The organism is Rhizobium laguerreae (genome assembly GCF_019778565.1).
Lineage (GTDB): Bacteria > Pseudomonadota > Alphaproteobacteria > Rhizobiales > Rhizobiaceae > Rhizobium > Rhizobium laguerreae.
Genome location: NZ_JAAXQT010000004.1, coordinates 1 through 57671, shown reverse-complemented (window position 1 = coordinate 57671; position 57671 = coordinate 1). Strand labels below are relative to the sequence as shown.

The window sequence follows — 57671 nt, the reverse complement described above, 5'->3', positions numbered from 1 at the left end:
CCGCGCGATCTCTATACACCGCGGGATGCGGCTCCGGCCGAAGCCGCCGATGCCGGCAAGGTCGTGACGCTGCCGCGGCGCGATGCGACGACGGAGGATGAGGATCGCTTCGCCGCCATCGATGCTTTCGCGGCGCCCGGAACGCCGCTCAACGAATCGCTGCGTGCGCTGAACAAGGCCGACCCCGCCTTCAGCCCGAAGGAGTTTCTGAACGGCGCCCGCATGGCTTACGAGATGATCGTCATCGCCTATGCCGATGGCGACCGGAAAACGCTGAAGAACTTGCTGTCGCGCGAAGTCTATGACGGCTTCGATGCGGCGATCGGCGAGCGCGAAGCTCGGGGCGAGAAGGTGAAGTCCACTTTCGTCGGCATCGATAAGGCCGAGATCACCCATGCGGAGACGAAGGGCAGCGAAGCGCAGATCACCGTGCGCATCGCCAGCCAGCTGATATCGGCCACCTACGACAAGGCGGATGTGCTGATCGAAGGCGACGCCGAAAACGTCGCCGAGGTCAACGACGTCTGGACCTTTGCCCGCGACACCCGCTCGCGCGATCCGAACTGGAAACTCGTGGCGACCGAATCGGAACATGAGTGACCACGCATCGGACTTCGTCCTGCAGGCCATAAGCTTCGACACTCTGGAAGGCTGGAAGGATGATGATCCCTCCGGCCTTTTTGAAGTCATGCGAAGCTGCCGGGGGCAGATCACCGATGTCAAACCGTACCGCACCGGATCGCTGGGCCTGAGCTCGGAAGACCTGCTTCCGCTTCTCGCCGCCGCCGAAGATTTCACGCCGTTATCTCCGGAATCGGCGCGCGTCTTTTTCGAGACGCACTGTCGGCCCTTTCTGATTCGCCGCAAGGACGGCGATTCCGGCTTCGTCACCGCCTTCTACGAACCTGATATCGACGTGTCGGACCGGCCGGACGATATTTTCCGTTTTCCTTTCTACCGGCGTCCGGACGATCTGATCGATCTCGATGACGCCAATCGCCCCGCCGGGCTCGACAAGGCCTATGCTTTCGGCCGTCTGCAGGAGGGCCGCGTCACTGCCTATCCGGACCGCCGCGCCATCGATCAGGGGTTTCTCGAGGGCCGTGGCCTCGAAATCGCCTGGGCGAAGTCGAAGGTCGATGTTTTCTTCGTGCATGTGCAAGGTGCTGCCCGCCTGCGTTATGAGGATGGTCGTATCGGCCGAATCACCTATGCGGCGAAGGCCGGCCACGCTTTCTCGGCGATCGGCAAGCTGCTGATCGAGGGGGGCGAGATCGATCGGGCGGAGATTTCGATGCAGGCGATCCGTGGCTGGCTGGCGCGCAATCCCGAACGCGTCGATGAAGTCTTATGGCATAACCGCTCTTATATTTTCTTCCGTGAAGCGCCGGTTGCCGATCCGCAGGCAGGTCCGATTGCGGCCGCCAAGGTGCCGCTTCTCGCCGGGCGCGCGCTTGCGGTCGACCGGATGATCCATACCTTCGGCTTTCCCTTTTTCATTCGTGCCGAAAGCCTCACCCATCTCGACCAGGGCCGGCCGTTCCGCAGGCTGATGCTGGCGCTCGATACCGGATCGGCGATCGTCGGGCCGGCGCGGGGTGATATCTTTACCGGTTCGGGGGATATGGCCGGGGAAAGTGCCGGCACCGTCCGCAACGACGCCGATTTCGTCATCCTCATTCCCAATGCCGCCGCCGGACGATTCGACTGATGGCCAGGGACCGCAAGCTGAGCGCCGATGAGAGGATCCTCTGGGGCAAGGTCGCCCGCAGCACGCGGCCGATGCCCGGTAAGGCGGGGGCGTTGACCGAACTCGATGCCTTTCTTGCCGAAGCCGAAGCGGGAGCCGAACGGGAGCAGGAAAAGCAGACGCCCGCCACACCTACGCCGCTGCAGCCGACGGCACCGTCAACGGCGAAGCCATCGGCCGGGGTGCATCATCCGCTGGAAAAGCCGGTCAAGCGGAAGATCGCCAAGGGCCGGCTGGCGCTCGAAGCGCGGATCGACCTGCACGGGCTGGTGCAGAGCCAGGCCCATGCCATCCTTCTCGATTTCCTGATCCGCGCCCATGAGCGCGGCATGCGCCATGTGCTGGTCATTACCGGCAAGGGCAGCTCGATGGGCAGCGACGGCGCGCTGAAGCGGGCTGTGCCTCTCTGGTTCTCTAAGCCGGAATTCCGCTACCTGATCTCCTCCTATGAGCCGGCCGCACAACATCATGGCGGTGAGGGCGCGCTTTACATTCGCCTGTCGCGGCGGCATGGGGAAAGGCCATGACACCCTTCGGAGAGGCAGTTCGCAGGTTGCGGGCGCGTAAGGGCGTCTCGCAGAAGGAGATGGCGGAAGCGCTGAATGTCTCCCCCGCCTATCTCTCGGCGCTCGAACATGGAAAGCGTGGCTTGCCGACATTCGATCTGCTGCAGCGCATCGCCGGTTATTTCAACATCATCTGGGATGAGGCCGAGGAACTGTTCCTGCTCGCCCGCTCTTCGGACCCGCGCGTCGTGATCGACACCTCCGGCCTGCCCCCCGAATATACCGATTTTGCCAACCGGCTGGCCCGGCGGATTCGCAACCTTGACAGCGCGGAGATAGGCCGGCTATCGGCTCTTCTCGAAAATGTCGGCAAAGGCGACGGAAAAGCGTCATAATCCCCTGTTTTATGCCTTGTTTTGGGGGCTTGCCATTGGGAAGTGGGTTCAAAAAACCTATATACGAGAGTGAAGAAAGCCGGTGATTCGCAAGGCGCGCCGCAGCTTTACGACAACAGGGAAAATCTCGACAGAATGAGCGATACATCCGCGACGGAAAACGGCGTAAGCACCGAATATGGCGCAGATTCCATCAAGGTTCTGAAGGGCCTCGATGCCGTGCGCAAACGCCCCGGCATGTATATCGGCGACACCGACGATGGCTCCGGCCTTCATCACATGGTCTATGAAGTCGTCGACAACGCGATCGACGAAGCGCTTGCCGGCCATGCCGACATCGTCACCGTCACTCTCAATCCGGATGGTTCGGTGACCGTCACCGACAATGGTCGCGGCATCCCGACGGACATTCACACCGGCGAAGGCGTGTCGGCGGCCGAAGTCATCATGACGCAGCTCCATGCCGGCGGTAAGTTCGACCAGAATTCCTACAAGGTTTCCGGCGGCCTGCACGGCGTCGGCGTCTCCGTCGTCAACGCGCTGTCCGTCTGGCTGAAGCTGAAGATCCGCCGTCACGACAAGATCCATGAAATGAGCTTCACCCATGGCGTGGCCGATGCTCCGCTGAAGGTCACGGGCGACGCGCCGAATGAAACCGGCACGGAAGTGAGCTTCATGCCGAGCACCGGCACCTTCACCATGACGGAGTTCGACTACGGCACGCTGGAGCATCGCCTTCGCGAACTTGCCTTCCTGAATTCAGGCGTTCGCATCCTGCTGACCGATAAGCGCCATTCCGATATCAAGCAGGAAGAACTGCGTTATGACGGCGGCCTCGAGGCTTTCGTCGCCTATCTGGACCGCGCCAAGAAGTCGCTCGTCGACAAACCGGTTGCCATCCGCGGCGAAAAGGACGGCATCACCGTCGAGGTCGCGATGTGGTGGAACGACAGCTATCATGAGAACGTGCTCTGCTTCACCAACAATATTCCGCAACGCGACGGCGGCACGCATATGGCGGGCTTCCGCGCGGCGCTGACGCGCCAGGTCGTTTCCTATGCCGACAGTTCCGGCATCACCAAAAGGGAAAAGGTAACGCTGCAGGGCGAAGATTGCCGCGAAGGCCTGACGGCGGTTCTGTCGGTCAAGGTGCCGGATCCGAAATTCTCCTCGCAGACCAAGGATAAGCTGGTTTCCTCGGAAGTCCGTCCTGTTGTCGAAAGTCTCGTCAACGAGGCGCTGAACACCTGGTTTGAAGAACATCCGAGCGAAGCCAAGATTCTCGTCGGCAAGGTCGTCGAGGCAGCCGCCGCACGCGAAGCGGCCCGCAAGGCCCGCGAATTGACCCGCCGCAAGGGCGCACTCGATATCGCTTCGCTGCCGGGCAAGCTCGCCGACTGCTCCGAGCGTGATCCGACAAAATCCGAAGTCTTCCTCGTCGAGGGCGATTCTGCCGGCGGCTCGGCCAAGCAGGGCCGCTCGCGCGAGAACCAGGCAATCCTGCCGCTGCGCGGCAAGATCCTGAACGTCGAGCGCGCCCGTTTCGACAAGATGCTGTCGAGCCAGGAAATCGGCACATTGATCACCGCGCTCGGCACCGGCATCGGCAAGGACGAGTTCAATGTCGAAAAGCTGCGCTACCACAAGATCATCATCATGACGGACGCTGACGTCGACGGCGCCCATATTCGCACCCTGTTGCTGACCTTCTTCTTCCGCCAGATGCCGCAACTGATCGAGCGCGGTCATCTCTATATCGCCCAGCCACCGCTCTATAAGGTCTCGCGCGGCAAGTCGGTGCAGTATCTGAAGGATGAGAAGGCGCTCGAAGAATATCTCATCAGCCAGGGCCTGGAAGATGCTTCGCTGAGGCTCGGTAGCGGCGAAGTTCGCGCCGGCCAGGATCTGCGCGAGGTCATCCTCGATGCCCTGCGCATGCGCGCGCTGCTCGACAATCTCCATTCGCGCTACAATCGTTCCGCCGTCGAACAAGCGGCGATTGCCGGCGCGCTCAACGCCGAGCTCGCCAGCGATCCGGGGAGAGCGCTGGCGCTGGCAAACGAAGTGGCTGGACGCCTCGACATCATCGCCGAGGAAACCGAGCGCGGCTGGCGGGGCGATCTGACAACCGATGGCGGCCTGCGCCTCGAGCGCATGGTCCGCGGCGTCAAGGAACTCGTCGTGCTCGACATGGCGCTGATCGGTTCCTCGGATGCCCGTCACATCGACCAGCTGACGGCACGCCTCAAGGAAATCTATCAGACGCCGCCATCGCTGCATCGCCGCGAAGGCGACGTCGAAATCTCCGGCCCGCGCGCCCTGCTCGACGCGATCTTCGCAAGCGGCCGCAAAGGCCTCACCATGCAGCGCTACAAGGGTCTTGGCGAGATGAATGCCGAGCAGCTCTGGGAAACGACGCTCGATCCGAACGTGCGCTCGCTGCTGCAGGTCAGGGTCAACGACGCCACCGACGCCGATGGTCTCTTCGCCCGCCTGATGGGTGACGAAGTCGAGCCGCGGCGCGAATTCATCCAGGAGAATGCGCTAAGCGTTGCAAACCTCGATATCTAGTTGATATTGCAGAGATAAATGGCCCCGCTATCTTTAGGATGGCGGGGCTTTCGTTTGCCCGATATCTGCTTGGCCTTTGGCTTCGCTCAATTCGCGACGAAGCGCCCGTTGAAGGCGACCTCGGAGAGCGGCTTGCGCTGGCTGGGGAATTCGCGGGCCTGATTGCGTTCGGAAAGAACGCTCTTGTCAGCCAGGCGGCCGACGGCGACGCCTGCTTCGACCCGGTATCCCTCGGGAATGGCGAAAGCCTGCCTGATCTCTTCATGCTTGATGCCGCCCATGCCATGGGCGTAAAGGCCGGAGAGACGCGCCTGGATCGCCAGATGCCCCCATGCCGCACCGGCATCGAAGGAATGGGTGTAGCTCGGCTTTTCCTCAATCGAGCCGGCAGCCCCGGTGAAGGCACGCGACACGACGAAGATCAGCGCCGACGCATTTCTGGCCCATTCCTGGTTGGCGTCGACGAGCAATGCGACGAATTTCTCCCAATGCCCTGAACCCTTGAGCGCATAAATGAAGCGCCATGGCTGGTGGTTGGCTGAGGACGGCGCCCAACGGGCAGCGTCGAGCAGACCGAGCAGCTGCGCCTCCTCGATGATTTCGCCGGTGAAGGCGCGCGGCGACCAGCGGTCGAGAAACATCGGATTGATCGGATAGTCGGATTCGCGGTGATTGCTCTTCGTCATGCTTGTTCCAGGGTTCGGGGCAGAAATTTGGATCGGGGCTGGGCTTAGTCCGTCCAGACGATGTCGAGTTCTTCGCGGAAGGCAAAGCGTTTCAGATGATCGTCGATGACCTGCTGCATCCTTTCCTGTTGCGAGGGATCGGCGACCGAAAGTGTCATGGTCAGCGCCGCATCGTCGGCCGCAAATGTCACCTCGGCCGTATCGCTGAACGGCACCCGGCCCTTCTGAGGATCGAATTCGACGCTGAACTTGTGACTCCAGTGTTTGCAGAGCTGCTGCAGGTAGCGGCTTGCATGTTCGGTCGGCACGACGGCCTTCGAGAGATGCATTTCGAACTCCACGTCATTTTGTATAGCAGAGACATATTTCCTGCTTCACCGGCTTGGCAAGCGCAGCATCGTCGCAGTTTGGGTGTACAGACTGTCTTCATAAACGCGGCATCACGCCGGCGTCGAAGCAGGATAATGAACCATTTCGTCAATCGATCGGGGAGTTGCGCATGCTGGTGAACGGAAAATGGACGGAAGACTGGCAGCCCGTTCAGGCAAAGGACGAAAAGGGCGGCTTTATCCGCCAGACCTCGAGTTTCCGCAATTGGGTGACCCCGGATGGCAGCGCCGGGCCGACCGGCGAAGCCGGCTTTGAAGCCAGCGCCGGCCGTTACCATCTCTATGTCGCCTATATCTGCCCCTGGGCCTCGCGCACCCTGATCGGCCGCAAGCTCAAGGGCCTGGAAGATATCATCTCGGTCTCGGTCGTCGAGCCGCTGTTGGGCAGGCAGGGCTGGCGCTTCGGTGATTATCCCGGCGCGACGCGGGATCACGTCAACGGCGTAACCTATATGCATGAAATCTATACCAGGGCGGCACCCGATTTCACCGGCCGGGCCACCGTGCCGGTTCTCTGGGACAAACAGAAAAAGACCATCGTCAACAATGAATCCGCCGATATTCTGCGTATGCTGAACAGCGGCTTCGGCGGTCTGGCAAAAAATCCGATCGATCTTTACCCGGCGGAGAGGCGCACCGAGATCGATGCTTTCAACGATCGCATCTATCCTACCCTCAACAACGGTGTCTACCGCGCCGGTTTCGCCACCACGCAGATCGCCTACGAGGAAGCCTTTGCCGATGTCTTTGCCTGCCTCGACTGGGCCGAGCAGCAGTTCGAGGGCCGGTCTTTTCTCTTCGCCGATCATCCCACCGAGAGCGATATCCGGCTTTTTGCAACGCTGGTGCGCTTCGACGTCGCCTATCACGGCATCTTCAAATGCAATCTGCGCCGGCTTTCCGACTATGCCAATCTGCGCGCCTTCTGCCGCCGAATGCTGGATTGGCCGGGCATCGGTGAAACGGTGAACCTCGATCATATCAAGCGCGGATACTATTCGATCGAAAGCCTCAATCCGACGAGGATCATTCCCTCCGGCCCGGATCTGGCGGAAATTTTTAGAGCATGATGCCGGCGGATACGGGCGGCTTTCGGCAGAAAATCATCCGAATCGCGGCGAAGCCGTACCGCTTCCCGGCAAAGCCGTAATGACACCGATGAATAATTCGTTCATAGGTGGCTGCAAATCCGTTTTCGATGAGGAGGAATTCCATGAAGCTGATGCGTGTTGGCGAAGCAGGCAGTGAAAAACCAGCACTTCTCGATGCCGATGGCAATATCCGCGATCTCTCCGGTCATGTCGCCGATATCGGCGGTGAAGCGATCGGACCGACAGGCCTTGCAAAGATAGCGGCGATCGATCCGAAGAGCCTTCCGGAAATCGCACCCGGCCGCATCGGCGCCTGCGTCGCGGGCACTGGCAAATTCATCTGCATCGGCTTGAACTATTCGGACCATGCTGCCGAAACCGGTGCGACCGTGCCGCCCGAGCCGATCATCTTCATGAAGGCAACATCCGCAATCGTCGGACCGAACGACGATGTCATCATCCCGCGCGGTTCGGAAAAGACCGATTGGGAAGTCGAGCTCGGCGTCGTCATCGGCAAAACCGCCAAATATGTGACGGAAGCCGAAGCGCTGGATTATGTCGCCGGTTATTGCGTCTCCAACGACGTTTCCGAGCGCGCCTTCCAGACCGAGCGGTCCGGTCAGTGGACCAAGGGCAAGTCCTGCGATACCTTTGGTCCGATCGGCCCCTGGCTCGTGACCAAGGATGAAATTGCCGAACCGCAGAACCTCGGCATGTGGCTGACGGTCAACGGCCAGAAGATGCAGAACGGTTCATCGAAAACGATGGTTTACGGGGTTGCGTTCCTTGTCTCCTATCTCAGCCAGTTCATGTCGCTGCATCCCGGTGACGTGATCTCGACCGGCACGCCTCCGGGCGTCGGCATGGGCCTCAAGCCGCCGCGTTATCTCAAGGCCGGCGACGTGGTCGAACTCGGCATCGAAGGTCTCGGCACGCAGAAACAGACCTTCGTAGCGGATCGTTAACGACGCTTCCTGTTGAGAAACTTAAGTTTTCAGGTCGATTGTGATGCCGGGGATCAATTCTCCGGCATTTCTTGTGTGGGTCTGGTGCGTCAATGTTGCTGTGCAACAAAAACCTGTTAGTCTGCGTTACGTGCCCGCGTTACGAAAAGAGTCGATGCCTCTCAATCGGTGTCATCTTTTCGATAGAGAAAGGTGGCGCCTTCCAATGTTTTATCAGCTTTATGAATTGAACCATGCTGCCATGGCGCCGTTTCGCGCCGCGGCCGATATCATGCGATTTGCCTATGCCAATCCGATGAACCCGTTCTCCAATACGCCATTCGGCCGCACGATCGCGGCAAGTCTCGAAATGTTCGAACGCACGACGCGCCGCTACGGGAAACCGGAATTCGGACTGAAGCAGACGACGATCGGTGACAAGACGGTGTCCGTCCGCGAAGAGGTCGTCTGGTCGCGACCCTTCTGCAATCTTCTGCATTTCGCCCGCAGTGTTCCCGCCGCCCGCGGCAATGATCCGCGCATTCTGATCGTCGCGCCGATGTCCGGCCACTATGCCACGCTGCTGCGCGGCACGGTCGAGGCGCTGCTGCCGAGTGCCGATATCTACATCACCGACTGGATCGACGCCCGCATGGTGCCGATGACGGAAGGCACGTTCGATTTCGACGATTACGTCGACTACGTCATCGAGATGCTGCATTTCCTCGGTCACGACACGCATGTCATCGCCGTCTGTCAGCCTTCCGTTCCGGTGCTGGCAGCCGCTGCCGTGATGGAAGAAGCCAAGGATCCGCTTTCGCCGGCGTCGATGACGCTGATGGGCGGCCCGATCGACACGCGCATCAACCCGACGGCGGTCAACAAGCTCGCCCAGGAGCGGTCGCTGCAGTGGTTCTCCGACAATGTCATCATGAACGTGCCCTGGCCGCAGCCGGGCTTCATGCGCCCGGTCTACCCAGGGTTTCTGCAGCTTTCGGGCTTCATGTCGATGAATCTTGATCGCCACCTCGTCGCGCACAAGGAATTCTTCATGCATCTCGTGAAGAACGACGGCGAGCCGGAAAGGCATCGCGATTTCTACGACGAATATCTCGCCGTCATGGATCTGACCGCCGAATTCTATCTGCAGACGGTGGAGGAGGTCTTTATCAAGCATTCGCTGCCGAAGGGCGAACTGATGCATCGCGGCAAACGCGTCGATCCGGCGGCAATTCGCAATGTGGCGCTGCTGACCGTCGAAGGCGAGAATGACGATATCTCAGGGGTCGGCCAGACAATGGCGGCGCAGACCATCTGCGTGAACATTCCCGAAGATATGCGCATGCATTATCTTCAGCCGGATGTCGGCCATTATGGTGTTTTCAACGGCTCGCGTTTCCGCCGCGAGATCGCGCCGCGCATCATCGATTTCGTCCGCCAGCATTCCCGTTCCGCCGTCAAGCCTCCCATCCCGCGTGTCATCAAGGGCGGCCGAACGGGCTGAATCAGGAATAGCTGAATTAGCAAAACGGATTCAAGGTGTTGTCCGATTTCGCGGGCAATCGTCTTGAAGGCGGTTATTGTGGTAACCACATCGATTTCAGCGTTCGGTATTCTGCCGGGCGCGGAAAGCGAGGGATACCCGCACGATGAACCAGTCAGCATTGCTTCGACCGGATTGGACTCCGGCTACCATTGCCCTGATGATTCTCGGCTTCATGGTTTTCTGGCCCCTGGGTCTTGCCATGCTTGCCTACATCATCTTCGGCGACCGTCTGCGCGGCTTCAAGCGTGACGTCAACCAGGCGACCGATGGCTTCTTTGCCTCCTGCCGCCGCCCGCATGGCCGTCACCGCCCGCATTTTTCGACCGGCAACGTCGCCTTTGACGACTGGCGCAAGGCCGAACTCGACCGCATCGAGGAAGAGCGCCGCAAGCTTGACGAAATGCGCGAGGAATTCGACTCCTATCTTCGCGAGCTCCGCCGCGCCAAGGATCAGGAAGAGTTCGACCGCTTCATGCGCGACCGCAGGAACGCCAAGCGCGATGACAACGGCCCGGTCGCTGAATATCAGACGCCGTAAACGCCTGAACAATGAATTGATGACCGGCATCTCCCGATGCCGGTTTTTCCATGTCTGCCCTTCCGGCGATCATTTAGATTTGCCGGCGAATCGTATAGAAAACACGCATGTTCTCGCTTCTGAAAACAAGGTCGAAGGCGCGAAAGCCGGCTCCGCCCGAAATGCGGACGCTCGATGTCGCCGGCCGGCTCATGCCGCTGACGATCAAGCAGCATGACCGGGCGACACGCATCACGCTGCGCATCGAACCGGGCGGTCGCGCCTTGAAGATGACGGTGCCGAAAGGCCTTGCGGCGCGTGAGGTCAATGCCTTCCTCGATCGTCACCAGGGCTGGCTGCTCACCAAGCTTGCTAAGTTTTCGACCGATACCGGCCTGCGTGATGGCGGCGAGATCCTCCTTCGCGGCGTTTCTCACCGCATCCAGCATAGCGGCAGCTTGCGCGGGCTGACGGAGGTGGTTTCCACAGGCGGCATCCCGGTGCTGCGCGTCAGCGGCATGCCGGAACATGTCGGACGGCGCATTGCGGCCTTTCTCAAGAAGGAGGCGCGCGCCGATCTCGCAAGACTGGCGGCGATGCATGCCGTAACGATCCGGGCGCCGATCCGTTCGATCTCGATGAAGGATACCCGTAGCCGCTGGGGCTCCTGTTCGTCGGAGGGAAATCTGAGCTTTTCCTGGCGTATCGTCATGGCGCCGCCGTCGGTGATCGATTATCTCGCCGCCCATGAGGTCGCCCACCTCAAGGAAATGAATCACGGCCCGCACTTCTGGGCCCTCTGTGGCAAACTTTGCCCCGGTATGGACGAGGCGAAATCCTGGCTCAAGCGGCATGGCAGCCAGTTGCATGCCATCGATTTCGACTAGCGCGTAACCCCGAAAATCGGAATCGATTTTTCGGAAAGCATTATGCGCAGATTTAAAGTGATAGAGCGTCCTTAGCGCGTCCTTTGGATGCGCGGCGCTCTAGCCGAGAGCCGCGCTAAATTCAGTGTTCGTCGCAAATTGGCTCGACTCTTTCCGCATTTCGTGTCACTTCGCTGCCATGAGACCGGATATCAAGATCTGTGGTTTGAAGACGCCTGAGGCTGTCGATCGTGCGCTGAAACGCGGCGCGACCCATATCGGTTTTATCTTCTTCGAAAAGAGCCCGCGCTATATCGAGCCGGACCTGGCGGCAAAACTGGCCGAACCTGCGCGCGGCAAGGCGAAGATCGTCGCCGTCGTCGTCGATCCGACCAATGACGAACTCGACGAGATCGTATCGTTGTTGAAGCCGGATATGCTCCAGCTTCATGGTAACGAGAGCCCTGAACATGTGCTGACCATAAAGGCGCTCTATGGTCTGCCTGTGATGAAGGTCTTTTCGGTCCGCACGGCAGACGACCTGAAGCGCGTCGAGGCCTATATCGGCATCGCCGACCGTTTCCTCTTCGACGCCAAAGCGCCGAAGGGTTCGGAACTGCCTGGCGGCAACGGTATTTCCTTCGATTGGAGCCTTCTCAGCTGGCTTGACGGCAGCGTCGATTACATGCTTTCCGGCGGGCTGAACAAGGACAATGTCGCCGAGGCGCTTTTCATCACCAAGGCACCGGGTATCGACGTCTCCTCGGGAGTCGAAACTGCGCCTGGCGTGAAGAGCGTCGCGAAGATCGATGAATTTTTTGACGCGGTCGAAAAGGCGAATGCGCCGATGATGGCCTCAGGGAGTTGAGAGTGAACGAGACGCCTAAACCGAATTCCTTCCGTTCCGGCCCCGATGAAGATGGCCGTTTCGGCATCTATGGCGGTCGTTTCGTGGCCGAAACATTGATGCCGTTGATCCTTGATCTGCAGGACGAGTGGAACAGGGCAAAGAACGATCCGGCGTTCCAGGCCAAATTGAAGCATCTCGGCGCGCATTATATCGGCCGCCCGAGCCCGCTCTATTTCGCCGAGCGGCTGACGGCCGAACTCGGCGGCGCCAAGATCTATTTCAAGCGCGAAGAGCTGAACCACACCGGCTCGCACAAGATCAACAACTGCATCGGCCAGATCCTGCTCGCCAAGCGCATGGGCAAGACCCGCATCATCGCCGAAACCGGTGCCGGTCAGCACGGCGTCGCCTCCGCAACCGTTGCCGCCCGCTTTGGCCTTCCCTGCGTCGTCTATATGGGCGCCACCGACGTCGAGCGTCAGGCGCCGAATGTTTTCCGCATGAAGCTGCTCGGCGCGGAAGTCAAGCCGGTCACGGCGGGCAGCGGCACGCTGAAGGACGCCATGAACGAGGCACTTCGCGACTGGGTCACCAATGTCGAGGATACCTATTACCTGATCGGAACGGCAGCCGGTCCGCATCCCTATCCGGAGATGGTCCGTGATTTCCAGTCGGTGATCGGCATCGAAGCGAAAGAGCAGATGCTGGTAGCCGAAGGCCGTCTTCCGGATCTGGTCATCGCTGCCGTCGGCGGCGGCTCGAACGCCATCGGCATTTTCCATCCTTTCCTGGATGATCCCACTGTCAAGATGGTCGGCGTCGAAGCCGGCGGCAAGGGTCTGCAGGGCGACGAACATTGCGCCTCGATCACTGCCGGTTCGCCGGGCGTGCTGCACGGCAACCGCACCTATCTGCTGCAGGATGGCGACGGTCAGATCAAGGAAGGCCATTCGATTTCGGCCGGTCTCGATTATCCTGGCATCGGCCCCGAACATTCCTGGCTGAACGATACCGGCCGCGTCGACTATGTGCCGATCATGGATCACGAAGCGCTCGAGGCTTTCCAGACCTTGACCCGCCTCGAAGGCATCATCCCTGCGCTCGAGCCCTCGCACGCGATTGCCGAGGTGATCAAACGCGCACCGACGATGGGCAAGGACGAGATCATCCTGATGAACCTCTCCGGCCGCGGCGACAAGGATATCTTCACCGTCGGCAAGATTCTGGGAATGGGACTGTAAGACATGACCGCACGCATGGACAAACGCTTTGCCGAGCTGAAGGCCGAGGGCCGTCCGGCGCTTGTGACCTATTTCATGGGCGGCGATCCCGATTACGGCACCTCGCTCGGCATCATGAAGGCGCTGCCGGAGGCAGGCTCCGACATCATCGAGCTTGGCATGCCCTTTTCCGACCCGATGGCCGACGGCCCGGCGATCCAGCTGGCCGGTCAGCGGGCGCTGAAAGGCGGCCAGACGCTGAAGAAGACGCTGCAGCTGGCGGCCGATTTCCGCAAGACCAATGATGCGACGCCGATCGTGATGATGGGTTACTACAACCCGATCTATATTTACGGCGTCGAGAAATTCCTCGACGACGCGCTCGCCGCCGGCATCGACGGCCTGATCGTTGTCGACCTGCCGCCTGAGATGGATGACGAGCTCTGCATTCCGGCGATCCGCAAAGGCATCAATTTCATCCGCCTGGCGACGCCGACGACCGATGAGAAGCGCCTGCCGAAGGTCCTGAAGAACACTTCAGGCTTCGTCTACTACGTCTCGATGAACGGCATCACCGGTTCGGCGCTGCCTGATCCGTCGCTGGTTTCGGGCGCGGTCGAGCGCATCAAGCAGCACACCAAGCTGCCCGTCTGCGTCGGCTTCGGCGTCAAGACGGCGGAGCATGCAAAGGTCATCGGCGGTTCGGCCGACGGCGTCGTCGTCGGCACCGCGATCGTCAATCAGGTCGCGACCAGCTTGACGCATGACGGAAAGGCAACGGCAGACACCGTTCAGGCGGTTGCCACGCTGGTGCGCGGCCTTTCCACGGGAACACGTTCGGCGCGCCTTGTTGCTGCCGAATAGTTTGCGCACATTGAAAAAAGTCTATCAGGAGTATTCGAGTTGAACTGGATCACCAACTACGTTCGCCCGCGGATCAATTCCATGCTGGGCCGTCGCGAAGTGCCGGAGAATCTCTGGATCAAGTGCCCGGAAACGGGCGAGATGGTCTTCCACAAGGACCTGGAAGGCAACAAATGGGTCATTCCGGCGTCTGGTTATCACATGAAGATGCCGGCCAAGGCGCGCCTGACCGATCTTTTCGACAATGGCGAGTTCGAATCGCTGCCGCAGCCGAAGGTCGCGCAGGACCCGCTGAAGTTCCGCGATTCGAAGAAATATAGCGATCGCCTGCGCGACAGCCGCCTGAAGACCGAACAAGAGGATACGATCCTCGCCGGTGTCGGAAAGGTGCAGGGACTGAAACTCGTGGCCGTTGTGCACGAATTCAACTTTATCGGCGGTTCGCTCGGCATGGCCGCCGGCGAGGCAATCGTCAAGGCTTTCGAGCGTGCGACGTCTGAAAAGTGCCCGCTGGTGATGTTCCCCGCTTCCGGCGGTGCGCGCATGCAGGAAGGCATCCTGTCGCTGATGCAGTTGCCGCGCACGACGGTTGCCGTCGACATGCTGAAGGAATCCGGCCAGCCCTATATCGTCGTGCTGACCAACCCGACGACGGGTGGCGTCACGGCCTCCTATGCCATGCTTGGCGATATTCATCTGGCTGAACCCGGCGCCGAAATCGGCTTTGCCGGCAAGCGCGTGATCGAGCAGACCCTGCGTGAAAAACTGCCCGAAGGCTTCCAGACCGCCGAATACCTGCTGGAGCATGGTATGGTCGATATGGTCGTCAAGCGTCACGATATTCCGGAAACGCTGGCGCGCCTCTTGAAGATCCTGACGAAGAAGCCGGTTTCTGCGGCGAACGACATGAATGGCGGCGCCATTGCTCTGGCGGCGAGCGCCTGATAACCGACAAACAGGCGGGGTGCCGAATTGATACCCAGAGGCCAAACCGCAGTGAGTGAGGCAGCACAGGAGATCGACAAGCTCATGGGATTGCATCCCAAGGGTTTTGATCTGTCTCTCGATCGCATCACCCGTCTTCTTGATGTGCTCGGCAATCCGCATAGGAAATTGCCGCCGGTGATCCATGTCGCCGGCACCAACGGCAAAGGGTCGGTCACCGCCTTCTGCCGCGCTTTGCTCGAAGCCGGCGGCTACAGCGCCCATGTCCACACCTCGCCGCATCTCGTCAATTGGCACGAGCGTTATCGCATCGGCGTCAAGGGCGGACGCGGACAGCTTGTCGACGACGCCGTCTTTGCCGGGGCCGTGCGTCGCGTGGCCGATGCCAATGCAGGACAGCACATCACCGTCTTCGAAATTCTGACGGCGGTCACCTTCATCCTGTTTTCCGAACATCCGGCCGATGCCGCGATCATCGAAGTCGGTCTCGGCGGCCGGTTCGACGCCACCAATGTCATTTCCAATCCGGCCGTCTCGGTGATCATGCCGATCTCGCTGGATCACCAACCCTATCTCGGCGACAGGGTCGAGCTGATCGCGGCCGAAAAGGCCGGCATCATGAAGCCGGGATTTCCCGTCGTCATCGGCCATCAGGAATATGACGCAGCGCTCGACGTGCTGATGTCGACGGCCGAACGGCTGCATTGCCCGAGCGCCGTCTTCGGGCAGGATTTCATGGCGCATGAGGAATATGGCCGGCTCGTCTACCAGGACGAGTTCGGGCTTGCCGACCTGCCGCTACCGCGCCTTCCCGGCCGCCATCAATATGCCAATGCTGCCGCTGCCATTCGTGCCGTCAAGGCGGCGGGTTTCACCGTCACCGAGACGATGATGGAAAAGGCGATGAGTTCGGTCGAATGGCCGGGCCGGCTACAGCGCCTGAGCGAGGGCCGGCTGCTGCCGCATGCACCCGCCGGCGCCGAGATCTGGATCGATGGCGGGCATAATCCCGGTGCCGGCGAAGTGATCGCCGAAGCCATGGCCACTTTCGAGGAGCGCCAGTCTCGGCCGCTTTTTCTGATTATCGGCATGATCAATACCAAGGATCCGGTCGGTTATTTCAAGGCCTTTGCCGGCTTGGTCGAGAAGGTTTTCTGCGTGCCGATCCGCGGCAGCGAAGCGATGGTCGACCCGGTGATATTGTCGAATGCCGCTTATGATGCCGGCTTGGTTGCCGAACCGATGTCGACGGTCGGCGATGCGCTGGAAGCGATAAAAGCCGTCGCCGACCCGGAGGCATTGCCGCCGCGCATCCTGGTCGGCGGCTCTCTCTATCTTGTCGGCGACGTGCTTGCCGACAACGGCACGCCGCCAAAATGAAGGCTGCGAAATGAAAAAAAGCCCGGTCGAGCCGGGCTTTTTCGTCAATGTGATATAAATTCGTCGATATTAATCAGGCAGCGCTCGAAATCCAGTTCGAAAGAGCCGTCTTCGGCTTTGCGCCGACCGAGATATCGGCAACTTCGCCGCCCTTGAAGATTGCAAGGGTCGGAATGGAGCGCACACCGAACTGTGCAGCGAGTTCCGGGTTCTCATCGATATTCAGCTTGGCGACCTTGACCTTGCCTTCCATCTCGACGGCGATTTCTTCGAGGCTCGGAGCAATCATCTTGCACGGGCCGCACCATTCGGCCCAGAAATCGACGACGACGGGTTCTGCGGATTCCAGAACTTCCGACTGGAAGTTATTGATATCGACTTTCACGGTAGCCATGGGCTGCTCCTTTAACGGAATTGGGTGTTGAACCACATGTGATGGTGCGGTGCCGAACTTTCAATGTCCGGTATTTCACTTTGTCTTGACCGCTGCAAGCGCCAAACCGAGCGCCTCTTCGCTCAGCGCGTAGAGCGAAGCGTTCTCGGTATAGACAAGCATGCAATCGATACGCTTATCAGGATAGAGCGGCGCCAGGATCTCGCGATAGATCGCCAGCTGTGCCCGGTGCGCGAAGGGGATAGCTTCTTCTGTTGCTGGCGGTACCCGATTGGTCTTGTAGTCGAGAATGACGACGCGATCGGCAAGAACGGCGAGCCGGTCGATGCGGCCGGAGACGGCATAGCGCCGGTCTTCGAGCGTCAATGTTCCCATGATCGAGACTTCGGGCTGGGCCTGCGCACCGAGAACAGCCTGCAGACCTTCCTCGTCCAATAGTTTCAGAACCGAATCGACAAGCTTGCGCCGTTCGGCTTCCGGCCAGAATCGAGCCGCCCTTTCGGCATAACGGCTCGCCGCGTCAGGCCGTTCGCCAAGCGGAATTTCGGGAAGCGCCTGCAGCATGCGATGGATCAGCCTGCCCTTTTCCAGCGAACGATCGCTGCGCTCCTTTTCGCCGAACAGCGGCGAGACAATCAGCAGACCGCCCTCGTCTTCATCGATGATCGTCCCGGCGCCGGAAGGACTGAGCGGCCGGGGCAGCTCAGCCTGCGGCGGCAATGGCCGCAACAGACCGTCGGGCAAGGTCTCCTCGCTGCCGCGCTCTTCGGTGCTATCGATACGCTCGAAGCGTCGTTCCACCCGCGGCACGCGCCATTTGACGCCCGGCCATTCCCCATCGGGACCGGAGAATGTGGTCGCCTCCACATGCGGATGGTCGTCGCGCAGGGCCGTCGAGATCATCATATGCCAGGTGTCGTTATTCACACGCACGCCACGATAGCCGCAGACGACCAGCCGGTCGGCGGCGCGCGTCATAGCGACATAGAGCAACCGGCGGTATTCCTCTTCCGCCAGCATCTGGATACGTGTGGCATCGTCCAGGGTCAGCGAATTGGCCAGATCGGAGACAGGAACCCAGACGGGCATCGGCGGCTCGTCGGGACCGGTCTCGATCAGGCGAAGCTTCGGCAGATGGGTATGGGTGAAGGCCTTCGAACCGCCGTCGACAAGGAAAACGATCGGTGCTTCAAGACCCTTGGAGGCATGCACCGTCATGATCCGCACCTCGTTGCGCCCCTTGTCCTGCTCGCGCTTCATCACGGGGGCTTCGAGCTCCAGCGTCGAGATGAAGGATTGCAGCCCGGGAAGGCCGGAGCTCTCGTGGTCGAGCGTGAAGGTCAGGAATTCGTCGAGAATATCGCTGACCTCGGTGCCGAGACGGGCAAGGAATTGCCGCCGCCCGCCATAGCTGCCCAGCACGCGCGCATAGAAATCATGGACCGACAGGCTCCTGGACTGCCGGAGAAACAGCTCCAGCCTCTCGACGGCAGCGCGGAAACGCTCGGTGCCGTCGGTGGCGAAGCTTTTGAGATGGCTCCAGACGCTCTGATTGTCGCCGCGCAACGCGGCGACCGCAAAGATGTCGTCCTCGGAGAGATCGAAAAGCGGGCTCTTCAGCACGGCGGCGAGCGAAAGATCGTCTTCCGGTAGAAGCAGGAAACGGCCGAGCGCCAGCAGATCCTGCACGGCGATATGGCTGGTCAGCACCAGCCTGTCCGCACCGGCGACGGGAATATCGCCGCGGCGCTTCAACGCGCGTGTCAACGCATTGACGAAGGCGTCGCGCTTGCGCACCAGCACCAGGATGTCGCCCGCCTCAATCAGGCGCTCCTTGCCTTTGTCGACGATCGTTTCGCGGCCAACGAGCGTGCCGATCGAATGGGCGATCCGCCGCGCGAGGATCGCGGCCGGCGCGCTTTCCGGCGTCGCATCGAAGGGCGCCGTCCAGTCCTCCTCCTTCACCACCGCTTCCGGCGCAACCATTTCCCAGAGATCGACGGCGCCGGGATGTCCGATGCGGCTTGAACGATGCACGACCGGTTCGCCGAGCGCGCTGAGGCCGCGCGCATTCTCGGCTGTCTTGAAAATGTGGTCAACCGCCTCGAGTACGTCTGAGGTCGAGCGGAACGACAGTGGCAGCCGCACGGAGGAAAAACTCTGCCCGCTATCGGAAACGCGCCGCCGCGTCCGGTCGCTCTCTTCGGAAAAACGCTCGGGCCGCGCCCCCTGGAAGGAATAGATCGACTGCTTTTCGTCGCCGACGGCAAACAGCGTGCGCACGATCGGCCGGGCGCTTTCGCCGGAGAAGAAATCTTCGGCGAGCGACTGGATGACACTCCACTGGATCGGGCTGGTATCCTGCGCCTCGTCGACGAGGATATGATCGATGCCGCGGTCGAGCTTGTAGTGGATCCAGGGGCCGACGCCACTTTTTGTCAGGAGGTCGGCGGTGCGGGTGATCAGGTCCTCGAAATCGAGCTGGCTGCGCTGCTTCTTCAACTCCTCATAGTCGTGATTCAGCCGATCGGCGAGCACCAGCGCTGCATGCGTGGCGCCGTACATCCGCATCAGCTTCAGCCGGTCGCGGCTTGCTGCGACATGCGCGCGGGCAATGGCGATGGCCTCCGCCAGACGCGGTGCCTCGGCAAGCATGGCCTTGACGAAAAATTGCGAGTCGGCCTTGGGCTCGCCCTTCACGGTCAGAAAGATCTTCTCGAGAAATTGCGCACGCCTTGCGTCATCGCGCTCCCGCCCGGCGAGCCTGAGGCCGTAAGCAACTTCCTGCGCCTTCGCGCCGCCCTTCTGGTCGGCAAGCGAGAGATAGAGCTCCAGTGTGCTGCCCGAAAGCTCCGGCAAAGGCCAATATTGCGCCGCGATCCTGTCTTCAGTGTCGCCGACGGCAAGGCCGAGCCTTTTGCGCAGAACCATTTCCACACCGCCCTGCTGTTCGGCCGTCGCGGTGAAACGACGAATGGCATTGCGGTTGGCGACGATGTCGCCGAGCAGGTTCTCCAGCCCGGATTCGTCGCCGAGATTGAGCACGTAGGCGAATGCCTCGGCAAGGGCGCTGTCTTCGTCCGGCGCCGTTGCCGTCAGCAGCGCCCGGCGCGCATCGGAAAGCAGCGCCACCGCCGCGCGATCGTCGAGAACTGAGAAATGGCCGGCAACGTTGGCCTCCAGCGGGAACTGATGCAGCAGTGCCTCGCAAAAGGCATGGATCGTCTGGATCTTCAGTCCGCCGGGCGTCTCCAGCGCCTTGGCAAACAGCCGACGAGCCTCGGCAAGCTTCAGTCCGTCGGGAGCCACGCCTTCGATCTGCGTGATGCGGCGGCCGAGGTCTTCATCGTCAAGCACCACCCATTCCGCCAGCCGTTCGAAAACGCGGTTCGACATTTCCGACGCCGCAGCCTTGGTGTAGGTGAGGCATAAAATGGCGGAGGGCCGCGCGCCTGATAGCAGCAGCCGGATGACGCGCTGCGTCAGCACATGCGTCTTGCCGGAACCGGCATTGGCCGAGACCCATGCCGACCGCAACGGATCGGAGGCTATCGCCTGCTGGATTGTCGTCCAGCCGATCCAGGCGCCCGGATCGTCATCGTTGGGAAGGGCGGTCACATCACTCATCGCCGCCCTCTTCGGTTTCGGCCGTCGACCATTCGGAGACGCGGGCGAGATGATCATAATCGCCGCCGAAATCGAACTGCTGGGCCGGGATCAGCCGCGAGGTAAAGCCTCTTTCGCTGGATTGCAGCAACCCCACGAATTTGACCAGCTGGTCGATCGATTCAGCGGCGAGATCCATCGCCGATTTGGCCTTGTCGCTGCGTGCAGAGCTCTCGTTGTTGACGGTATCGACTTGAAAGCGGCTTCCCGGTCGCAGACGCACATAGAGAAGGTCCTGCGGCACGAGGCTGCCGGCATCGCGAAAAGCGCCAGCGCTCAAGGCCGCTGCTTCAAGTGCCAGCTGCGGATCGAGAAGCACGCGTGCCTGCGCCGGCGAGGGATTGTAGCCGGTCTTGTAGTCGATGATATCGGCCGAGTGTGGTCCGGTGACGTCGATCCGGTCTGCGACGCCGGTGAGCCGGATATTGATCGGCTCCAGTTCCATGCCGCCTCGCACTTCCGTCAACGTTTTCAGGATGCCATGTCGCCGTCCGGCCTCCCATTCGAGGAAGACGCGGGCGACTGCGCGAAAACGCGGCCGCCACACGGCATCGATATGCGGCGGCAACTTTTCCATGTCGAAAAGCTCGGAAAGGACGTGCTCCATCGCCGCTGCCGCATCCGGCGTGCCGGCGATATGGGCTTCGCGGATGAAACGGTCGATGATCTTGTGGTAGAGCGTCCCGCGTTCGGCCGCACCCGGGTCGCGATTGAACGGGTCGACGGGGTCGAGCCGCAGGATGCGACGGGCATAGATGGCATAGGGATCTCGGCGCAGCCGGCCGACTTCGCTGAAGGAATAGGATTTCGGCTGCAGCGCCAGCGGCGGTTTCGGCGAGGGTCGTTGCGCCGGCGCCTGACTGTCGCCCCGATCGATGAGAGCGGTCCACTGCAGGAAACGATTGCCGCGTCCCTTCAATTCCGCTTCGAACGCCTCTCCGCCGAGCGCCAGCAGCCGCTGCAGCCAACGTGAGGCAACGGTCGGCGTCGAGCCCTGGCGCAGCGCGCGCGAATAGATCAGATGACGTGTGCCGTTTGCCATCTCGAAGTCATGTGCCAGCTGGCCGATGCGCCGCTCCGGCGGCTCGAGGCCGATTTCCGTCTTCATCATGCGCGGAATGAAGGGATTGTTGGCGGTCTGTCCCGGCCAGGTGCCTTCGTTCAGGCCGCCGAGGATCAACGTATCGACGCTCTGCAGGCGGGCTTCCAGCGTGCCGAAGATGAAAAGCCTCGGATGGCTGAGCGCCCGTGGCTTCACCGCATGACCGGCGGCGAGTGCTGCCATGATGTCGATCCATTGCGGTCCGTCGGCCTCCATCTGGCCGTCCGTGTCGATCACTTCACCGAGCAGGGCGGCGAGGGCATCTCCCGCTTCGTTCGACCAGAGATCGGCGAGATTGCCTTGCGGATCGACCGCGACCGCTTCAAGCGAACGGCCGGTGCGTTCCGCCCATTCGGACAATGTGAAGTGCGCTGTTCTTCCGCGATCTTCCGGCCGGTGCCGCATCAGCGCCGAAGCCAGAGGCTCGGTCGCCCGTGTGACCCGCCGGGCAAGGTCGTATGCGGCGTCGGCGGCCTCAGGCGAAAGCGCTTTTCGCCATTGCGGCGCGTGCCTGTCCAGGGCCTGTTCGGCAAGTTGGTGCGTGAGCAGCGGTTCCAGCGTACTGATATCCACCTCTGCCACGCCGCCGCGCAGTGCCAGCAGCTCGAGCGCCTCGGTAGCGGAAATCAAGGCGCCGCGCTCCAGGCCGAAGCGGGCAAGCGGATGTTTGAGCAGCGAGACGATGGCCACCGGATCGCCCGGCCGCAGCGCTGCCTCCAGCAGCAATTGCAGCAGGGTACCCTGCGGCATGGCCGAAAGCGGTGTGCCCGCCGAATCGTCTGCGAGGATGCCGAAGCGGGAAAGCTCGGCCATCACCCGCCGCGCGAGATTGCGGTCCGGAGTGATGAGTGCTGCCCGGCTCTCGCTGTCCTGTCCCGGCCTCTCCAACGCAAGCCGGAGCGCGATGGCAATTGCGGTTGCTTGCTCACGCTCATTGGCGGCTTCAATCAGCGAAATGTCAGAGAAGGCCGAAGACAGCGCGCCTGCCGGCAGGTCGTTTTTCCACGCTCCCCAGTCGCTGGTCGCCTCCGCCGGAGCAAGTGCCCGCGACAGGATTTCGGCACGTCGCTCAAGATCGGCCTCCGGTCTGTCGAGGAGCGTGACGTCGGCACGCGTCAGCTTCAGCCGCTTGAGCAGAGACGACAGACCATATTGCGGATGGCTCCGGCTTGCCGGATTGGCATGTTGGCCTGGCGCCGGTTCCGGCGCGACCATCTGCCAGTGCCTTTCGGGCATGGAGAGATCCAGACCCGGAAGCACGATCACACCTTCCGGCAGATGGGCGACGGCGGCGATGAGATCGGCGGTGGCGGGAACTGAACCCGTCGAACCGGCGATGATGATCGGCCCGGCGGGTTTCGTTGCCGAAAGCCGGCTTGCTTCGGCCCGGAGAATGGCGTTTCTGTGCCGCGCCGGCGAGGATTTGCCGAGTTCGGACAGCCGCTCGGGCCAGAAGGCACTGGCGATCTGCAGGAACTCCGCCGTCAGCTGCCACCAGGCGGCATAATCGCCGGTATCGAGTTTCGACAGCTCCGACCAGTCGAGATCCTCGGTCTCGATGGAATCGATCAGCTCGGCAAGATTGCGGGCGAGCCAGATCGCATCCGCCGGGCTTGCCGGCGCGACGAGCGGCGAGTCCGAGTGAATGTGGCGGACGATCTCCGGCAGCTTGTTTCGCCAGGCAAGGATCAGACGCGCAAGCTCCAGCAGACGGGCAGTATTCGACAGCGGCTGAGCGAGATCGATCGTTGCCGGCAGCGCCTCGTCGAAATAGCCGCTATCGTCATCGGTTTCACCGAGCGGGCGGATGACGGGGAGGATCGCCGAGCGGCCGCCGAGCAGGTCGACGAATTCGGACCGCAGCACACGCACGGCGCGCCGGGTCGGCAGGTAGATCGTGACTTTGGCAAGCGATAGCGGATCATCGGCGTCGTGCCGGAAAATCGGCGTCAATCGGCCGTCGCAAAGTGCCGTCGCCAGCGTTTTCAGGAAGGAGAGGCCCGCCGGGATCGTCAGGATGCGTGGCTGGTGCCGCTCCGCCATGGCTTACGCAAACGCCCGCAGTCGCCGGATCGTTTCCTCCGCCTCGCCGATCGCGTCGGGCGTGCCGACCGTCAGCCAATGGCCTTCGAGCACCATGCCGTAAAGCCGTCCACGCGCGATCGCCTTGTCGAAATAAATATTGAGGTTGAAGGCATCCTTCGGCGCATCGTCGAACAGCGACGGGTTCATGGCGATCGCGCCGGCATAGACGACGGGATTGGACGGATCATCGCGATAACGCGTCAGCCGGCCATCGGCCGCCAGACTGAAGTCGTTCTTGCCATTGTGACCCGTCGTATCCTCGATCCCGACGCAAAGCAGCGCCATATCCATGCGTTCGGCATCGAAGAAGCCGGCTAAGCGTTCCAGGTTCGTCGGCCGCCCCGGCTGTTCGCCGATCCAGAAGAGATCGGCATTCATGACGAAGATATTGTCGCGGCTAAGTAGCCTCAGCCCCTTCGCCAGGCCGCCGCCGGAATTCATCAGTGCGTCCCGCTCGTCCGATATGGCGATGTCGAGGCCGTTATAATTCCCGAGATGTTCGAGCATCTGGTCGGCGTGGTGGTGAACGTTGACGACGGCGCGTTCGATGCCGGCTGCGACCAGCGAATCCAGCGCGTAGTCGATCATCGGCTTGCCGTCGATTTTCACCAGCGGCTTCGGGATGGTATCGGTGATCGGGCGCATGCGGGTTCCGAGACCCGCGGCCAGTACCATGGCTTGTCTGATGGTCATTCTGATCCGGAACTTATGATTCGCTCTGGCCTATTCCAGCCCTTGCGCACCAATCGCGCAAGGGGGCAAGCGTTTCATGCTCAAGCGCGACGTTCAGATAGGAAAGCGTGCGCGGCATATGTTTCAGATAGCCTGGCTTGCCGTCGCGCTGCAACAGGCGCACCCAGAGGCCGGCAAGCTTGCAGTTGCGCTGGGCAGACATAATCGCCCAGGCCTTCATAAATCCGGCTTCGTCGAAACCGCGCTGCGCGCGGCGAAGCCTCAGATAATCATCCATCAGCTGCCGGAAGAGGTCCGGCTCGATCGTTACGCGCGCGTCCTGGACGATCGAGGCAAGGTCATAGGCCGTGGGACCGATCATCGCGTCCTGGAAATCGATGAGGCCGATCTTGCGAATACCGCTTTGATGTTCGCGCCAGATGATGTTCGGCGAATGGAAGTCGCGCAGCAGCAGGTTCTTCTCGGCCGTTGCGAGCTCGTCGATGAGCGCATCCCAGATCGCCAGATATTCCGCCCGTTCGGCTTCCGTTGCAGGTGCGCCCTGGCGCTTCCAGGGCAGGTGCCAGTCAAGCACCAGCCGCACCTCCATCTTCATCGCCGTGCGGTCGAAATCGGGAATGTGGTGGATATGGCCCTTTCCAACGGGGATGTCCTGCGGAAATTTCAGGGCGTGCAGCCTGGCCAGGCAGGCAACGCTTTCGCGATAGCGTTCTATAACCGGCTGGCCGTGGGTATCCAGCACGCCTTCGCTGCCGAGATCTTCGATCAGCAGGATACCCTTGTTATAATCCACCTTGTAGACTTCGGGCGCCGCAAAGCCGTCCTTGCGCAGCGTATCGGCGATCGCCACGAAGGGATAAGCGTTTTCGGCGAGATGCGCGACTTTCGGATAGGGTTTGCCGTCGAGAACCGGCGGGCCTTCAGCAAGCGGCGGCCAGTCCATCAGGATGATGCGTCGGTTCCCGGCCTGCGGATAGATCGCCTCATAGGCGCGCAGCGAGGCATCACCGGTCAGGAATCGGCGTCTCGCTTCGGGATAACCTGCACCGTCAAGGAAATCGCGGATCGCCAGGACGCGGTGGATGCGTGTATTTTGCGCGCCAACGGCTTTGATCGTTGCCCGGCGGCCGCTGCCTTCATGCGCCAACGTCAGGGTGATGCGCTGCGCGGGCAGTTCGCTCTCTGCCATCTCAGGCCATTCGACGAGACAGATACCGTTCTGCAGCGCCTCGTCGAAGCCAAGCTCCGTCAGTTCGGCCGGATCACCGAGCCGGTAGAGATCGAAATGCGAAACGGCGATGCGCAGATCATAGGATTGCACCAGCGTGAAGGTCGGGCTCGGGACCTCGAGCCCCTCGTCATCGGCCATGGCGCGCAGGATCGCGCGGGCGAGCGAGGATTTCCCCGCGCCGAGATCGCCGGAAAGGGCAAGGCAATCGCCGGCCTTCAGGGCCAGTGCCAAGTCCTCGCCGAGGCGGATGGTAGCCGCCTCGTCCTTCAAGAAAAGCGAAATCGTATCACTGGTGGTCATTCGGCGGCGGCGGAATGCGGTACATCGACCGAAGGGATACGGCAGACGACGGTCGTGCCCTTGCCCGGCTCGCTGTCGATCGTCACATCGCCATGATGCAGACTGACGAAGCTGTCGACGATCGAGAGGCCGAGGCCGGCGCCGCCGCGTTTGCCGCTTTTCGCCCCCGTGGCAAAACGATCGAAGACGGTCGCGATCATATCAGGTGAGATGCCGGGGCCGCGATCACTGACGGCGAAGACGAAATCCGTGCCTTCGCGATGGCATTCCAGCGAGATCGACGTGCCTTCGGGCGAGAAATTCGCCGCATTGGACAGAAGCTTCAGAAGGATCTGTTTCAGCCGCTGCGGATCGGCCACGATCGAGCCGAGATAGGCAGGAGCGGTGATTTCAAGTGCGACGCCGCTTTCGTGGAGCCGATCGGCGATCTGCATCGAGACGTCGTCGAGCAGGCCGTTGAGATCGATATCCGCATAATTGAGGCGCATGATGCCGGCATCGACGGTCGCAAGGTCGAGAATATCGTTGACGAGCGTCAATAGAACCGAGGATGAGGTCGAGATGTGGTCGATATATTCGGCCTGCCGTTCGGTAAGCGGCCCGACGCCCGGTGTGCGCAGGAGATCGGTGAAGCCGATAATGTTGGTCAGTGGCGAACGCAGTTCATAGGAAACGTGCTGGACGAAGTCGTTCTTCAGCTCGTCGGCCTTGCGCAACGCTTCGTTCTTCTCGGTCAGCGCGCGCTCGGCGCGCACGCTGTCCGTCATGTTGACGAAGGTCAGCATGGTCTGGGCGTTCGGCAGCGGGATGACGGCATAGTCGAGCACGAGGCCGGAGAAGAGTTCAAGCGTTCCCTGGCCCGAGCGGCGTTCGTCGTCGAAGCTGGTGATCAGTTCCGCGAAGGTCTTCCAGCCGTCCGGCCGGTCATAGGAGGGGGCGCAGGCCTCGCCCAGCGCACGGATATGGGTGCCGGGCTTGGCTTCGGTTTCGGTGATCCCCCAAAGCGCGCGAAAGGCCGGGTTGGAAAGGCGGATGCGTCCATCAGGACCGAACACCGCCACACCTTCGGAAAGATGGTCAATCGTTTCGCCCTGCACCTTGACCAGCGTGTTGTAGCGCGTCTCGAGATCGACCTGCTCGGTCAGGTTTTCGAACACCCAGGTGGCGCCGCCCTGCGGATGGGCGGTCGCAAAGACCCGCAACGTCTGCCCGTTCGGCAGGTGCCAGAGATCCGTTTGCGTGTCGAGCGCGCGATAAACGGAAAGCGCGGCGTCCTTCCAGCTTTTCCAGTTGAGCTGGTCCGGCAACTTCTTGGCTGCGCGCAGCCGCTCGAGCAACTCGCTATTGTCCGGCCGGCCTTCGAGGAAGGCGATATCCAGTTCCCAGAGCGCGACGAAGGCCTGATTGTAGAATTGCAGCCGGCGCTCGCCGTCGAAGATGGCAACCGGCGTGGCGAGATGGTCGAGCGTTTCGGCATGGCTCTTCAGCGTCCGTTCCAGCTCGGCGCGCACTGCCTCTATGTCGGATACATCGATCGCGATGCCGGCCGAACCGCCGGGAACCCTGACGTCGACGACGTCGAAGAATGTCCGATTGCCGCGAACGACGGTCGAGATCTTGTCGTGGAAGGGCGATTCCGGCGTCGTCGTGGCACGAATGCGTTCGCGCGCGACGGTCGTCAGCATCTCGCGGCCTTCATTGATCGCCTGCTGCGGCGATCGCGCTTCGACCGCCTCGCCATAAGCCTGGTTGACCCAGGTCAGGCGGCCCACCGGATCGCGCTGCCAGGCCGGCATGTCGATCGCGTCCAGCATGGTCTGGAAGGCAGAGATCGAGGTCATCAGCCGGTCGCGCTCGATCCTGAGCTCTGCGAGCTCGGCGCGCAGATTGTTGAGCGCCACGAAACGGACGAAGGCACGCCCGCCGGAAACCCGGCCCTGCGCCTCGAGGATCTCGTCGCGGATGGTTTCGACCACCATGTCGAAGCTCTGCGCCTCGTCGCGCAGCCGGTCGATCGCCTTTTCCAGCTCGGAAGCCGAACGTGACTTCAGCCACAGGCCGAAGGCCAGGAATTCGCCGTCTTGCGGCGCGCCGGTCTCGGGCGGAAGCTGGCCGAGCAGTTCGGGCCGCGCATTGCCGTCCCAGATGACGATCCGCCGGTTCTTGTCGGCGATCAGAGCCTGGTATTGCGAAATGCGCTGCTGGGCATCGGAGAGCGCCGAGCGGATTTCCCGGCTCTCGTTTTCCAGGTTGCCGCGCTGGCGCACCAGCCACAGTGTCGACAGCAGGGCTGCCGATATGACGCCGATGACGACGGAAACACCGATCACCTGCGAGGATGTGAAGAGGTGAGCCGAGGCCGCCGCCTGCTGCTCCGCCTGTGCCAGAGCCGGCCATGCCAGCGCGGCAAGCGCCGTGCCGGCGGCGCAGCTTTTCAGGAGCCGCGCCAGTGGTCCGTGCTCTTGCTTTGCGGCCTCGTGTGCCGTTGCAGATTTATATCCTCGGTCTGCCATGAGCGGGCGGTGATCGGCGCGAACGCCATCATCCGCCTGACTGGGCAGGCTGCTTTTCATTTCCGACATCCGCGGTATGTCTCCGTCCTTCAATGTGCCGCATTACGACAAGACATCCCATTTTCGCAGCGGTCGGACAGGGTCCTGCGCCACGAATCAAGTCTTAAAACAATACTTCGGAAGGGAATCTGCGGGAAGGGAGCGTCCAAAAAATAAGCCGCGGCATTTGTCAATGCCGCGGCTTCTACATCTTGTGGATATTAACGATCAAATCAATATCTGTAGTGGTCGGACTTGAACGGGCCCTTCGGCGAGACGCCGATATAGGCAGCCTGTTCCGCAGAAAGCTCGGTCAGCTTCACGCCGAGCTTGTCGAGATGCAGGCGTGCGACCTTCTCGTCGAGATGCTTCGGCAGGATATAGACCTGGTTGGAATACTGGTCGGGCTTGGTGAAGAGCTCGATCTGCGCCAGCGTCTGGTTGGTGAAAGAAGCCGACATCACGAAGGACGGATGGCCGGTGGCATTGCCGAGGTTGAGCAGACGGCCTTCGGAAAGAAGGATGATGCGGTTGCCCTTGGGAAATTCGATCAGGTCGACCTGCGGCTTGACGTTGGTCCACTTGAGATTGCGCAATGCAGCGACTTCGATTTCGTTGTCGAAGTGACCGATATTGCCGACGATCGCCATATCCTTCATCGCCCGCATATGGTCGATGCGGATGACGTCCTTGTTGCCGGTGGTGGTGATGAAGATATCGGCCGAGGAAACGACGTCCTCGAGCAGAACGACTTCGTAGCCGTCCATCGCAGCCTGCAATGCGCAGATCGGATCGGCTTCGGTCACCTTAACGCGGGCGCCGGCGCCGGAGAGCGAAGCGGCAGAACCCTTGCCAACGTCGCCGTATCCGCAGACGACGGCAACCTTGCCGGCCATCATGACATCGGTGCCGCGACGGATGCCGTCGACCAGCGATTCCTTGCAGCCATACTTGTTGTCGAATTTCGACTTGGTGACCGAGTCGTTGACGTTGATTGCCGGGAAGGGCAGCAGGCCCTTCTGGCTGAGCTGGTAAAGCCGGTTGACGCCGGTCGTCGTTTCCTCGGTGACGCCCTTGATCGCGTCGCGCTGCTTGGTGAACCAGCCAGGCGAAGCGGCAAGGCGCTTCTTGATCTGTGCGAAGAGGATTTCCTCTTCTTCGGAATGCGGATGAGTGAGCACGTCCTCGCCGGCTTCTGCGCGGGCGCCAAGCAGGATATACATGGTGGCGTCGCCGCCGTCATCGAGGATCATGTTGGAAAGGCCGCCATCGGCCCACTGGAAGATCTTGTCGGTATAGACCCAGTAATCTTCGAGCGATTCGCCCTTGATGGCGAAGACAGGCACGCCGGAAGCGGCGATCGCGGCAGCGGCATGATCCTGCGTCGAGAAGATGTTGCACGAGGCCCAGCGGACTTCCGCGCCGAGCGCGACCAGCGTCTCGATGAGCACGGCCGTCTGAATAGTCATGTGCAGCGAGCCGGTGATGCGCGCGCCCTTCAGCGGCTTTGTCTGGCCGAATTCGGTGCGGCAGGACATCAGCCCTGGCATTTCGGTTTCGGCGATCGTAATTTCCTTGCGGCCGAAATCCGCAAGCCCGATATCGGCGACGACATAATCTTTTTCAGTGCTCATAGAGGCCTCCAGGCTGAAAACGTCTCAAAATTGGCGCAGGCGCGAAGGATGACCCACGTGCAAGCGCACGGCATGTCCGCCGTTTAGCAGGCTTCGCCGGTGATGGCAATAAGGATATAAAGAAGTCTTTATATGTTTATATGAACTCGATCGGAGCTCACATCTCCTCGCCGAACCTGTTCTGGATCAGCTGGTCCAGCGCCTCCAGCGCTTCCTCGGCCTGGCTGCCGCTTGCCGAGACGACGACACTCGAGCCGGGGCTTGCCGCAAGCATCATCAGGCCCATGATGGAGGTACCGCCGACCGTCATTCCGTCCTTGGAAACGGTGATGGCGGCATCGAAGGTCTCGACCATCTGCACGAATTTGGCAGAAGCGCGCGCATGAAGACCGCGCTTGTTGATGATAAGGAGTTCCCGGGAGAGCGATGTCATGAATGCCCGTTATTTTCCGCTGAGCACACGGCTCGCGACATTGATATATTTCCGCCCGGCTTCAGAGGCCTCCACCAGTGCCTTCTCCATGTTGTTCTCGCCGCGCACCCCGGCAAGCTTGATCAACATCGGCAGGTTGACGCCGGCAATGACCTCGGTATGGCCGCTGCTCATGACTGATATGGCAAGATTGGACGGTGTGCCGCCGAACATGTCGGTCAGAATGACGACGCCGTGGCCATCATCGGCACCGGAAACGGCTTCCAGAATGTCCTGCCGTCTCTGGTCCATGTCGTCTTCGGGGCCAATACAGACCGTCTCGATGAATTTCTGAGGACCGACGACGTGCTCGACAGCATGACGAAACTCTTCAGCCAGCTTGCCATGAGTGACAAGCACAAGTCCGATCATGATATTACTGCTCCCATATACAAACGGTGGCCCCAATATCGCAACGCAGCAATTACGTCCACCGGTGGGGGCACATCTTGGCTATGAAAAGCCGAAGTGCAAGATAAAAATGCGAATATATAAGGCAGATTGACCAATCCGGAAGGCCTCAGCGCCCGATATCCGGCACTTTTGCCATCAGGATCGCAAGGGGTGAGGAAACGCCTGTGAGCAACCGCAATGCGGGAAGCGAAAAACCGGCGGCAAGGCTCACCATTTCGCCCTCGGGAGGCACCCGGTTTTCACCGGTCGCGCAGCCCGGAAGCACGGCATAATGCATGGCCGCCCTGGGAATATGGTCCTGACGAACGATGCCGGTGCCGCGAAGTTCGATCAGCCCGGTGATCGACGGCGGGCACGTGGCGATCACCGCGCCGGCCTCTCTTGAGAGAAGAACTTGATCGTCCGCGACCAGCGCCGTGAAAAGCCCGAGCCGGCGCGCCTCGGTCATGCACGTGAAGGCCAGCATCGATTTTCCCCAGCCGGAGGGGCCGCTGAACAGCAGCCCGGTCTTGCCGACGACGATCGCCGTCGCATGGACGTTGAAACCTGCCTCGGTCATGCTGCTGCGCCGATTGGCAACGAGAGGATGAAGCGGGCGCCGAGTATATGCCCGCTCTCGGCATCGGTGATGTTTTCGGCTCTCAGCGAACCGCCATGCGCTTCGGCGATCTGGCGGCTGATCGAAAGGCCGAGGCCCGAATTTTGGCCGAAGCCTTCCGCCTCCGGCCGGTCCGTATAGAAGCGCTCGAAGATACGGTCGATATTTTCCGCCTGGATGCCCGGGCCGTTGTCTTCGATCGTGGTGACGCAGCGCGAGCGTGTCCGCACCAGCCGCACAGTAATCTTGCCGCCCTTTTCCGGCACGAAAGAGCGGGCATTCTCGATCAGGTTGGCGATGATCTGGCCGATGCGTAGATCGTGGCCGTTGATGACGAAGCGGGTCTTGACGTTCGGCTTGCGTTCGATCGCATATTCGATCTCCACCTGCTTCTTGGTGCTCCTGACCTGGCGCGAAACCTCGATGAGGTCGCGCAGCAGCACCTCCATATCAACGGAGCCGGCATCCACGCGTGCGAGTTCGGCGTCGAGACGGGAGGCGTCGGAGATATCGCTGATCAGCCGGTCGAGGCGGCGGACATCGTGCTGGATGACGTCCATCAGCCGCTTCTTGGAATCGTCGGATTTGGCAAGCGGAAGCGTTTCGACAGCGCTGCGCAGCGAGGTCAGCGGGTTCTTGAGCTCATGGCTGACATCGGCCGCGAAACTTTCGATCGCATCGATGCGGTCGTAGAGCGCCGTCGTCATCTCGCGCAAGGCGATGGAAAGGTTGCCGATTTCATCCTGGCGGGCAGAGAAGTCGGGAATTTCCTCACGCGTCTTGGCGCCGCGGCGGACACGGATGGCCGCTGCCGAAAGACGGCGCAGCGGATTGGCGATGGTCGACGACAGCACCAGCGAAAGCAGCACGTTGACGAGCGTCGCGACGCCGAAGACGCGCATAATGGCAAGCCGCTCGGCATGGACGATATTGTCGATGTCGCCCGCCTGTGTCGACAACAACAGCACGCCGAGCACGGCGCGGAAGCGCTGGATCGGCACGGCGACGGAAACGATGAGCTCACCTTTTTCAGTGGTGCGCACGACTGCGCCGCGAACGCCGGTGAGCGCATTCATCACTTCGGGATAGATTGAGCCGTCGCCCCCCGGCGCTTCCTTATAGAGCGGCAGATTGCCGGGCTGTAACGCCTTGTTGAACAGGGTGGCGAACCATTCACTCCAGGTCTGTTTCTCTTCCTCAACCGGCGGCAGGTCGAAGCGCAGCACCTGGCCGCGCGAATAGAGATGGCGCGAATCGAGCAGCAGGTTGGCATCGGCATCGAAGATGCGGGCGCGGGTGCGCGTCGGAGAGATCAGCCGGCGCAGGACCGGTGCGACCTTTTCGGGATCGATCGGGAATTCAAGGTCCTCGTCGTTCGGCACCGGGGTGATGCTCTGGCCGGCCTGCAGCTCAAGCAGCTTCTGCGGATCGATGGTAATCGAGTTCGTATCGACCGACGCGGAGGCCGAAACGGCGCCGGCGATGATTTCGCCCTGCGTCAACAGGCTTTCGGCGCGAGCGTCGATCAATCCCTCGCGGAACTGGTTAAGGTAGAGGATGCCGCCGACGAGCACCACCAGCGCGACGAGATTGAAGAACAGGATGCGCCGCGTCAGGCTCGAAAAGACGGCATTGCCGAAGATGCGGCGGATCAGCGTGAAGGGATGCGACCAACGGCGGCCTCGGACGCGACGGGTGCTCACGCCCTCCGCATCGTCGAGATCCCTTTCCTGCACCAACTGTGCCAATAACAGGCCCTTTCGAAGGGCGGGGCCGGATGGACCGGCCCGCAGCCCTCAACATTTCTAACAGCGCCGCGCGTCTTTTCAGACGCGCAAAGGACGCTGTGACATTTTGAACTGCTGCATAATTTGATCCTTAAATCGATGCCGACTTGGGAGATTATGCAGGAGCGCGCTGCGCCGCTCGGGGCTCAGCCTGCTTCGCGGAAGCGGTATCCCACTCCGTAGAGTGTTTCAATCATATCAAAGTCGGTGTCGACCATCTTGAATTTCTTGCGCAGCCGCTTGATGTGGCTGTCGATGGTCCGGTCGTCGACATAGACCTGTTCGTCATAGGCTGCGTCCATCAGCGCGTCGCGGCTTTTGACGACGCCGGGGCGCTGCGCCAGCGAATGCAGGATCAGGAATTCGGTCACCGTCAGCGTCACGGCCTCGCCTTTCCAGGTGCAGGTATGGCGTTCCTGGTCCATGACCAGTTGCCCGCGCTCCAGCGAGCGGGCCTGCTGCACCGCGCCGGTCTTCGGCGCGCCGCTGGGGCCGGTGCCGGCGGCGGCGGCTTCGCGGCTTGACGCGCGGCGCAGGACGGCGCGCACGCGCTCCACCAGCAGACGCTGCGAAAAAGGTTTGGTGATGAAATCATCGGCGCCCATCTTCAGGCCGAAGAGTTCATCGATCTCCTCATCCTTGGAGGTGAGGAAGATGACGGGAATATCCGACTTCTGCCGCAGGCGGCGCAGCAGTTCCATGCCGTCCATGCGCGGCATCTTGATGTCGAAGATCGCCAGCTGCGGCGGTCGCGCCAGCAGGCCGTCGAGCGCCGAAGCACCGTCCGTATACGTCTCGACCTTATATCCTTCGGCCTCCAGCGCGATCGACACCGAGGTGAGGATGTTGCGGTCGTCATCAACGAGCGCGATTGTCGGCATGGTGTTGGTCTCCGTCATCAGTGCGCAATCTCCCGGATTTGCTCTCCCCAGGCGGTCTCAGTGACCGGATGCGCTTATGGAGGATAAAGGTGGAACAAATTGTGGCAAAGATAAAGGGGAGGATTGTCGCAAAATTCGCCGGCAATCTTAAGTAGCGCGTTCGAATCTTTAAACCCGACCTATTCAAACGATTTAAAATTGAGGCGATAAATTTAAATCGATTAATTATTTGATATCGCTGCATTTTCTCCAGTTTTCCATCTTGTGTTTTAAAATTTCTGCCCGTATTTTCGCGATTAGTTTTAACGGCAACGAGCCTGAGTGAAGGGAACTAGCCATGGAAATGTTCGGAGTTCATAACCCGGCAATAGGGCTGGCAACGGTTGGATTGGGCGGCGCAGCCAGCGTTCGCTACAACTTTTCCGCCGCTGCGCTCTATGAAGAAGCGATCCGCCGGGGCGAAGCCGAACTGACCGCTCAAGGCGCATTGCGGGCTATTACCGGCCAGCACACGGGCCGTTCGCCGCGCGACAAGTTCGTCGTTCGCGATATCAATACCGATGGCGAAATCTGGTGGGACAACAACAAGCCGATCTCGCCGGAGCACTTCGCCGTGCTGCGCGACGATATGCTGGCGCATGCCGCGGGCAAGGAGCTTTTCGTCCAGGATCTCGTCGGCGGCGCCGAGGAAGGTCATGCCCTACCGACCCGCGTCGTGACCGAATTCGCCTGGCATTCGCTGTTCATCCGCAATCTGCTGATCCGCCCTGACACCGCAGCGCTGTCCAGCTTCGTGCCGAAGCTGACGATCATCGATCTGCCGAGCTTCAAGGCCGATCCGGCCCGCCACGGCTGCCGTTCGGAAACGGTGATCGCCTGCGATCTCACCAACGGCCTCGTCCTCATCGGCGGCACCTCCTATGCCGGCGAAATGAAGAAATCGGTCTTCACCGTGCTCAACTACCTGCTGCCGGTCAAGGGCGTGATGCCGATGCACTGCTCGGCCAATGTCGGCCCGGATGGAGACGCGGCGGTCTTCTTCGGCCTTTCCGGCACGGGCAAGACGACGCTGTCGGCCGATCCGGCCCGGACGCTGATCGGCGATGACGAACACGGCTGGAGCGAAAACGGCATTTTCAACTTCGAAGGCGGCTGCTACGCCAAAACCATTCGCCTCTCGGCCGAAGCCGAGCCGGAAATCTATGCGACGACGCAGCGCTTCGGCACAGTGCTGGAAAACGTCGTGCTGAACGAAAGCCGCGAGCCGGATTTCGACGATGGGTCGCTGACCGAGAACACCCGTTGCGCCTATCCGATGTACTTCATCCCGAATGCTTCGGAAACGGGCCGTGCCGGGCATCCGAAGACGATCATCATGCTGACCGCCGATGCCTTCGGCGTCATGCCGCCGATCGCCCGGTTGACGCCTGATCAGGCGATGTATCACTTCCTCTCCGGCTACACCGCCAAGGTGGCCGGCACCGAAAAGGGTGTCGTCGAGCCGGAAGCAACCTTCTCCACCTGCTTCGGAGCTCCTTTCATGCCGCGGCATCCGGCCGAATATGGCAATCTGCTCAAGGAGTTGATCGGTCGGCATGGCGTCCAATGCTGGCTTGTCAATACCGGCTGGACCGGCGGCGCTTACGGCACCGGCAAGCGCATGCCGATCAAGGCGACGCGTGCGCTTCTCGCTGCCGCCCTGAGCGGCGAACTTGGACAGGTCGAATTCCGTGCTGACACGAACTTCGGCTTCGCCGTGCCGGTCTCCGTCGACGGTGTCGATGGCAGCATTCTCGATCCGCGCTCGACCTGGACCGACAAGGCAGCCTATGACGCGCAGGCCGAAAAGCTGGTCTCGATGTTCATTGCGAACTTCGCCAAGTTCGAAAATCATGTCGACGGCGGCGTCCGTGATGCGGCCCCCGGCGTAAAGGTCGCTGCCGAATAAGCAGATCAAACCTCTGACTCACGTGAAACCCGGCATCGCAAGATCGCCGGGTTTTCCATGTCACAGCCGATATTTTCAATTCGCCGCCGATGTGAGATAGAACGCCGCATGGCCAGCGACGCGCTCTATATCGATGACAGGATCACCATCGCGGGATGGGAGCTGACGGAACAGTTCGTTCTGGCGGGCGGTCCCGGCGGGCAGAATGTCAACAAGGTCTCGACCGCTGTCCAGCTGTTCTTCAACATCGCGAATTCGCCGTCCCTCAATGATCGTGTCAAAACCAATGCGATCAAGCTCGCCGGCCGGCGTTTGTCGAAGGAGGGCGTGCTGATGATCGAGGCGAGCCGGTTTCGCAGCCAGGACAGAAACCGCGAGGATGCGCGCGACCGATTGAAGGAGCTGATCCTCGAGGCCGCCAAGCCGCCGCCGCCGCCGCGCAAGAAGACCAGGCCGACCAAGGGTTCGGTCGAACGCCGCCTGAAGGAAAAATCCGGTCGCTCGGAAGTCAAGAAAATGCGCGGCCGCCCCGGCGGCGGCGGCGGTGAGTGACATGCCGGAGCTCTTCAGCGGCATCCGCCATCTCCCCGGTTACCTCGACCTAGCGCGTCAGGAGGCATTGGTCGAGATAATCCGCTCCGTCGTCGCCGAAGCGCCGCTTTATGTGCCCGCCATGCCTGGCACCGGCAAGCCGATGTCCGTGCGCATGACCAATTGCGGGCCGCTCGGCTGGGTGACGGACAAAGAGCGCGGCTATCGCTACCGGCCGACGCACCCGGCAACCGGCAGACCCTGGCCTGATATGCCGCAGCAATTGCTCGATATCTGGAACGACGTTTCGGGTTACGACAAGCCGCCGGAAGCCTGCCTCGTCAATTTCTACTCCGACGAAGCGCGCATGGGCTTGCATCAGGACAAGGACGAACAGGATCTCAAAGCCCCGGTCGTCTCGATCTCGCTCGGCAACAGCTGCCTCTTTCGCGTCGGCGGTCTCAGCCGCAATGATCGCACGCTATCTTTCAAGCTTTCGAGCGGTGATCTGGTCGTGCTGGGCGGCGAGGGGAGGCTGTGTTTCCACGGCGTCGACCGTATCCATCCGGCGACGTCGACGCTGCTGAAGAATGGCGGCCGCATCAATCTGACGCTTCGCCGCGTCAATCCCTAAAAATATAGGCGCCGCTATAGTTTTCGCAGCGCAACCTGTTCGATCAGGTGATCCTTGCCCTTTTTCAGGATGAGATCGGCGCGTGGACGCGTCGGCAGAATATTCTGCCGCAGGTTCTTCAGGTTGATGTTTGCCCAAAGATCCTCGGCGATTTCGAGCGCTTCCGCGTCGCTGATCGAGGCATAGCGATGGAAATAGGAATTCGGATCGCGGAAGGCGGTCTCGCGCAGCCGCATGAAGCGCGTGACATACCAGTTGTGGATCTCGTCTTCGGCGGCATCGATATAGATCGAGAAGTCGAAGAAGTCGGAGACCATCGGCACGATCTTGCCGCCGGCCGGCAGGTCGCGCGATTGCAGCACGTTGATGCCCTCGAAGATCAGGATGTCGGGCCGGTCGACGATCTTGTATTCGTCCGGCAGCACGTCGTAGACGAGGTGCGAATAGCTGGGCGCCTTCACATCCGGCCGTCCGGCCTTGATCGCCGAGAGAAAGCGCAGGATTGCACCCGTGTCGTAGCTTTCCGGAAAACCCTTGCGCTGCATCAGCTTTTCCCGCTGCAGCACGGCGTTCGGATGCAGGAAGCCGTCGGTGGTGACGAGATCGACCTTCGGACTGGAAGGCCAGCGCCCCAGGAGCTCCTTGAGGATACGGGCGGTGGTCGATTTTCCGACAGCGACCGAGCCGGCAATGCCGATGACGAACGGCGTCTTCGTCACATCGGACAGGCTGAGGAAGCGGTTGCGCTGTTCAAACAGCATCTGCGAGGATTCGACATGTGCCGAGAGCAGCCGCGACAGCGACAGATAGATGCGCCGGACCTCGTCGAGATCGATCGGATCGCCCATCGAACGCAGCCGTTTGACCTCGTCGCTCGTCAGCGTCAACGGCGTGTCGGCGCGGAATTTCGCCCATTGTTCGGAAGAGAAGAAGTGGTAGGGCGAATAGGATTCCGACTGGAAGTGATCCAACGTTTCCGGCACCCCGATAATCTCAGTCGCGATACTCATGAACTCTGCCGGCTGGCCTTTTCCTTGAGGCCGGACTGCGCGGTTCTGCGCTTGAGCTCGGCCATGACATTCTCTAACGGTATTTCAGCAATCTTCAATACGACCAATAGGTGATAGAGCACATCGGCAGCCTCATAGGTCAGATTGTCACGGTCGCCGGTCACCGCCGCCATCACGGCCTCGATCGCCTCTTCACCGAGCTTCTTTGCCGCTTTCGGCTGGCCGGCGGCCACGAGTTTGGCTGTCCAGGATTGCTCCGGCGAGGCTTTCGATCGTTCTGCGACAATGCTTTCGAGATCGGAAAGGGAAAATCCGCTCATAGGTCCGCTTTCAAGGTTCAGTCGAGACGCATGTCGATGCCGCACTTCGACATATAGTGCTTCGCCTCGCTGACGGAATAGGTGCCGAAGTGGAAGATCGACGCGGCGAGCACGGCATTGGCATGGCCCTCCTTCACCCCGGCGACGAGATCGTCGAGATCGCCGACGCCGCCGGACGCGATGACCGGCACACGCACCGCATCGGCGATCGCCCGCGTCAGCTCCAGATCGTAGCCGACCTTTGTGCCGTCGCGGTCCATCGAGGTGACCAGCAGCTCACCGGCGCCGCGCGCCACCATCTTCTCCGCGAATTCGACGGCATCGATGCCGGTCGCGTTGCGGCCACCATGCGTATAGATTTCCCAGGCGCTGAGATTGTCGCCGCCGACCGCCTGCGTGCGCCGGCGCTTGGCGTCGATCGAAACAACGATGCACTGGTCACCGAACTTGTCGGCTGCCTCGGTGACGAAGTCGGGATTGCTGACGGCTGCCGAATTGATCGAGACTTTGTCGGCACCGCACAGCAACAGCTTGCGGATATCAGCGATGGTGCGCACCCCGCCGCCGACCGTCAGCGGCATGAAGCATTGATCGGCCGTGCGCGACACGACATCGAAGATCGTCTCGCGATTGTCCGAGGAAGCGGTGATGTCGAGGAAGCAGAGTTCGTCGGCGCCGGCCGCATCATAAGCCTTCGCGGCTTCGACGGGATCGCCGGCATCGACGAGATTGAGGAAGTTGACGCCCTTGACGACACGGCCGTCCTTGACGTCGAGGCAGGGAATGACACGGGCCTTGAGGGTCATTTATGCGGTCTCCTTGGCCCGGGCCGCCTTGATCAGCGCCAGCGCTTCCTTGGGATCGATACGGCCGTCATAAAGCGCACGGCCTGAAATCGCCCCTTCCAGCTTCCGCGCATCGGGCTCCAGCATGCGTCTAACATCGTCGAGAGAGGCAAGGCCGCCCGAGGCGATGACGGGAATGGAAACGGCGTCGGCAAGTTCCAACGTCGAACTCCAGTTGATGCCGGCCAGAATGCCGTCACGGTCGATATCGGTGTAGATGATCGCAGCGACGCCGGCGCCCTCGAATTTCCTGGCGAGCTCGATGATACCGAGTTCGGAGGCTTCCGCCCAACCCTCGACGGCCACCTTGCCGCCCTTGGCATCGATGCCGACGGCGACATGATCAGGAAATTTCCGGCAGGCCTCGATCACCAGCGCCGGATTCCTGACCGCGACGGTGCCGAGAATGACGCGCCGCAGCCCGCGCGACAGCCAGGCCTCGATATGATCGAGCGTGCGAATGCCGCCGCCGAGCTGCACGGGATTGTCCGTTGCCTTCAAGATCGCTTCAACGGCATCGCCATTGGCCGAATGTCCCGCAAAGGCGCCGTCGAGATCGACCACATGCAGCCATTCGAAACCCTGATCTTCGAAGGATCTCGCCTGGGCGGGCGGATCGGTGTTGTAGACTGTTGCCTGCTGCATGTCGCCGAGTTTCAGGCGGACGCATTGGCCGCCTTTCAGGTCGATCGCGGGAAAAAGGATCATGTCGTCTTACGTCCGTAGAGTGGTCGGTACCATCAGCGCTTTCCACGCATCTACGATATCCGATTGGAAAAAGACAGCGGCAATGGCAGCCGCGCCGAAAAGCAGAAGGAGGAGCAGGGTGACGGCAAAGCCGGCCCGGACCTGACGCCAGAAGCCCAGGCGCCTCTTGATCGATTTCTCGATGTTTCGTACCTGACGCAACGCATCGCTGTTGACGGCGGTCAGCCGGATCTGCGGCTCCATCGCCTCGACATAGGTTTCGGCATAACTCGAAAGGATCTGCGAGGCGCGGTCGCGTAGCGTGTTGCGTAGGTCGGTCGAGAGATAATTGCTGTTGACGGCGGCAAGCTCGGCCTCATCGGGCGAACGGCCGGCGTTCCGCTTGCGATGGCTGAGAACGAAATCGCGCTTTTGCCGCTCGTAGAGTGCGTAGGCGAGCAGGCCGATCAGATCGTCCTCACCTTCGATATAGAATTCCAGCACCGCCTCGGCGATATCGCCGGCGCTGACCCCGTTCTGCCGCCGGCTCGAACCGTCGTTTGCGGGGAAAGAGTCATGGATCATCGGTCCAGCCTTTCTTTCAGCGCCTTGGCTGCATTGGAAAGCGCCTTCCTGTGGATGGCTTCGTCGACACGGCGGATGACCGTGCCGCCGGGAAGCTTGATATCAGAAAAGGGGGGCAAGCCTTCCCTGGAGGGCCGCAACGTGTAGAACACCTTGCCTGATTTCCGTGAAGCCGGCATCGCGCACTCCTGTTCCGCCGTTTCCATACTAGAACAGGATGATTTTAGGCCGGGTCGGCCTAAAATCTGCATCCTGTTCTACATTATACAGTCAGAGCATGATGTCGTCCGAAAACCGCTCACACTTTTCGGCATCATGCTCTAGGGAAATAAGGCGGCTGTATTAAAAGCCAGCCCTTGGAGAAATTCCAGCAAAACCGTGTAGCCGTTTTGCTTCGGGATTGCGTGAACAATGCTTGACGGGTTCCAGGCTCTACGGGTTCCAGCGCAGAAAATTGGCGATCAGGGCCAGGCCGAGCTTCTGGCTCTTTTCCGGGTGAAATTGCGCTCCGACCATGTTGTCGCGCCCGACGAAAGCGGTCATCGGACCGCCATAGTCGGCCGTCGCAATAACATCCTCGGCGTTTTCGGCGGCAAGATGGTAGGAATGCACGAAATAGGCGTGCAGTCCCTGCGACCCCGTCGGAATTCCTTCGAAGAGCGGATGTTGGCGCTTCAGGTCGAGCGTGTTCCAGCCGATCTGCGGGATCTTGAGTGCCGGATCATCCGGCGTCATCTCGACGACGTTACCGGGAATCCAGTTAAAACCGTGCGTCACGGTCTTCTCGAGGCCGCGCGAGGACATGAGCTGCATGCCGACGCAGATGCCGAGGAACGGCCGTGCCTTCTTCTCGACAGCCTCGATCAGAACCTCGGCCATATCAGGCACGGCATCGAGGCCGCGCCGGCAATCGGCATAGGCGCCGACACCGGGAAGCACGATACGATCGGCCGCGGCAACATCCTCCGCCCTGTCGGTGAGATCGATATGGGCATCGATGCCAGCTTCGTGGGCGGCACGCTCGAAAGCCTTGGTCGCCGAGCGCAGGTTGCCGGAGCCATAGTCGATAATCGCGACGCGCATCGTCAGCGTCCTCCATCAAAACCAAAGAGACCAAGCGACGTTGCATCGCCGTGCGGGCTGTTCGGACGGGCCTTGTTCTGCCAGTCCGGTGCCGCGGCGTCGTCACTAGCTGCGATGGCCGCCCTGTCCGAAAAATAGACCTGCTCAGCAATGCCGATCGTATCGGCCGCAATGAATGCGTCTTCGTTCCAGCCCTTGGCAGCAAGGTTGCGGACCCGGAAATTCTGGCCCTCGAGACCGACCAGCATATTCACGCCCAACAGGATTGCCGCTCCCGCCGGCCCGAGGCCCGGTTCGTCCATCAGCGCACCACCAATCCCCTGCAGCAGAAAGGCCGCGGCCGCATGCAGCCAAAGCCGATGCGCCAGCAGCCAAACCCATGGAAACAGGAAGCCGAGCAGCGTGAAGCCGTCACGGATGGTTCGCGTCTCATCGGCCGTGGCGCTCGTGTTACCGGGCGGTGTCAGGAAGATATAGCTGGATGTCACTGCCGCTGCTCCCTTGAAGGGCTCAGACAAGCGTGCCCTTGGTCGAGGGAACACGGCCCGCCTGTCTCGGATCGATCTCTGTTGCCGTGCGCAATGCACGGGCAACGGCCTTGAAGCATGTCTCGGCAATATGGTGATTGTTGGCACCATAATGGTTGAGAATATGCAAGGTGATGCCGGCATTCTGGGCGAGCGCATGGAAGAATTCGCGCACGAGCTCGGTGTCGAAAGTGCCGATCTTCGGCGCGCTGAAGGCAACATTCCAGACGAGGAACGGCCGGCCGGAAAGATCGACCGCAGCCTTGGTCATCGTCTCGTCCATGGCGAGATCGATCGAGGCGTAGCGGGTGATCCCGCGCCGGTCGCCGAGCGCCTTGGAGATCGCCTGGCCGATGGCGATGCCGGTATCCTCGACCGTATGATGGTCGTCGATATGCAGGTCGCCCTTGGCATCGATCTCCATGTCGATGAGGGAGTGTCGCGAAAGCTGGTCGAGCATGTGGTCGAAGAAGCCGACGCCCGTCGAGATCGTCGATTTGCCGGTGCCGTCGAGATTGACGGAAACGGAAATCGAGGTTTCGTTGGTCTTGCGGGAAACGCTGCCGGTGCGGCTCGCTGCGGTCTCGGCCATATGGCCCTCCATCGGGAATAAGGCCGTTCCTTATCAGGCGCATCGGGAAATATCCAGAAGCCGGGCAAGAGAAAAGCCGGCCCATTTGCAATCGGCGCCAGTCCACTTACATAGGGCTCAACAGGGCCGGCATGCGGCCCGGCAGACAGGTGTTTTATGACAACAATCATTACAGTTCGAAAAGGCGGCAAGGTGGTGATGGCAGGCGATGGCCAGGTGAGCCTCGGCCAGACCGTCATGAAGGGCAATGCCCGCAAGGTGCGCCGCATCGGTAAGGGCGAAGTCGTCGCCGGTTTCGCCGGCGCCACCGCCGATGCCTTTACCCTGCTCGAAAGGCTTGAAAAGAAGCTGGAGCAGTATCCCGGTCAGCTGATGCGCGCCGCCGTCGAACTCGCCAAGGACTGGCGCACCGACAAGTACCTGCGCAATCTCGAAGCCATGATGCTGGTCGCCGACAAGTCGATCACGCTGGCGATCACCGGCAACGGCGACGTTCTGGAACCGGAGCATGGCACAACGGCGATCGGTTCCGGCGGCAATTTTGCCCTCGCGGCCGCCCTCGCACTCATGGATACCGACAAATCGGCCGAAGAGATCGCCCGCCGCGCCCTCGATATCGCCGCCGACATCTGCGTCTACACGAACCACAACGTCGTGGTGGAATCGCTGGATGCCGAAGGCTGAACCCTATGCCTTCCGGCCGCTTGCCGCGGTTGACCTGCCGCTCCTCGCCAAATGGCTGGAAAGCCGGCATGTCAGGCGCTGGGGGAGCGATCCGGCCAAGGCGCTGGCTTCGATGGAAAAGCATCTCGATGCGGCCTCCGTCTCGTGCTTCATCGTCACGCTGAATGGAAAGGACTTCGCCTTTATCCAGGCGGCCGATCTCGGCGACGTGGACGATGAAGCGCTCGCCGGTCAGCCGAAGGGCACCTACGGCATCGACCAGTTCATCGGCATCGAGGAACTCGCGGGCAAGGGTCATGGACCGGCCTTTATGATAGGGTTTTGCGATATGCTCTTTGCAAAGGGCGCGCAGCGGATCCTGGTCGATCCGCATCCTGACAACGCATTCGCAATCAGAGCCTATACCAAGGCGGGCTTTCAAGGACTTGGCGAAACAACGACTAATTACGGCCGGGCGCTGTTGATGGCCCTGGACCGCCAGGAGAATGATACGCAATGACCACTTTTTCCCCCCGCGAGATCGTTTCCGAGCTCGATCGCTATATCATCGGCCAGCATGACGCCAAGCGCGCCGTTGCGATTGCGTTGCGCAATCGCTGGCGCCGCCAGCAGCTCGACCCGAGCCTGCGCGACGAAGTCATGCCGAAGAACATCCTGATGATCGGTCCGACCGGTGTCGGCAAGACGGAAATCTCCCGCCGTCTGGCAAAGCTCGCCGGTGCGCCCTTCATCAAGGTGGAAGCCACAAAGTTTACCGAAGTCGGATATGTCGGCCGCGATGTCGAGCAGATCATCCGCGACCTCGTCGAGGTCGGCATCGGCCTGGTGCGCGAGAAGAAGCGGGCCGAGGTGCAGGCCAAGGCGCATGTGAGCGCCGAGGAGCGTGTTCTCGATGCGCTGGTCGGCACGACGGCATCGCCTGCCACGCGCGAAAACTTCCGCAAGAAGCTCCGGGACGGCGAACTCGACGACAAGGAAATCGATATCGAGGTGGCCGATGCCGGCTCCGGCATGGGAGGCTTCGAAATTCCCGGCATGCCGGGCGCCAATATCGGCGTGCTGAACCTGTCGGAAATGTTCGGCAAGGCGATGGGCGGCCGCACCAAGAAGGTCCGCACCACAGTCAAGGCCTCGTATAGTGACCTGATCCGCGACGAATCCGACAAGCTGATCGACAACGAAGTGATCCAGCGTGAAGCCGTTCGCTCCACCGAGAATGACGGTATCGTCTTCCTTGACGAAATCGACAAGATTGCCGCCCGCGACGGCGGCATGGGCGCCGGCGTTTCGCGCGAAGGCGTGCAGCGCGACCTCTTGCCGCTCGTCGAAGGCACGACGGTCTCGACCAAATACGGGCCTGTGAAGACCGACCATATCCTGTTCATCGCCTCCGGCGCCTTCCATGTCTCCAAGCCTTCGGATCTTCTGCCGGAATTGCAGGGCCGCCTGCCGATCCGCGTCGAATTGCGTCCGCTGAACAAGGATGATTTCCGCCGGATCCTGACCGAGACCGAAGCAAGCCTCATCCGCCAGTACCGCGCGCTGATGGAGACGGAAAGCCTGAGCCTCGAATTCACCGACGACGCGATCGACGCGCTTGCCGATGTCGCCGTGCATCTGAACTCCTCCGTCGAGAACATCGGCGCACGCCGTCTGCAGACGGTGATGGAGCGGGTGCTGGACGATATTTCCTACAACGCGCCGGATCGAGGCGGGACGGCCGTGACGATCGATGCAGCTTATGTGCGCGAACATGTCGGCGATCTCGCACAGAATACCGATCTCTCGCGCTTCATTCTGTGATATCGGCGCACCGCTTCATGTCTTTCCCGGCATGAATGCCGGATTGTGACGAACGCGACTCTCGACAACGGGCCTTTTACTTTCTAGTGAAGGCCCGTTTTGTTTTCCGCTCCGGCTTTATTCGGCCAAGATTCTGGTCCAGGCAGCCGCATCGCAAACAGGATGATGGAACGGACGGGATAACGGATCGTGCGACGCCTTTTGACAAGCCTTATGATTGCCGTTGCCCTGGTGAATTCGGCGCCTGCCTTCGCTATGCAGGTGGTGCCGGCGGGCAACCGTCATGCCGAGCAGCCCGATATTCCGGGCGCTTCCATCCGGCGCACCAAGGGCACCAAGAGCAGCTTCGATCTGAAATACGAAAAGGTTCATGAGCTTCTGGCGACCGATCGCGAGCTGATGAGCAAGATCCGCAAGATTTCCAGCGCTTATGGCATCAATCCCATCCATGTCGTCGGCGCGATCGTCGGCGAACACACCTATAATGTCGATGCCTACGACCGGCTGCAGGCCTATTATGTCAAGGCTGCCTCCTATGCCGGAGAAAGCTTCCGCTTCGCTTATGATGGCGAAAGCGTCGACGAATTCGTGGCACGGCCGCAATTTTCCGAATGCAAGGGCAAGAGCGATTCCTACACGCTCTGGTCCTGCCGCGAAGATGTCTGGGAAACCGATTTCCGCGGCAAGACGGTTGAAGGTACGAGCTTTCCTAACAACCGTTTCAGCGCGGTCTTCTTCCAGCCCTTCTATGCCGGCCAGACCTTCGGCCTCGGCCAGGTCAATCCGCTGACGGCGCTGATGCTCTCCGATCTCGTGACCCGCGTGTCGGGCTATCCGAGGCTGAATGAGAAGAATGCCGGCGCCGTCTACAGGGCCATCATGGATCCCGACATCTCGCTCGCCTTCGTCGCGGCCTCGATCCGCAGGTCGATCGACGATTACAAGGAGATCGCCGGCATGGATATCTCGGGCAATCCCGGCCTGACGGCGACGCTCTATAATGTCGGCAATTCGCGCCAGCGCGCCGCAGCACTTGCTGCGAAAAACCGCGGCGCCGGTGCGACCGTCTGGCCGGAAGAGAATTATTACGGCTGGCTGATCAACGACAAGCTGGACGAACTCAAGGGCCTGCTCTAGCTTCAGGCCTGCCGGGAAGGCTTAGATCTTCCGCGAAAGGCTTTGATGATGGACATGCGTCCGGACCCCTTCGTCCCGCCAGCACCGCTGCCGCGAACCGTGCCGCCGAGCCGGCTGGAAATCATTCGCATCATCCTGCGCAATCCGCTCGAACTCTGGGGCGAGCCGTCCTACACGCTGCCCTGGATCCGCACCAATTTCTTCGGCCAGAGGACGCTGATCGTCAATGATCCCGGCCTGATCAAGCACGTGCTTGTTGATAATGCCAATAATTACCGCATGTCGGATGTGCGCCAGCTCGTCCTGCGTCCGATCCTCCGCGACGGCCTTCTGACCGCCGAAGGTCCTGTCTGGAAAAGATCGCGCAAGGCGGTGGCGCCTATTTTTACGCCCCGCCATGCCCAAGGCTTTGCCGGGCAGATGCTGCGCCAGTCCGAAGATTATGCCCGCAAATATGAGAGCGTAGGCGAGACAGGCGCAATTTTCGATATCAGCACCGATATGACCGAGCTGACCTTCGCGATTCTGGCTGACACGTTGTTCTCCGGCGAAATCGTCACATCGAGCGGCCATTTCGCCGACGACGTCAATGAACTCCTGCATCGCATGGGCCGGGTCGATCCGATGGATCTGATGCGCGCTCCGTCCTGGGTTCCACGTGTGACACGCATCGGCGGCCAAAAGGTGCTGGAGAAATTCCGTGCCATCGTGCGCAACACGATGGATATGCGGCTCGCGAAGATGAAGGCAGACCGCAGCAGCGCGCCGCAAGATTTCCTGACCCTGCTCCTGGAACAGGCTGGCCCCGAGGGGCTGACCAAGGAAGAAATCGAAGACAATATTTTGACCTTCATCGGCGCGGGGCATGAAACCACAGCCCGGGCATTGGCCTGGACGCTGTATTGCGTATCGAACAGCCCGCATATCCGCGAGGCGATGGAAGAAGAAATCGACGCGGTGCTCGCCACCGGGGCCAAACCTGTGGAATGGCTGGATATGATGCCGCAGACGCGCGCCGCCTTCGAGGAGGCTTTGCGCCTTTATCCGCCGGCGCCGTCGATCAATCGCGCCGCCATCTCAGATGATTCCTGGACTAGCGCCAAGGGCGAGCGGGTCGCGATCGAGGCCGGCGTCACGGTACTCGTCATGCCCTGGACGTTGCATCGCCACGAACTTCACTGGGACAGGCCGCGCGCCTATATGCCCGAACGCTTCCTGCCGGAAAATCGCGGCTCTATCGGCCGCTTTCAGTTCCTGCCTTTCGGCGCCGGCCCGCGTGTCTGCATCGGCGCAACATTTGCACTTCAGGAGGCGGTGATCGCCCTTGCTGTCCTGATGCATCGTTATCGCTTCGATTCCACCGATCAGACCAATCCGTGGCCGGTGCAGAAGCTGACGACGCAGCCGCAGAACGGACTGCCGATGCGGGTGACGCCACGCATAATTTCCACGAAGGCATAAATCTTTCGAATTATTGCAGAATTGACTGTGAATGAAAGCCGGGCAAAGTGGCAGCATTCAAAAGTCGTTGCCAGGGAGAATGTCGCATGAGCCGCGTTGATAAGAACGGTCTTACCATCGAAACCGTCCTTCATGATTTCCTCGTCGAGGAGGTGCTGCCGGGTCTGGCGGTCGATGCGGACAAGTTCTTTGCCGATTTTTCGGCGATCATCCACGATCTCGCCCCGAAAAATCGTGCGCTGCTGGCAAAACGCGACGAGCTGCAGGTAAAGATCGACGACTGGTATCGCCGGCACGGCGCGCCGGCCGATATGGACGAATACCAGTCCTTCCTCCGTGAAATCGGCTATCTCCTGCCTGAGGGATCGGACTTCCAGGTTTCGACCGACAATGTCGACCCGGAGATCGCCTCGATCGCTGGCCCGCAGCTCGTCGTTCCCGTCATGAACGCCCGTTACGCCCTGAACGCCGCCAATGCCCGCTGGGGCTCGCTCTATGATGCGCTCTACGGCACGGACGCCATTCCCGAGAGCGATGGCGCCGAGAAGGGTAAGGGCTACAATCCGAAGCGCGGCGAGAAGGTCATCGCCTGGGTGCGCGATTTCCTCGATACATCAGCGCCGCTGCAGGACTGCCGCTGGAGGGACGTTGGAAGCTTCGCCGTCAAGGATGGAGCGCTGGTTGTCAGATCGATCGATGGCGAGCAGGCCATGCTGACGGACGGCAAGCATTTTGCCGGCTATCGCGGAGATGCCGCCGCTCCGACGCATATTCTCCTGAAGAACAACGGCATTCACATAGAAATCGTCATCGATGCGGCGACGACGATCGGAAAAGCCGATCCGGCTGATATTTCCGATGTCTGGCTGGAATCGGCAATTACGACGATCATGGACTGCGAGGATTCGATTGCCGCTGTCGATGCCGAGGACAAGGTCGTCGTCTATCGCAACTGGCTCGGTCTGATGAAGGGCGATCTGCAGGAAGAGGTGGCAAAGGGCGGAACGAGCTTCATCCGCACGCTCAACCCGGATCTGCAATATTCTGGCCCGGATGGTGCCTCCTTTGAGGTGCATCGCCGCTCGCTGATGCTGGTGCGCAATGTCGGCCACCTCATGACCAACCCGGCGATCCTCGACCGCGACGGCAACGAAGTGCCTGAAGGCATCATGGATGCTGCGATCACCGGCCTGATCGCGCTTTATGATATTGGTCCCTCCGGCCGGCGGAAGAATTCCCGGACCGGCTCGATGTATGTGGTCAAGCCGAAGATGCACGGGCCGGAAGAGGTGGCCTTCGCCGTCGAGATCTTCTCGCGGGTCGAAGATGCGCTTGGCCTGGCGCGCAACACCATCAAGATGGGCATCATGGATGAGGAGCGCCGCACGACCGTCAACCTCAAGGAATGCATCCGTGCCGCCCGCGAGCGCGTCGTCTTCATCAATACCGGTTTCCTTGATCGTACCGGCGACGAGATCCACACTTCGATGGAAGCCGGCCCGATGATTCGCAAGGGCGACATGCGCCAGGCGGCATGGATTTCCGCCTATGAGAACTGGAACGTCGACATCGGCCTTGAATGCGGCCTTTCCGGCCACGCCCAGATCGGCAAGGGCATGTGGGCGATGCCGGATCTGATGGCGGCAATGCTCGAACAGAAGATCGCCCATCCCAAGGCCGGCGCCAACACCGCCTGGGTGCCATCGCCGACGGCCGCGACCCTGCACGCCACCCATTATCACCGGGTTAATGTCGCCCGTGTCCAGCAGGGGCTGAAGGATCGCGCCCGCGCCAAGCTCTCCGATATTCTCTCCGTGCCGGTCGCGGTGCGGCCGAACTGGACGCCGGAAGAAATCCAGCGCGAACTCGATAACAATGCCCAGGGCATCCTCGGCTATGTCGTGCGCTGGGTCGATCAGGGCGTCGGCTGCTCGAAGGTGCCCGACATCAACAATGTCGGCCTGATGGAGGATCGCGCGACGCTGCGCATTTCGGCCCAGCACATGGCGAACTGGCTGCATCACAAGGTCGTCACCGAAGCTCAGATCGTCGAGACGATGAGGCGCATGGCCGCCGTCGTCGATCGGCAGAATGCGTCGGATCCCGCCTATCAGCCGATGGCCGGCCATTTCGATGATTCGATCGCCTTCCAGGCCGCCCTCGATCTCGTCCTGAAGGGCAGAGAACAGCCGAACGGCTACACCGAGCCGGTGCTTCACCGCCGCCGCCTCGAGCTCAAGGCGAAGCAGACGGCGTGACGGAGAATACGAAAAGGCGGCCGGAACGGCAGTCCCGGCGGCCTTTTTTATACCGAATTCGATAACTAGCTTACTGAATGACGACGACTTTGGACGTGCCCTTGCCCGGGCGGACGCGGCTGTAGAGATCGATGACGTCCTGGTTCATCAGGCGAATGCAGCCCGAGGAAGCGGCGGTGCCGATGGAGGCCCATTCCGGCGTGCCGTGCAGGCGGAAGAGGGTGTCCTTGCCGTCCTCGTTGAAGAGATACATGGCGCGCGCGCCGAGCGGATTGCTGAGACCCGGACCCATGCCGTCCTCGACGTATTTGGCGAGATCAGGCCGGCGGACGGCCATTTCCTTTGGCGGGTGCCAGTTCGGCCATTCCTGCTTCCAGGCGACGTAGGCGGTGCCGGCCCATGCGAAGCCCTGCTTGCCGACGCCGATGCCGTAGCGCATCGCCTTGCCGTTGGCCAGGATGTAGTAGAGGAAGCGCTCGCGCGTGTTGACGATGATCGTTCCAGGACGCTCTGTGGTCTGGTAGCTGACGACCTGGCGGCGGAATTGCGGCTTGACCCTGTCGATCGGGATCGCCGGTAGGGAGTATCCGGCATCCTTCGTCAGGCCGTAGGCGTCATTGAAGATCTGTGCCGTCTGAACCGTCGGGCCTGCGCCCTTGTCGTCGGCGGATGCGCTGTCTGAGGTCGTGGAGCAACCGGCCAGAGCGAATGTCGCCAGCAGGCCAAAGACAGGGAATGCATTGCGGATGCGCATGGATGACTCTTGAAGTTTTGGGGCAAGGAGAACGGTCTTTCGACCATCGTTGATTATGGTTTATTTTCGATTAACTTGCGCTTTGCAAGACTACTGCAGCGCGACAAATCCGTCTGCCGCGCAAATTAGAAGCGCATGGCTTTTTTGCAACAACACGCCAGCCCCCGCGGTGGTTATCCATGACGATTTTGAGTGTTTACAATAACAATCCGTTAATCGATGGCCGGCAATCGGACAGGGCCATGATGGTGCGGCGCGGAACGCAGATATTGCTGCATGAAATGCGCCATGCCGTGCTGCCTGAACTGCCGCTGGCCAGTGGCCGCCGCGCCGATCTGATCACGCTTTCGGAAAAGGGCGAGGTCTGGATCATCGAAATCAAGACCTCGATCGAAGATTTCAGGGTGGATCGCAAATGGCCGGAATACAGGCTGCATTGCGACCGATTGTTCTTCGCGACTCACCAGGATGTGCCGTTGGAGATCTTTCCCGAGGAATGCGGACTGTTCCTGTCGGATGGTTACGGCGCCCATATGATTCGCGAGGCGCCGGAACACCGCATGGCGCCGGCCACGCGCAAATCCGTCACGCTCAACTTCTCGCGTGCCGCCGCGCAAAGGCTGATGATGGCCGAATGGGCGAACGGAAAACCGTTCACCGTGGATGATGTTTAATGGGCGCGACGTGGGCGTCTATTTCGGCGCGCGTTTGGCAAGGATACGCTGCAGCGTCCGCCGGTGCATGTTGAGCCGACGCGCCGTTTCGGAAACATTGCGCTCGCACATTTCATAGACCCGCTGGATATGCTCCCAGCGCACCCGGTCGGCCGACATCGGGTTTTCGGGAAGCTCGGCCTTCTCGCCCGGCCGCTGTGTCAGCGCCGAAAAGATGTCGTCGGCATCCGCAGGCTTTGCCAGATAATCGACGGCGCCGAGTTTTACGGCCGTGACCGCCGTTGCGATATTGCCGTAGCCGGTCAGCACGATGATCCTGGTGTCGTCGCGCCGCTGGCGGATCGCCTCGATGACGTCGAGCCCGTTGCCGTCGCCGAGCCGAAGGTCGACCACCGCATATTTCGGCGGCCTGCCTCTCGATTTCGCGACGCCCTCCGCCACCGATTCCGCCGTCTCCACCTGGAAGCCGCGCGTCTCCATCGCCCGCGCCAGGCGGCGCAGGAACGGCCCGTCGTCGTCGACGATCAGCAGGCTGGCATCGGGACCGATATGGTCTTCGTCCGACGCGGTGAAATTGTCATGATTCTGTTCTGTCATCGTCTCGGTCCCGGCGGTTGAACGCCCGATCTGCGTCAACCGCTTATATCCTTTATGCCGACAAAGTCATTTTGTCGAATTTGCGTCGATCAGCATGCGCGGCCATTCGATCCGGATGCGTGCCCCCGCACTTTCCGGGTCGCGGTTCTCGAAAACCAGCGATGCGCCGGAGCGCTCCAGCAGCGTTTTGGCGATGAAAAGTCCAAGCCCGAGGCCGCCTGCCGTATCTTCCTTCTGTCGCTTCGTCACATAGGGCTCGCCGATCCGTGTCAGAATATCGGGCGCATAACCGTTGCCGTCGTCCTCGATGACGATCAGCACTTTGTCGTGATCGTGCTCGACGGTAACGATCACTTTCTCTCGGGCATAATCGACGGCATTTTCGATCAGATTGCCGAGCCCGTACATGATGCCGGCATTGCGATCGGTGACCGGCTCGCCCTTGCGCGGGCTCTTTTCGATAAGCTCCAATCTGATGCCGAATTCCCGGTGCGGCGCGACGATCTCCTCGATCATCGAGGAAAGCGGCAGCCGGCGCATATGCGCCTCGCCTTCGGAGGAAAGCGTCGTCAGCCGCCGCAGGATGTCGCGGCAGCGTTCGCTCTGGCTGCGCAGCAGCATCACATCCTCGCGGAAACGATCGTCATCCTTGAGTTCCCGCTCCATTTCCTTGGCGACGACGCTGATCGTCGCAAGCGGCGTGCCGAGTTCATGGGCGGCGGCGGCTGCCAGCCCGTCGAGCTGCGACAGATGCTTTTCCCGCTGCAGCACCAGTTCGGTCGCAGCCAGCGCATCGGCAAGCTGGCTCGCTTCCATCGAGACCCGATAGGCATAGAAAGCGGCGAATGCCATGGTCGAGGCGATCGAGCACCAGACACCGAACTGCATGACGTTGTGCACGTTGATCTCGGCCCCGTCGAACCAGGGCAACGGGAAGGGCGAAAAGGCAAGCACCGTGATGCAGACCATCGCAACACCGATCAGCGCGGTGCTGTAGCGAATCGGCTGCGAGGCAAAGGAGATGATGACCGGCACGCAGACGAGCGCTGCGAAGGGGTTGGCAAGGCCGCCGGTGATGAAGAGCAGCGCGCAGAGCTGCAAAAGATCGAAGCCGAGCAGCGCAAAGGCGGCCGGCGGTTCCAGCCGATGCGTCGGCGGATAGCGGATCGTCAGGTAGAAATTCACCCAGGCCAGGGCGGCGATCAGCGAAGAACTGGCAACCAGCGGCAAGGGAAATTTCAGCCAGAAGGCAACGATGAAAACTGTCAGCGCCTGTCCGCCGACGGCAAGCCAGCGCAGCCGCACCAGTGTCTGCAGACGCAGCCTGCGGCTACTATGCCGGTCCTCCAGCGTATAGCCTTCCGTCTTGTCGATCATGTCAGGCTTATCGATCATGCCGACGGCTCCCTTGAATGGCCCTCATGTACCACGCGGTTTTGCCCGTGTCGTCGGCAACGCATCCTCCGGCCGTTCCGGCCAGGGATGCCGGGGATAGCGCCCGCGCATATCGGCACGCACATCCTTCCAAGAGCCGGCCCAGAAGCCCGGCAGGTCGCGTGTCGTCTGGATCGGCCGGTGCGCCGGCGAGGTGAGCTCGAGCAGCAGCGGCAGGCGGCCGCCGGCAATGGCCGGATGCTGCTTCAGTCCAAACAGCTCCTGCACGCGGATCGTCAGCACCGGCTCCTCGCCCTCATATTGGATCGGATGCCTTTGGCCGGTCGGCGCTTCGAAGTGGGTTGGCGCAAGCCGGCTAAGGTCGCGTTGCAATTCGTGCGGCACCAGCGACATCAGACCGTTCGAAAGCCCGGCTGCGGAAATCTCCGAAAGGCCGCGGGCCTCCGTCTGGAAGGGTGCGAACCAGTCGTCGAGCCGGGAAAGCAGGGCATCATCGCTGACATCGGGCCAGGGCTCGCCGATCGTCCTGTGGAGGAATTCGATCCGCTCGCGCAGTTGCACGGCGTCCTTCGAGAACACAAGCTGATCGAGCCCCAGCTCGCGTACCCCCTCCACGAGCGCCTGGGTGACTGCTGCCCCGGAAGGGCGCGGCAAGGGCGTCTCTTCGAAGACGATCGCGCCGAGCCGGGTTGCCCGCCGCGCCCGGATTTGCCGGCTCTGGCGGTCGAAGAATATCTGGTCGCCGGTTTTGATCTCACCGGGCAACTCGGCTTCGATGTCGCCGCGTGTCACCTCGGCTGCCGCCAGAACCCGCGCCTGTGCCGCCCGTCCGGTCAGGTCGGCGATCACCAGCATCTGGCTGCCGGCCAGCCTCTCGGTTTCCGGCAACTCTGCTCCGCGCCCGTTCGCCATCACGAATCGGCCGCGCCCGCCGCGCTGAAGTGCGATTCGATCCGGGAACGCATGCAGCAGCAATTGGCCTGCAAGCGCCGGCGCCGCTGAGGCACCCCTGTCGAGCCCGCTCGCCAACCGTCCCGCCAGTCGCCGCGAGGCCTCTGCTCTCTCGCCCCGCTCGGCCTTGAAGCGTCGCAGCCGTTCCTCAATATCGACACTCGTTCCGCCAAGCCCCTGTTCGGTGAGAAGCACGGCGATCATCGCCGCATCCCGGGCCTGCCCCGCTTCTCCCGCCGAGACGACCATGGCGGCAAGCCGCGGCGGCAAAGCCAGATCGCGCATCATCTTGCCGCGCGCTGTCAACGCTCCGTCCTTGTCGAGGGCGCCGAGCTGGCCAAGCAGCACCCGCGCTTCCCTCAGCGTCGTTTCCGGCGGCTGATCGACGAAGGCAAGGGATGCCGGATCTTGAACGCCCCAATGTGCGAGGTCGAGCACCAGCCCCGAGAGATCGCTGGAAAGGATCTGCGGCGGGGTGAAGGCCGGCAGTGCCGCCGTCTGTCCCTGGTGCCACAGCCTGACGGCGATGCCCGGTTCCGTTCGTCCGGCACGGCCGGCCCGCTGATCGGCGGATGCCCGCGACACGCGGACCGTTTCCAGCCGCGTGATCCCGGTCGACGCCTCGAACACCGGCAGGCGCTGCAGCCCGCTGTCGATCACGATCCTGACACCGTCGATGGTGATCGATGTTTCGGCGATCGATGTCGCAAGCACGATCTTGCGCGTCCCCTGGGATGCCGGCCGGATCGCCGCATCCTGCTCCTTCTGGCTGAGATTGCCGTAAAGGGGCGCAATCAGAGTTTCGGCTCCGAATCGCGCCTGCAGTCGTTCGAAGGTCCGGGTGATTTCCGCCTGGCCGGGCAGGAAGGCGAGGATCGAGCCGCCCTCGTTGGCATGGGCATCGAGTATCGCCCGCGTCACCGCATCCTCGATACGCTCGGCGCCCGGCCGATCCTGGTAACGGATATCGATCGGAAAGCTGCGCCCCAGGCTTTCGATAACAGGTGGATGGTCGAGCAAGCCGGCCACGCGTTCGACATCGAGGGTCGCCGACATGACCAGGATGTGCAGATCCTCGCGCAGCGCCGACTGGACATCGAGTGCCAGAGCGAGTCCGAAGTCCGCGTCCAGCGAACGCTCGTGGAACTCGTCGAAGATCACGACCGAGACGCCGTTCAGTTCCGGATCGTCGAGGATCATCCGGGCGAAAACCCCTTCGGTCACGACCTCGATCCGTGTCGCTGCCGATATCCTGTTGTCGAGGCGCATGCGATAGCCGACAGTCTCGCCGACTTGTTCGCCGATGAGCGATGCCATCCGGCTTGCCGCTGCTCGCGCCGCCAGCCGCCGCGGCTCCAGCAGGATGATCTTGCCGTCGCCGCGCCAGGCCTTGTCGAGCAGATAGAGTGGTACCAGCGTCGTCTTGCCGGCGCCGGGCGGGGCGGAAAGAACGGCGCGTTTTTGCTTTTCCAGCGCGGTAGCGACGGCCGGCAGGACATGTGAAACCGGAAGCTCCGGCAAGGATGCACTGATTGTCACTTTTGGCCCGTCACTGTCTCATAGGCAAGGATGGCGCCGGCGAGATCCTCCAACGCCGCACCCACCGACTTGAACAGCGTGATTTCTGCGTCATGGCTTCGTCCGCCATGGGCGCCGCTGACGAGTTCCGCAAGCTCAGCCCTGATGTCGCCTTCCTTCAGCACGCCGCTTTTCAGCGGCTGGACGATGTCGCCTGCCTCGGCGATGGCGCCGGCGCGGGTGTCGACATAAACGGAGGCACGGCGGATGGCCTCGTCGTCGCTTTCGCGCATGCTCGGCTTGAAAGCGCCGACGAGATCGAGATGCGCGCCGGGCTTCAGCCATTCGCCTGATATCAGCGGTGCGCTGGAAAGCGTGGCGCAGGAAATGATATCGGCTGTCCGCGCTGCGGCTTCAGCATCCGCGACCGCCTCGGCATTCAGGCCGAGCGCCCGGGCTTCGGCTGCGATCTTTTCCGCCGCTTGCCCGTTACGGCCCCAGACCCGGTACCTCTTGATCGGCCGGGTCGTGCCATGGGCAAGCATCAGGTTGAGCGACAGCCGCCCGGTTCCGCAGACGAGCAGCTCTTCCGCGTCGGCACGGGCGAGATGTCGGGCCGCCAGCGCCGATGCTGCCGCCGTCCGCCGCGCTGTCAACTCGCCGCCGTCGATTGCGGCAAGCATTTCCCCGGTAGCGCCGGAGGAAAGAAGATAGGTTCCGAAGATCGCCGGCAGGCTCCGCCGCACATTGCCTGGAAAGACCGAGACAGTCTTCACCCCGGCATAGCGTCCAGGAACCCAGGCCGGCATCAGGAGCAGTGTGGCGCTCTCCTCACCCGGTACCTCCATCTCATGGTGATGGCGCACCGGCATCACGCATTCGCTCTGGAACATGCGGGCGATCGCATCGATCAGTTCCGGCCAGGGCAGGGCCGCGCGCGTTTGTTCTTCATCAAGGACAAGCATTCTTCACTCCGCCGCATCGTTCTTCATCGCCAAACTAGCGAGTGAGGCGCGGCATAGGCAAGCACCCTGGAATTCCGCGTCAGGCGCCCCATATAAGGCTCATCTCCCTCGCCGAAGCCTATCCTTCAGGATTCGGCAAAAACGAATCTCAAAAACCGTCCGATTGGGTGGTGGATTTGCTCGTTTTTGGAGGCAGGCGATAAAAGCCCTTCATTTTCAACCTGTTACAAAAATGTCAAAAAACTTTGGTTGGGTGTGTTGACTGTTTATGAGGGTTAGTTCTATAAGCCCACTCACTGAACGAGGGCGGCGGCGCTGCTGGCGACGAAGTCTTTCGTTCTAGTGAAACTCAAGCGGATTGGCGATTGCTGGTTTGTGTTCTG

At 61.3% G+C, this 57671-nt stretch carries 53 protein-coding genes (1 of these 53 running past the window's edge); 25 read left to right on the top strand and 28 right to left on the bottom strand.

Going from position 1 to position 57671, the window contains the following annotated elements:
* The 5 genes from HFO71_RS14330 to gyrB form a co-directional block, all read left to right on the top strand.
* Positions 1–600, top strand: the 3' portion of a protein-coding gene (locus HFO71_RS14330) for a Tim44/TimA family putative adaptor protein (RefSeq protein ID WP_017962629.1). The gene continues 105 nt to the left of window position 1, outside the view; 600 of the gene's 705 nt are visible here — the last part of the coding sequence; its start codon lies beyond the left edge, outside the window; it ends in the stop codon at positions 598–600.
* Complete coding sequence (gene mltA, locus HFO71_RS14325; protein WP_221988186.1) at positions 593–1711, top strand: murein transglycosylase A; 1119 nt, start codon at positions 593–595, stop codon at positions 1709–1711. The genes HFO71_RS14330 and mltA overlap by 8 nt, the downstream gene beginning before the upstream one ends.
* Positions 1711–2277, top strand: coding sequence for a Smr/MutS family protein (locus tag HFO71_RS14320; protein ID WP_077978032.1), 567 nt, complete (start codon positions 1711–1713; stop codon positions 2275–2277). Before mltA ends, HFO71_RS14320 begins: the two co-directional genes overlap by 1 nt.
* Complete coding sequence (locus tag HFO71_RS14315; protein ID WP_077978033.1) at positions 2274–2651, top strand: helix-turn-helix domain-containing protein; 378 nt, start codon at positions 2274–2276, stop codon at positions 2649–2651. The genes HFO71_RS14320 and HFO71_RS14315 overlap by 4 nt, the downstream gene beginning before the upstream one ends.
* Before the next feature lie 135 nt (positions 2652–2786).
* Positions 2787–5222 (top strand): DNA topoisomerase (ATP-hydrolyzing) subunit B, encoded by a 2436-nt coding sequence (gyrB, locus tag HFO71_RS14310; RefSeq protein ID WP_131640910.1) that lies wholly within the window; start codon positions 2787–2789, stop codon positions 5220–5222.
* Between the two features lie 86 nt (positions 5223–5308).
* Here the strand turns inward: gyrB and HFO71_RS14305 are convergent, their stop codons facing one another.
* Positions 5309–5908 carry a nitroreductase family protein gene (locus tag HFO71_RS14305; RefSeq protein WP_131640911.1) on the bottom strand — a complete coding sequence of 200 codons (600 nt, stop codon included), beginning with the start codon at positions 5906–5908 and terminating at the stop codon, positions 5309–5311.
* Positions 5909–5952: 44 nt separating this feature from the next.
* Positions 5953–6237, bottom strand: a complete 285-nt coding sequence (locus HFO71_RS14300) for a DUF2218 domain-containing protein (protein ID WP_077978090.1) — start codon at positions 6235–6237, stop codon at positions 5953–5955.
* Between the two features lie 170 nt (positions 6238–6407).
* Here HFO71_RS14300 and HFO71_RS14295 point away from each other — a divergent pair, with 170 nt between their 5' ends.
* The 10 genes from HFO71_RS14295 to HFO71_RS14250 all read left to right on the top strand — a co-directional run bounded on the left by HFO71_RS14295 (position 6408) and on the right by HFO71_RS14250 (position 16520).
* The gene (locus HFO71_RS14295; RefSeq protein WP_221988185.1) at positions 6408–7367 is read left to right on the top strand and encodes a glutathione S-transferase family protein; all 960 of its coding nucleotides are present in this window, start codon (positions 6408–6410) and stop codon (positions 7365–7367) included.
* 143 nt (positions 7368–7510) lie between these two features.
* Positions 7511–8353 (top strand): fumarylacetoacetate hydrolase family protein, encoded by an 843-nt coding sequence (locus HFO71_RS14290; RefSeq protein ID WP_131640913.1) that lies wholly within the window; start codon positions 7511–7513, stop codon positions 8351–8353.
* 205 nt (positions 8354–8558) lie between these two features.
* Positions 8559–9836, top strand: a complete 1278-nt coding sequence (locus HFO71_RS14285) for a polyhydroxyalkanoate depolymerase (RefSeq protein WP_131662133.1) — start codon at positions 8559–8561, stop codon at positions 9834–9836.
* 145 nt (positions 9837–9981) lie between these two features.
* Positions 9982–10416, top strand: a complete 435-nt coding sequence (locus HFO71_RS14280; RefSeq protein ID WP_017965993.1) for a DUF2852 domain-containing protein — start codon at positions 9982–9984, stop codon at positions 10414–10416.
* 107 nt (positions 10417–10523) lie between these two features.
* Positions 10524–11282, top strand: a complete 759-nt coding sequence (locus HFO71_RS14275; protein WP_131640915.1) for a M48 family metallopeptidase — start codon at positions 10524–10526, stop codon at positions 11280–11282.
* 178 nt (positions 11283–11460) lie between these two features.
* A complete protein-coding gene (locus HFO71_RS14270; RefSeq protein WP_024322892.1) occupies positions 11461–12129 on the top strand; it encodes a phosphoribosylanthranilate isomerase in 669 nt (222 codons plus the stop codon).
* A 2-nt stretch (positions 12130–12131) separates the two neighbouring features.
* Positions 12132–13352 (top strand): tryptophan synthase subunit beta, encoded by a 1221-nt coding sequence (trpB, locus tag HFO71_RS14265; protein ID WP_131640916.1) that lies wholly within the window; start codon positions 12132–12134, stop codon positions 13350–13352.
* 3 nt (positions 13353–13355) lie between these two features.
* Positions 13356–14195: a tryptophan synthase subunit alpha gene (trpA, locus tag HFO71_RS14260; protein ID WP_221988184.1), complete on the top strand. Its 840-nt coding sequence runs from the start codon at positions 13356–13358 to the stop codon at positions 14193–14195.
* 39 nt (positions 14196–14234) lie between these two features.
* Positions 14235–15140, top strand: a complete 906-nt coding sequence (gene accD / locus HFO71_RS14255) for an acetyl-CoA carboxylase, carboxyltransferase subunit beta (protein ID WP_065281695.1) — start codon at positions 14235–14237, stop codon at positions 15138–15140.
* Between the two features lie 27 nt (positions 15141–15167).
* A complete protein-coding gene (locus tag HFO71_RS14250) occupies positions 15168–16520 on the top strand; it encodes a bifunctional folylpolyglutamate synthase/dihydrofolate synthase (RefSeq protein WP_170268982.1) in 1353 nt (450 codons plus the stop codon).
* Between the two features lie 73 nt (positions 16521–16593).
* Here the strand turns inward: HFO71_RS14250 and trxA are convergent, their stop codons facing one another.
* The 12 genes from trxA to HFO71_RS14190 form a co-directional block, all read right to left on the bottom strand.
* A complete protein-coding gene (gene trxA, locus HFO71_RS14245) occupies positions 16594–16914 on the bottom strand; it encodes a thioredoxin (protein WP_003544118.1) in 321 nt (106 codons plus the stop codon).
* A 75-nt stretch (positions 16915–16989) separates the two neighbouring features.
* Positions 16990–20541, bottom strand: a complete 3552-nt coding sequence (gene addA / locus HFO71_RS14240; protein ID WP_168258854.1) for a double-strand break repair helicase AddA — start codon at positions 20539–20541, stop codon at positions 16990–16992.
* On the bottom strand, positions 20534–23725 hold the full coding sequence (gene addB / locus HFO71_RS14235; protein WP_221988183.1) for a double-strand break repair protein AddB: 3192 nt from the start codon (positions 23723–23725) through the stop codon (positions 20534–20536). Before addB ends, addA begins: the two co-directional genes overlap by 8 nt.
* A gap of 3 nt (positions 23726–23728) precedes the next feature.
* Positions 23729–24460, bottom strand: a complete 732-nt coding sequence (locus HFO71_RS14230) for a nucleotidyltransferase family protein (RefSeq protein ID WP_131640919.1) — start codon at positions 24458–24460, stop codon at positions 23729–23731.
* A gap of 13 nt (positions 24461–24473) precedes the next feature.
* Positions 24474–25991 (bottom strand): tRNA (adenosine(37)-N6)-threonylcarbamoyltransferase complex ATPase subunit type 1 TsaE, encoded by a 1518-nt coding sequence (gene tsaE, locus HFO71_RS14225; RefSeq protein WP_131640920.1) that lies wholly within the window; start codon positions 25989–25991, stop codon positions 24474–24476.
* The gene (locus HFO71_RS14220) at positions 25988–28573 is read right to left on the bottom strand and encodes a sensor histidine kinase (protein WP_168341092.1); all 2586 of its coding nucleotides are present in this window, start codon (positions 28571–28573) and stop codon (positions 25988–25990) included. The genes tsaE and HFO71_RS14220 overlap by 4 nt, the downstream gene beginning before the upstream one ends.
* Positions 28574–28776: 203 nt before the next feature.
* Positions 28777–30177 carry an adenosylhomocysteinase gene (ahcY, locus tag HFO71_RS14215; protein WP_025396524.1) on the bottom strand — a complete coding sequence of 467 codons (1401 nt, stop codon included), beginning with the start codon at positions 30175–30177 and terminating at the stop codon, positions 28777–28779.
* 157 nt (positions 30178–30334) lie between these two features.
* Positions 30335–30610 carry an HPr family phosphocarrier protein gene (locus HFO71_RS14210; protein WP_003544133.1) on the bottom strand — a complete coding sequence of 92 codons (276 nt, stop codon included), beginning with the start codon at positions 30608–30610 and terminating at the stop codon, positions 30335–30337.
* A gap of 9 nt (positions 30611–30619) precedes the next feature.
* Complete coding sequence (locus HFO71_RS14205) at positions 30620–31021, bottom strand: PTS sugar transporter subunit IIA (RefSeq protein ID WP_003544139.1); 402 nt, start codon at positions 31019–31021, stop codon at positions 30620–30622.
* A gap of 148 nt (positions 31022–31169) precedes the next feature.
* Positions 31170–31622 carry an HPr kinase/phosphorylase gene (locus tag HFO71_RS14200; protein WP_131640922.1) on the bottom strand — a complete coding sequence of 151 codons (453 nt, stop codon included), beginning with the start codon at positions 31620–31622 and terminating at the stop codon, positions 31170–31172.
* Entirely contained in the window at positions 31619–33409 is a 1791-nt protein-coding gene (locus tag HFO71_RS14195; RefSeq protein WP_077978048.1) for a sensor histidine kinase, read from the bottom strand. The genes HFO71_RS14200 and HFO71_RS14195 overlap by 4 nt, the downstream gene beginning before the upstream one ends.
* Positions 33410–33594: 185 nt before the next feature.
* Positions 33595–34329, bottom strand: coding sequence for a response regulator transcription factor (locus tag HFO71_RS14190; RefSeq protein WP_206102978.1), 735 nt, complete (start codon positions 34327–34329; stop codon positions 33595–33597).
* Between the two features lie 337 nt (positions 34330–34666).
* Between HFO71_RS14190 and HFO71_RS14185 the strand changes: the two genes are divergently transcribed.
* From HFO71_RS14185 to HFO71_RS14175, 3 genes are all read left to right on the top strand, one after another.
* Entirely contained in the window at positions 34667–36277 is a 1611-nt protein-coding gene (locus tag HFO71_RS14185; RefSeq protein ID WP_131640923.1) for a phosphoenolpyruvate carboxykinase, read from the top strand.
* A 108-nt stretch (positions 36278–36385) separates the two neighbouring features.
* Entirely contained in the window at positions 36386–36829 is a 444-nt protein-coding gene (arfB, locus tag HFO71_RS14180; protein ID WP_077978051.1) for an alternative ribosome rescue aminoacyl-tRNA hydrolase ArfB, read from the top strand.
* A 1-nt stretch (position 36830) separates the two neighbouring features.
* The gene (locus HFO71_RS14175; RefSeq protein WP_131640924.1) at positions 36831–37442 is read left to right on the top strand and encodes an alpha-ketoglutarate-dependent dioxygenase AlkB; all 612 of its coding nucleotides are present in this window, start codon (positions 36831–36833) and stop codon (positions 37440–37442) included.
* A gap of 14 nt (positions 37443–37456) precedes the next feature.
* Here the strand turns inward: HFO71_RS14175 and coaA are convergent, their stop codons facing one another.
* The 9 genes from coaA to hisB all read right to left on the bottom strand — a co-directional run bounded on the left by coaA (position 37457) and on the right by hisB (position 43091).
* On the bottom strand, positions 37457–38452 hold the full coding sequence (gene coaA / locus HFO71_RS14170) for a type I pantothenate kinase (RefSeq protein ID WP_003544165.1): 996 nt from the start codon (positions 38450–38452) through the stop codon (positions 37457–37459).
* Complete coding sequence (locus tag HFO71_RS14165; RefSeq protein WP_131640925.1) at positions 38449–38772, bottom strand: phosphoribosyl-ATP diphosphatase; 324 nt, start codon at positions 38770–38772, stop codon at positions 38449–38451. Before HFO71_RS14165 ends, coaA begins: the two co-directional genes overlap by 4 nt.
* Before the next feature lie 17 nt (positions 38773–38789).
* Positions 38790–39578, bottom strand: coding sequence for an imidazole glycerol phosphate synthase subunit HisF (hisF, locus tag HFO71_RS14160; protein WP_017962660.1), 789 nt, complete (start codon positions 39576–39578; stop codon positions 38790–38792).
* On the bottom strand, positions 39579–40325 hold the full coding sequence (hisA, locus tag HFO71_RS14155; RefSeq protein WP_221988182.1) for a 1-(5-phosphoribosyl)-5-[(5-phosphoribosylamino)methylideneamino]imidazole-4-carboxamide isomerase: 747 nt from the start codon (positions 40323–40325) through the stop codon (positions 39579–39581). It abuts the gene before it with no gap.
* 6 nt (positions 40326–40331) lie between these two features.
* The gene (locus HFO71_RS14150; protein WP_077978055.1) at positions 40332–40889 is read right to left on the bottom strand and encodes a hypothetical protein; all 558 of its coding nucleotides are present in this window, start codon (positions 40887–40889) and stop codon (positions 40332–40334) included.
* Positions 40886–41068 (bottom strand): hypothetical protein, encoded by a 183-nt coding sequence (locus tag HFO71_RS14145; RefSeq protein ID WP_003544173.1) that lies wholly within the window; start codon positions 41066–41068, stop codon positions 40886–40888. Before HFO71_RS14145 ends, HFO71_RS14150 begins: the two co-directional genes overlap by 4 nt.
* A gap of 253 nt (positions 41069–41321) precedes the next feature.
* Positions 41322–41972, bottom strand: coding sequence for an imidazole glycerol phosphate synthase subunit HisH (gene hisH / locus HFO71_RS14140; protein WP_025396536.1), 651 nt, complete (start codon positions 41970–41972; stop codon positions 41322–41324).
* 2 nt (positions 41973–41974) lie between these two features.
* Positions 41975–42460 (bottom strand): DUF2628 domain-containing protein, encoded by a 486-nt coding sequence (locus HFO71_RS14135; protein WP_077978056.1) that lies wholly within the window; start codon positions 42458–42460, stop codon positions 41975–41977.
* Between the two features lie 22 nt (positions 42461–42482).
* Positions 42483–43091, bottom strand: coding sequence for an imidazoleglycerol-phosphate dehydratase HisB (hisB, locus tag HFO71_RS14130; protein WP_003544176.1), 609 nt, complete (start codon positions 43089–43091; stop codon positions 42483–42485).
* Between the two features lie 156 nt (positions 43092–43247).
* Here hisB and hslV point away from each other — a divergent pair, with 156 nt between their 5' ends.
* From hslV to HFO71_RS14100, 6 genes are all read left to right on the top strand, one after another.
* A complete protein-coding gene (gene hslV / locus HFO71_RS14125; protein WP_017962666.1) occupies positions 43248–43775 on the top strand; it encodes an ATP-dependent protease subunit HslV in 528 nt (175 codons plus the stop codon).
* Positions 43762–44274, top strand: coding sequence for a GNAT family N-acetyltransferase (locus HFO71_RS14120; protein ID WP_131640926.1), 513 nt, complete (start codon positions 43762–43764; stop codon positions 44272–44274). The genes hslV and HFO71_RS14120 overlap by 14 nt, the downstream gene beginning before the upstream one ends.
* Positions 44271–45578 carry an ATP-dependent protease ATPase subunit HslU gene (gene hslU, locus HFO71_RS14115; protein WP_011649875.1) on the top strand — a complete coding sequence of 436 codons (1308 nt, stop codon included), beginning with the start codon at positions 44271–44273 and terminating at the stop codon, positions 45576–45578. Before HFO71_RS14120 ends, hslU begins: the two co-directional genes overlap by 4 nt.
* 189 nt (positions 45579–45767) lie before the next feature.
* A complete protein-coding gene (locus tag HFO71_RS14110) occupies positions 45768–46715 on the top strand; it encodes a DUF1402 family protein (protein ID WP_131640927.1) in 948 nt (315 codons plus the stop codon).
* A gap of 48 nt (positions 46716–46763) precedes the next feature.
* On the top strand, positions 46764–48176 hold the full coding sequence (locus HFO71_RS14105) for a cytochrome P450 (protein ID WP_131640937.1): 1413 nt from the start codon (positions 46764–46766) through the stop codon (positions 48174–48176).
* An 86-nt stretch (positions 48177–48262) separates the two neighbouring features.
* A complete protein-coding gene (locus HFO71_RS14100) occupies positions 48263–50434 on the top strand; it encodes a malate synthase G (RefSeq protein WP_221988181.1) in 2172 nt (723 codons plus the stop codon).
* Between the two features lie 70 nt (positions 50435–50504).
* On the opposite strand, the gene HFO71_RS14095 is transcribed toward HFO71_RS14100, so the two are convergent.
* Positions 50505–51188 (bottom strand): L,D-transpeptidase, encoded by a 684-nt coding sequence (locus tag HFO71_RS14095; protein WP_077978060.1) that lies wholly within the window; start codon positions 51186–51188, stop codon positions 50505–50507.
* A 179-nt stretch (positions 51189–51367) separates the two neighbouring features.
* On the opposite strand from HFO71_RS14095, the gene HFO71_RS14090 reads away from it, so the two are divergent.
* Positions 51368–51862 carry an MmcB family DNA repair protein gene (locus HFO71_RS14090; protein ID WP_012759589.1) on the top strand — a complete coding sequence of 165 codons (495 nt, stop codon included), beginning with the start codon at positions 51368–51370 and terminating at the stop codon, positions 51860–51862.
* Between the two features lie 18 nt (positions 51863–51880).
* On the opposite strand, the gene HFO71_RS14085 is transcribed toward HFO71_RS14090, so the two are convergent.
* The 4 genes from HFO71_RS14085 to lhpI form a co-directional block, all read right to left on the bottom strand.
* Positions 51881–52459: an ActR/PrrA/RegA family redox response regulator transcription factor gene (locus HFO71_RS14085; protein WP_077978093.1), complete on the bottom strand. Its 579-nt coding sequence runs from the start codon at positions 52457–52459 to the stop codon at positions 51881–51883.
* 66 nt (positions 52460–52525) lie between these two features.
* Positions 52526–53854 carry an ActS/PrrB/RegB family redox-sensitive histidine kinase gene (locus HFO71_RS14080; protein ID WP_170268996.1) on the bottom strand — a complete coding sequence of 443 codons (1329 nt, stop codon included), beginning with the start codon at positions 53852–53854 and terminating at the stop codon, positions 52526–52528.
* A gap of 24 nt (positions 53855–53878) precedes the next feature.
* Complete coding sequence (gene hrpB, locus HFO71_RS14075) at positions 53879–56344, bottom strand: ATP-dependent helicase HrpB (RefSeq protein WP_221988178.1); 2466 nt, start codon at positions 56342–56344, stop codon at positions 53879–53881.
* On the bottom strand, positions 56341–57288 hold the full coding sequence (gene lhpI / locus HFO71_RS14070; RefSeq protein ID WP_077978062.1) for a bifunctional Delta(1)-pyrroline-2-carboxylate/Delta(1)-piperideine-2-carboxylate reductase: 948 nt from the start codon (positions 57286–57288) through the stop codon (positions 56341–56343). Before lhpI ends, hrpB begins: the two co-directional genes overlap by 4 nt.
* Positions 57289–57671 lie beyond the last annotated feature (383 nt).

What these genes read in the sequence shown, in the direction of transcription:
- mltA (WP_221988186.1), top strand. Translation starts at nt 593, where the DNA reads ATGAGTGACCACGCATCGGACTTCGTCCTGCAGGCCATAAGCTTCGAC.
- HFO71_RS14320 (WP_077978032.1), top strand. Translation starts at nt 1,711, where the DNA reads ATGGCCAGGGACCGCAAGCTGAGCGCCGATGAGAGGATCCTCTGGGGC.
- HFO71_RS14315 (WP_077978033.1), top strand. Translation starts at nt 2,274, where the DNA reads ATGACACCCTTCGGAGAGGCAGTTCGCAGGTTGCGGGCGCGTAAGGGC.
- gyrB (WP_131640910.1), top strand. Translation starts at nt 2,787, where the DNA reads ATGAGCGATACATCCGCGACGGAAAACGGCGTAAGCACCGAATATGGC.
- HFO71_RS14305 (WP_131640911.1), bottom strand. Translation starts at nt 5,908, where the DNA reads ATGACGAAGAGCAATCACCGCGAATCCGACTATCCGATCAATCCGATG.
- HFO71_RS14300 (WP_077978090.1), bottom strand. Translation starts at nt 6,237, where the DNA reads ATGCATCTCTCGAAGGCCGTCGTGCCGACCGAACATGCAAGCCGCTAC.
- HFO71_RS14295 (WP_221988185.1), top strand. Translation starts at nt 6,408, where the DNA reads ATGCTGGTGAACGGAAAATGGACGGAAGACTGGCAGCCCGTTCAGGCA.
- HFO71_RS14290 (WP_131640913.1), top strand. Translation starts at nt 7,511, where the DNA reads ATGAAGCTGATGCGTGTTGGCGAAGCAGGCAGTGAAAAACCAGCACTT.
- HFO71_RS14285 (WP_131662133.1), top strand. Translation starts at nt 8,559, where the DNA reads ATGTTTTATCAGCTTTATGAATTGAACCATGCTGCCATGGCGCCGTTT.
- HFO71_RS14280 (WP_017965993.1), top strand. Translation starts at nt 9,982, where the DNA reads ATGAACCAGTCAGCATTGCTTCGACCGGATTGGACTCCGGCTACCATT.
- HFO71_RS14275 (WP_131640915.1), top strand. Translation starts at nt 10,524, where the DNA reads ATGTTCTCGCTTCTGAAAACAAGGTCGAAGGCGCGAAAGCCGGCTCCG.
- HFO71_RS14270 (WP_024322892.1), top strand. Translation starts at nt 11,461, where the DNA reads ATGAGACCGGATATCAAGATCTGTGGTTTGAAGACGCCTGAGGCTGTC.
- trpA (WP_221988184.1), top strand. Translation starts at nt 13,356, where the DNA reads ATGACCGCACGCATGGACAAACGCTTTGCCGAGCTGAAGGCCGAGGGC.
- trxA (WP_003544118.1), bottom strand. Translation starts at nt 16,914, where the DNA reads ATGGCTACCGTGAAAGTCGATATCAATAACTTCCAGTCGGAAGTTCTG.
- addA (WP_168258854.1), bottom strand. Translation starts at nt 20,541, where the DNA reads ATGAGTGATGTGACCGCCCTTCCCAACGATGACGATCCGGGCGCCTGG.
- addB (WP_221988183.1), bottom strand. Translation starts at nt 23,725, where the DNA reads ATGGCGGAGCGGCACCAGCCACGCATCCTGACGATCCCGGCGGGCCTC.
- HFO71_RS14230 (WP_131640919.1), bottom strand. Translation starts at nt 24,460, where the DNA reads ATGACCATCAGACAAGCCATGGTACTGGCCGCGGGTCTCGGAACCCGC.
- tsaE (WP_131640920.1), bottom strand. Translation starts at nt 25,991, where the DNA reads ATGACCACCAGTGATACGATTTCGCTTTTCTTGAAGGACGAGGCGGCT.
- HFO71_RS14220 (WP_168341092.1), bottom strand. Translation starts at nt 28,573, where the DNA reads ATGTCGGAAATGAAAAGCAGCCTGCCCAGTCAGGCGGATGATGGCGTT.
- ahcY (WP_025396524.1), bottom strand. Translation starts at nt 30,177, where the DNA reads ATGAGCACTGAAAAAGATTATGTCGTCGCCGATATCGGGCTTGCGGAT.
- HFO71_RS14210 (WP_003544133.1), bottom strand. Translation starts at nt 30,610, where the DNA reads ATGACATCGCTCTCCCGGGAACTCCTTATCATCAACAAGCGCGGTCTT.
- HFO71_RS14205 (WP_003544139.1), bottom strand. Translation starts at nt 31,021, where the DNA reads ATGATCGGACTTGTGCTTGTCACTCATGGCAAGCTGGCTGAAGAGTTT.
- HFO71_RS14200 (WP_131640922.1), bottom strand. Translation starts at nt 31,622, where the DNA reads ATGACCGAGGCAGGTTTCAACGTCCATGCGACGGCGATCGTCGTCGGC.
- HFO71_RS14190 (WP_206102978.1), bottom strand. Translation starts at nt 34,329, where the DNA reads ATGCCGACAATCGCGCTCGTTGATGACGACCGCAACATCCTCACCTCG.
- HFO71_RS14185 (WP_131640923.1), top strand. Translation starts at nt 34,667, where the DNA reads ATGGAAATGTTCGGAGTTCATAACCCGGCAATAGGGCTGGCAACGGTT.
- arfB (WP_077978051.1), top strand. Translation starts at nt 36,386, where the DNA reads ATGGCCAGCGACGCGCTCTATATCGATGACAGGATCACCATCGCGGGA.
- HFO71_RS14175 (WP_131640924.1), top strand. Translation starts at nt 36,831, where the DNA reads ATGCCGGAGCTCTTCAGCGGCATCCGCCATCTCCCCGGTTACCTCGAC.
- coaA (WP_003544165.1), bottom strand. Translation starts at nt 38,452, where the DNA reads ATGAGTATCGCGACTGAGATTATCGGGGTGCCGGAAACGTTGGATCAC.
- HFO71_RS14165 (WP_131640925.1), bottom strand. Translation starts at nt 38,772, where the DNA reads ATGAGCGGATTTTCCCTTTCCGATCTCGAAAGCATTGTCGCAGAACGA.
- hisF (WP_017962660.1), bottom strand. Translation starts at nt 39,578, where the DNA reads ATGACCCTCAAGGCCCGTGTCATTCCCTGCCTCGACGTCAAGGACGGC.
- hisA (WP_221988182.1), bottom strand. Translation starts at nt 40,325, where the DNA reads ATGATCCTTTTTCCCGCGATCGACCTGAAAGGCGGCCAATGCGTCCGC.
- HFO71_RS14150 (WP_077978055.1), bottom strand. Translation starts at nt 40,889, where the DNA reads ATGATCCATGACTCTTTCCCCGCAAACGACGGTTCGAGCCGGCGGCAG.
- HFO71_RS14145 (WP_003544173.1), bottom strand. Translation starts at nt 41,068, where the DNA reads ATGCCGGCTTCACGGAAATCAGGCAAGGTGTTCTACACGTTGCGGCCC.
- hisH (WP_025396536.1), bottom strand. Translation starts at nt 41,972, where the DNA reads ATGCGCGTCGCGATTATCGACTATGGCTCCGGCAACCTGCGCTCGGCG.
- hisB (WP_003544176.1), bottom strand. Translation starts at nt 43,091, where the DNA reads ATGGCCGAGACCGCAGCGAGCCGCACCGGCAGCGTTTCCCGCAAGACC.
- hslV (WP_017962666.1), top strand. Translation starts at nt 43,248, where the DNA reads ATGACAACAATCATTACAGTTCGAAAAGGCGGCAAGGTGGTGATGGCA.
- HFO71_RS14120 (WP_131640926.1), top strand. Translation starts at nt 43,762, where the DNA reads ATGCCGAAGGCTGAACCCTATGCCTTCCGGCCGCTTGCCGCGGTTGAC.
- hslU (WP_011649875.1), top strand. Translation starts at nt 44,271, where the DNA reads ATGACCACTTTTTCCCCCCGCGAGATCGTTTCCGAGCTCGATCGCTAT.
- HFO71_RS14105 (WP_131640937.1), top strand. Translation starts at nt 46,764, where the DNA reads ATGGACATGCGTCCGGACCCCTTCGTCCCGCCAGCACCGCTGCCGCGA.
- HFO71_RS14100 (WP_221988181.1), top strand. Translation starts at nt 48,263, where the DNA reads ATGAGCCGCGTTGATAAGAACGGTCTTACCATCGAAACCGTCCTTCAT.
- HFO71_RS14095 (WP_077978060.1), bottom strand. Translation starts at nt 51,188, where the DNA reads ATGCGCATCCGCAATGCATTCCCTGTCTTTGGCCTGCTGGCGACATTC.
- HFO71_RS14090 (WP_012759589.1), top strand. Translation starts at nt 51,368, where the DNA reads ATGACGATTTTGAGTGTTTACAATAACAATCCGTTAATCGATGGCCGG.
- HFO71_RS14085 (WP_077978093.1), bottom strand. Translation starts at nt 52,459, where the DNA reads ATGACAGAACAGAATCATGACAATTTCACCGCGTCGGACGAAGACCAT.
- HFO71_RS14080 (WP_170268996.1), bottom strand. Translation starts at nt 53,854, where the DNA reads ATGATCGATAAGCCTGACATGATCGACAAGACGGAAGGCTATACGCTG.
- lhpI (WP_077978062.1), bottom strand. Translation starts at nt 57,288, where the DNA reads ATGCTTGTCCTTGATGAAGAACAAACGCGCGCGGCCCTGCCCTGGCCG.